Source organism: Borreliella bissettiae DN127, from assembly GCF_000222305.1.
GTDB lineage: Bacteria > Spirochaetota > Spirochaetia > Borreliales > Borreliaceae > Borreliella > Borreliella carolinensis.
Window position 1 is genome coordinate 1 of record NC_015906.1, and the last position, 57,671, is coordinate 57,671.

The following is a 57,671-nucleotide window of genomic DNA, read 5'->3' on the forward strand; positions in this document are numbered from 1 at the left end:
ATTTTATTGACAAAAATATTAGTTTTTGCTATCATACATCTAATTTAATAAAGAGAAGTAAAACGGTGTGTGATTTAAGAAAAACAAAATTAATAGATAAAATAAGTTCACTGGAACTATATAAATATTCAATATTTTTTAGAAATTATATAGAAAATGTAGCAGAAGATTGTCTCAAGAACGGGCTTGTTCTTGAGAGCGCTGACCACAATGTTAGCGAGGTTGAACTTGCTAGGTTAAAGGTACAGCTTAAGAATGCCCTGCTTAATTGTATTATAAGCTACCGTTTTCACGGGATTGGCTATGTTTTAGTAAAAACCAAAGATACCCTAATAGATCTCGAACAACCCGTTAATATAGAATTACCTATTGGTTTTGAATACCTTGATTATGAATATGTAAGAGATTTGGGAGTTGATTTTGATCATATAACCTATAAAGTAAAATCCAACAATAAGAACAATTCTTTAGATGCAGTTAAAATACATAAAAGTCGACTTATTATATATGAAAACTTTGATTATATCTTAAAAAGATATGTTCCGTGTTATACCGAAAGCTTTTTGCTAGATATTTATTTATTTGAAAAGATATACGTTGAAATAGAAAGACGTATTGAAAACCACAATTTCTTGTTTTACAAAGATGAATCTTTAGTACAACTACAAGACGCACTTTCTAGTGCAACAACTTCTTTAAGTGCACTTACTCAGAGCAATAATGATAGGGGAAGTGGCATTTTATCTTCTTTTTTGAGAAAACAAAATACAAACAATCATAGTAAAGATATTTCTAATTTAAGAAACCTTAATGATTCATTAGCACATGAGCTATCTAGGCTTAAAAGCAATCTAAATAATGAGGGAATGTTTTATACGGCTACTCCCAGTGCTAGTTTAGAGGTTATTAAATACGATCTTAGCTACTTAAAGGAGGCTTTAGCGTTGATTAAGGCAAAAATTGGTGCTGATACTAAAGAACCCTTAACTAGAAGTTTTAATGAACAGGCTAAAGGACTAGGAAATGATGGTAAAGGTGATAGGAGTAATTATTACGATTTTCTAAAAGGCGTACAAGAACAAGTTGAGAACTCTTGTAACTTAAAGCTTAAAAAGTATTTCGGGCTTGATATGAAGTTTAATTCGCTGATTATGTTAAGTGAAGAACAAAAAGTGGAAAGAGATATAAAGCTAATTGAGCTTTACAGTAAATATAGCCAGCTTATACAGAGTAGTGCATTTAATAATGAGGAGCTAGTGATTTTAAAAGAGAAATTATTCTCATTTTGAGAAAAGGAGTTAAAAAGTGACAGAGAAAGAAGAAAAAGAAGACTTGCAAGCACAAGATAAAGAAGAGCAGCAAAATAAGGCTGATACTAAAGTTATCAGTGCACAGGAATTTGAAGAGTACATGCACTTTAAAGAACAAGCAAACATTAAATCTAAAGAGACAAGTAGAGATTTAAGTATAAATGAGCGAATAACAAAAGAACTTGCAGAAGTTGAAGAGCGGGAGCGTATTGAAAAGCAATTGTTACTAGAGGCTGAGCGAATTAATGAAATTGATACACTTGCAAAAGCACATCTTAGCAACCATTTCAATAAGGAAGTGTTACTTGCAAAGGGATACACACTGAAAGACATTATGCAAGCACAACGTAGAGAACTTGTTCGCAAGTTTGTTCCAATTGAGCAAATTAAAGCTATTGCTAAAGTGTCAGATATAAGTCATATCGATGGGGAGATACTAGAACAGCTTGTTTCTTTAGCAAAAGTGAACATTAAATTAAGAAAAAATGCGAGTAGCAATTCTTCTTCTGTTGACGCTATTAAGGGCAATATTGTTGCCAAATCAGAAGAAAGAGCAAGTTTACTTGATTCTAATTTTGTGCCAATTAATTTTACAGAATTTGTACAAGCAATAAGTAATACATACAAGCAAAGACGAATTCAATTTTATGAAAATCTAAAAAGACATAAAAGAACAAGTATTGCTTAAAGGAGTTTTTAATGAGTGATATAACGAAAATTAAACAAGAGTTTGATAAAAAAGTTGCAGAAATTAAAGCATTAATGAAAAATCCCCAACAAGACGCGGGGTTGCTTAGCAATTCTATTGATTTTAGAGACCAAAATCTAATTTTTTCTAATTCTGGTGGAGTGTCTACTAGCAGTAAGGACAAAATAGAAAATTACCCCGTTAAAGGGTATCCGTATAAGCGAGGAGTAAAACTTAGTTTTGGTGATGGAACAACAGAACTAGAAGTTGAGCTGGTGGTGGAGATGATTTATATGGAGTGTGCTCCGATATAGATGAATTTTTGCTTTACGTCATATTGGTACTGATGAGTCGTTTAGACTGATTTTCAAGGCCTTTTTAAATGTGGACATTGAAGTTACTACTCCTGAATCTGGGGTTATTGATATCTCTTTAAAAGGGGTAATAAAAACAAACTTTACTACATTTATTTCCCCTAGTACTAAGAAAGGAAAACGACTTAAAAAGATTCTAATTAGAGAAAAGAAACCGGGATATGCTGCATCTAAAAAGGCTTTAGTATTTAATTCGCTTCCTAAGGGCTATGATCATTCAATTTATGCTTTTATAAAGAGAATTATTCCTATTGGTAGAGTTCTCAAAATTAATAATAAAGATGGTAACAATATTATAACTTTTAACAACTAAGGAGGTTTTATGGCCGATGATCAAGATAAATTACTAATTGATGAAGAAGAAACGGTTCAAATAAAAGATTTAAATAAGGTTACGACCGTTAACAATACTGATCTTTTACTGCTTGATGATGGCGCTGCAAGCAGCAATGCTATCACCTTTAAAAACTTCTTAAAAACCGTTAATCACCAAACATTTAAAGGCGAAGAGCTGGGCTATTTTAAAGAGATAATTAAGTCTACAATCGCTACTGAACTTGCAGCTGATAAAGATTTTATAAAAAGCATTTACGATTTAATAGTTGACAAACTAATTGGCAATGATTCTGATAAACTTTCAAATCTTTTTAGTAAAATTAAATCTCGCCTTACAAATAGCATATCATCAGCCACTTTATCTAGAAGTGATGATCTTTTGATAATGTCATCAAGCACTATTCAAAAAACACCCGTTCCAAAACAATTGATTGGTGTACCATCAGATTTTCGGAGTTCTTATAGTTTTACTGGTGGTACCACAATTTATCCTAATGAATATCAAAATCACCGTGTAATCATTGATCTGGAGGACTATAATGATGTAACTCTCATTTTTTACAAATATAATGATGATAACCCCATTTATCTTGATTTCCAAGTTGATGTAGAATCCTTTGGTAAAAGTAAAACATTGAGTTTAAGGTATTCCGATGAAAATGAAAAAAACACGATTTATTCACGTGATAGTTCTAGTACTAGAAGAATAACTTTTAGCATTCCTTTGTATAAAGGATGGTATGTCCAAAAAAGAGCCTCCTCTTCAGGGAATCCCATCCCGGTTCTTTTAAAACTGTAAACTTTTTTAGCAAAAATTAAGGTTTTGGTATATAATATACGTATAAAACTAAAAAAATTAAAATGAAGGATTAAAAAATGGATACTATTAAATTAACTGAACTTCTTATCAATTTAAACGAAATTAAACTTATAGCCGTAATGATTTTTGTAACAGTACTGGTTTTGGGAGTGTTAATTCTTCTTAAGCCTTTATTAAAAGACATATTGACTATTGTAATAGGCAAGATTTTCAAGAATGGCAATGGTAATGGCAAAAATCACATTAAAAAAAGAGATTAACTTATGAAATTATCCAAAGATAATGTTGAGCTTGGACTTACGTCTTTATCAACCCTTATTGATATATTTTCTAAATTTGAAGACGAATTTGATGAAATTGCACATAAAGGATTCTTTTTGGTTTATGAGCTGTATTCTCATTATAAATTAATCTATACAGCAAATATGGAAAGACTTGAGAGTGCATTAACTCCAGCAATAAATGTGGCACTCGCTCCATTAAATGAAAAAATCAATCAATGCATTGATCTAGTTAATTCTGATGAAAAAAATCTCAAAATATCTAATGATCTAAAATTCAATCAAGAAGGAAAACCTATCTATAAGGAAAGAACAAATAATGCAAAATAACACTATTGGTTTGGGGCTTAATTTACTATCCAGCTTAACTAACATAGCTAAAACTGATACAAACATAGATCATAATTACATTAATACTTTTAGTAAAGTAATAGATTTTTTCTACAAAACATATATAAGCACACTAAAATCTATGGAAACAGCTGAGTCAATGAAAATATTTGAAGAAATAAAAGATATTTTAAAATACAATATTGAGATAATAGAGGCTATCTCTGCCGACAAAAATAAAAAAATTATTACTTCACTTAAAGCAACACGTAACAAAATTATGAAAGAATACATCAAAATGCTTAAAAGGAGTGAAAATGCTTAAAAAATTGCATTGTCTACTAATTGTTTTGCTATTGTGTTGTACTACTATTGCTAGCCTACCAGAAGAACCAAAACCTCCACTTATCCAAACACTAAAATCTTTAGCTAAATATGAAACACAACTTTCAGAATATGTTATGTATCTTGTAACATTTTTAGCTAAAACAAAAGTTAAAGTTAATGACCCAAATTATCCAGAATATCCTTATCCAGACTTATCAACACTAAAAGACGAACACTCCATAACCGCAGTAAAACATAATATTAAGATATATTTAGAGTACATTAAACAAACAAAACCAATAGCGGAAAAAGTATATAATCAATATTCCCAATTAAAAATGTAAATTACAAAAAGGTTTTTCTTGCAAGAAATTCTACCTTATAATCAAATTGGCTTTTATAACAGAGAAAAAATCTAGATATTAGATTAACGCAGATTTAATATCTAGATTTTAACATTTTCAATATGAATATTTACTAATTAATTTGTACCCTCTTCTAGAAATTTTATTATTTTTTCTATCTGTTCGACAGCTTCTTTGGACATTTCTGCTCCTTTACCAGTACCATGATTTCCGCTGTATTTTATAGTTACTCCAACCAGCTTTGATTCTGCCCATATCTTATTTTTTGCAATACCATTGTCAGTATCTGTAATTCCCTCAATTTTTTGTTTAGCTGCTTTTAAAGCTTCTAATTTAGCTGCCAATTTGTCTTGGAATAGGCTTTGCAATTTTAATAGCTTTTCTTGAAGCTCTGCATTACCTACATCCTTTAAATTTTCTTTTAATTTATTTATTTCTTGTTTATAATTATTAAATTTTTAATGATCAATCTTATTATTAAGAGTTGAAACAACTGTACTCAATGAATCTATTTTTTCCTTTTCTTCTACGTATGCTTTACAAGCCATTACAAATAACATTGATGCAAAAAATAATTTAACCATGTTTTTATTTTTCATTAGTTACTCCTATATTTAATAATAATGAGATAAAAGCTAGCACAACATTCGAAAAATATAAATCTCTCAATTAATCTCTTTAAAAATTTCTAAAAATAGGATCTATATTTATAAGAATAAGTCTTATTGTCACTCATCATATTGTACTAAAAATAAGGAAAGGAAATAAAAATGAAAAGTCTCAATATATTATTTTGTCTGTTTTTAATTATATTAAACAGCTGCAATGCTAATGATAACGACACTTTTAAGAACAATAATAACCCCACTGAACGCCAACAAGCAAAAAGTGGGGAAAAACATGAATCAGGTCCAAAAGAACTGCAAAAAGAAAACCCTAAATCTAAAGAAGAACTTCTTAGGGAAAACCTCTCAGATGATCAAAAAACATATCTTGATTGGTTAAAAACCGCTCTAACTAATCCTGGAGAATTTGATAAATTTTTACAACATGATGAAATCAAAATAAAAACAGCACTTGATCATATAAAAAGTGAACTTGATAAATGTAAAGGGAAACAAGCTGCTGCTCAACAAGAAAACACTTTCAAGCAAACAGTTCAAGGAGCACTTAGCGGCGGTGATATAGATAAATTTCCAGAACAAGCAAGTAGTTTGTGCGAAATTTTTCCGTAATACAGAAGACCCCCATTGTGGGGGCTTTGCTATGTAAGAATATTGCTATACTGCAAATATATAATTAAATTGTCTTTCTTTTTTTAACATGCAAAAGAATTTTAATACTTTTGTTTTATAAACGTCTCGATTATCAGACATAAATACTTTAAGCTTGTTTAAATCATCAAATCTATTGGTTTTACTGAAATAATCTTTCATAAGACTTACCCAATATTCTATACTCTTAAGCTTGGGATTTTCATCAAGAAGATTATTTAAAGCATCATCATTATCTGTACATAATGCCCGAATAAGAGCATTTATATTATTTTTTTCGTCACCTTCACTTAACCAATTTTTCATATTAAACAATGCGTCTCTAAAAATTTCATAGCAATAAAACTTGTCGGTTTTCGACTTTTTATCAAAATCTTTTATTTGTTCTTGCTTAATGTCTCTTTTCTGGTTTTGAATAGTGTTATTTTTTTGAATTTGATCAATCTCTTGTTTTTGTTCTCTTTTTTGTTCTTGCTTTTGATTAACACGAACTTGTTTGCTAGGCATAGAATTTACGTTTTCGTGGTTATTGTAAATAGGTGCTGCATCAGTATCAACTTCACTTTTTATATGAAGACATGCTACTAAAGCATACCTTTTGAAATAAGTAATAGCTGATCCAACCAGTTGTGGTACTGTATTTACAACATTTTTAGACCCACTTTCACTGTTCCATTGTAAGTTTTCTGTAAGCATTGGTGTATCAAAAGAAAATTCATATCCAGTGCTTGTACTGTAAAATGTGGTCCTAATAACATGCTCCTTTTGTCCATCTACAAATTTAGATATTGGATATTGCTCAAAATCAAGCTCCAAATTGTGCTTTTCAATAACGTTTTCAATTTATTCTACTATTTCATTGAAATTTTGATATTTGTATCCATATCCTTTAAGACTTTTGTCAATCCCTGGTAAATTCATTTTTAGGGTTTTCATATCTTTTCTGAAGCTTATTTTTGCTTGAATATTATTTTGTATTTCTTGATTATTATTGTTTGATATGTTTGTCATATTTTTACTCCTTGTTTGTATTAATAAATATAAGTATATAGCAAAAACTATTTTTGCCAACTTTTTTACAAAAAAATAGGGCTTAGCTAAATTCTCTATTATCTACTAAAGAAATTAGTTAAGCCCGTGCTAAAAATTTTTTTTGTAAATTCAAACAAGGTAGTTAAAACTGAAAAATGTTCAAATAACTACGCTGTTTGTAGTGTACCCCAATTTAGAATTAAAATCAATTTATATTTTTACTAAATTACAAAAATTGTATTAATTTAACAAAATTAATAATTAAAATTTAATATTTTTTTAGAAAAGTATTTACTTTTAAATCAAAATTTTGCATTATAATAGTAGTTATCAATAATTCAAACAAGGAAAAAATATGAAAGATTCTTCAAATAATATAAAAAGGCCAACTTGCCACAACAAACACCAACACAAATTAATATCTCTTATTTCAACGTTGAATTACCTAAACAAAGAAGATAAGAAATACACGCAACAAAACATACTTTATTATTTTAATGAAAATCTAAAAAGAAATGGTCTAACTCCCACTACACTAAGAACAATGCAAAATTATCTTTATAAATTAGAAAAAGTACTAAAAGTTACAACTAATTACTACCAACACATGGGTGTAAATTGTGGAACTGAAATTTACTATAAGCTAAAGTATCCTAAAAAAGAATGTTACCAGAAAATCAACAAGTACTTTAAAGAACGAAAAAACTCTAGATTTAAATCTAGAGTTAATAACCATTTTAAAGACAATATTTCTATAAATGGTAGTGTAAATTTAGTGGAGTGTTTAAATAATAAAAATAATATAAAAGAAGAAAGAAAAAATAATCAAAAAGAGAAATATCAACTAAGAAATTATTTCAATAATTGTAACTTTAAAACGGAAGAAGCTCTTTCTATTTTGAATTTAAATGCTGATAAAAATACGAAGATTGAAGCAATGAATATCTTAAAACAAAATGAAATTGCTCTAATAAAACGTTTTAGTATAAAAAAATCTTGTATCAAGGAAAAGCAAAACACATTAAAGAACATTCTAAATAACACTCAGAAAGAATTTGAACAAAATGGATATAATTCAGAACAATTAAAAATAAATTTACAAAAAGTATACGAAAGTTACAAATTTAAGCCCCATTTTATTATTGAAAATCACAAATATGGCGATTTAAATAACATAAAACGCAAATTGGAAAAGTCGATTGAAAGAAAAAAACAAAATTCTCAACAAAATTATCAAAATTTAAAGGCAAACATTTTCAATATCCTTATTGAACGACTAAAAAAAGAAACAAATATTGAAATTCTAAAGCCCATTATCAAAGATTATTTGAATAAACAAAAGAAAATAGAATACAATAAAGTATTTGGTACATATTATCTTGAATTATTAGAACTAATAAAAAATGAAAAAAATTCTTTAACTGTAGAAGAATTTAACATAAAGGCTGTATGAGGATTTAACATGGAAAATGCACCTGAACCTATTGAAACCATAAAAAAAGGCAAATGTAAAGTTGAATGCCAAAATAAAGAACGCTTTATTTTAATTGAAAAAGAAAATGGGAAAGCAATGTACCATACAAAAATAATGATGGATATTTACAAATTTGGAGTTTATGAAAAAAAACACGAATTTAGGCTATCATTGAGGGCTTTATTTAATGGAGAAAGAATTGTTGAAGAAACTCACTTGTATCCAATTAAAGAAGGAGATAAGTTCATTGGCATTTTTTATGGCTATAGAAAACCAATTAAAAAACCGTTAATAAAGTATCAAATAAACGGAAATAGAAAAGCATATGCATTAGCAAGAGCATATTATATGGAATTTAGATTTAAAGCTGGAAGTGTATTTTGTTATTTTAAAGGACTGTATCGATTATTAGATAAAAAAAGAACAAACAATCACTACAACAAAGTTTTATTTAGTATGTTTACAGATTTAGAACAACAAGTATATAAATTTTATGGGAAAAAATACCCCGAACAAGGACCGTTAATCAAATGGATAATAAAAAACCTAAAATAATAACAATAGCGTCAATCAAGGGCGGTGTTGGCAAAAGTACAAGCGTCTTATTCTATGGCAATATCTTGGCTAAAGAAAAACATAAAGTATTAATAATTGATAGTGATCCACAGGCTAGTATTACTAGTTACTTTTTATTCAAATTAAAAGAACAAAACGTGAATGTCGAAAATTACAATCTTTATGAAGTTTTTAAACAAAGAAAATATATAGAAAATTGCATTTTTACAGTGTCTAATTATTTAGATATAATTCCTAGTTCATTAGAATTATCTGTTTTTAATTCAGAAAGCATACCATTACAAGACAACCTTTTAGAAAAAAGACTTTTGGCTATTAAATCTAAATACGATTATGTAATAATTGATACAAATCCCAGTCTAGGACATCTTTTAAATAATGCTTTAGTAATTACCAATTATTTAATAATACCAATTAATTCTGATTTATGGGCAGTTGAGAGCATAGATCTAATATTAGATGCAATAAATAAAGTATATAGAAACGATATTACACCATACTTTTTGGTGACGGGGGCCCTAGAGAGGCAAAACATTGACAAGGAAATAATATTTAACTTGGAGAATAGATATAAAGAAAATCTAATAGGAGTTATTCCAAAAAGAGATGATATCAAAAAAGCGCTGTTTTATAGAAAAGAATTTTCTTCTAAAACAGACTATTATCAAGAATATAAAAAATCTTTAAATAGAATGTTAAAAATAAAATAACAAATAAAATTTATCCAGTAATGGACAAATAAGGAGCTTACATGAGTATTAAAAATAAAATGATAATAACCAAAAGAGTAGACATAAAGGAAAATATTTCTAAAATGGAGTCATTAGAAGAGGTTCATAAAGAAGAATATTTGAGGTTGAAAGATAAATTAAAAACTCTGACAACGGATGATATTTATAATAAAATAGAAACAGCAAAAGTATTAAATACGATTAATCAAAAAAAATTGTATATTCTAGATGGATATAAAAATTTTTATAGTTTTTTAGCTGATTTTAAAATTGCCAAATCTCAAGCATATAAATATATAAAAATAGTATCGGGCGTAGAAAAAGGTATTATTGACTACAATTTTATTGCCAATAATGGCATTGAAAAAACAATTAAACAATTGGAAAGTAACAATGTTATTAAAAAATCTAAGCAAAATCCAATAAAGCCTTTAAGGTTTCAACTTAAAAAACAAGAAAGTTATGATTTTTATAAAAAAAATGGGAAGTTTACTGGGTTTTTATTGGAAGAACTTCTTGAAAGTCAAACAGATTTGATTAATAAGTTGTTAAAAAAGTATAAACAATTAAAAGGATAATAAGGGTATTTTATGAGAAATTTAGCATACAGAACATACAATATAGAAAGTATAAAAAATGAGTTTTTAAATATAGGGTTTAGTGAAGAAGCAATAGATTTTGTTTTTCTTCATAATGATAATTATAATTTTGAACTTTTAAAAGAGAAATTGATTGATTTAGAGAAGAATTTAAATGTCAAGATAGACAATGTTGAAAAGAATTTGCAAAAAGATATATCTAGTTTAGACGTTAAAATTGATTATGTTAAAAACGAACTTAATACTAAAATAGACAATGTAGAAAAGAATTTAAATCTAAAAATAGATAGTTTAGATACTAAGATAGATACTGTAGAAAAGAATTTAAATCTAAAAATAGATAGTTTAGATACTAAGATAGATACTGTAGAAAAGAATTTAAATCTAAAAATAGATAGTTTAGATACTAAGATAGATACTGTAGAAAAGAATTTAAATCTAAAAATAGATAGTTTAGATACTAAGATAGATACTGTAAAAAGTGAAATTACTAATAAGATTGAAAATGAAGTAAAGAATTTACAAAAAGATATATCTAATTTAGATACTAAGATAGACAATGAAGTAAAGAATTTGAGAAAAGATCTTAATATGGGAAACAGACTAGTACATTTTATGATACTCGCAGCAGCAATTTTTGGACCATTCATACATGCATTTTTAATGCAATATATACAAGGTGTCAAATAATGGAATAATTCATAATTTGTTTTTTTCAAGTAGCAGTATTATAATGCTGGTGGGTATTATTAAAAAGTAACAGTTTATTTTTGATCTATTTTAAATTAGAGCTTATTTAAACTTTTTAACAAAAGACTTTAAATAAGTTCTTTTTTTTGTAAAAAGACAAATTGATTTTAATTCTAAATTGGGCAATATTCAATTATTGAAAAGCTTTTAAAAAATAATTTTTAATAAGTGAATTCGGTTAAGCTCTAGCTTTATTAAGTTTTTTAGTAAGAGAATTTAATAAAGTATTTATTTTTTTTGCAAAAATTATTATAAAGAAATTGACAAAAAATGTTTTTGCTATACTATATATATAGCTAATAAAAGATTGCTATTATTTGAATAAATTCAATTAAATCTAATTTAGTGGGGGTTTAACTAAGTTCTTTTAGTAGAGGATTTGGCTAAGCCCTATTTTTTTCAAAAATTTTTGTAGGAAAAGTTGGCAAAAATAGTTTTTGTTATATACTTATATTTATTAATACAAACAAGGAGTAAAAATATGACAAACATATCAAAAAATAATAACCCACAAGAAATTAATCAAGGAGAGCTCAAAATGATAAGTTTTAATCAACAAAGTTTTACTGGATGTGAAATATTTGAGGAAAAATCTTCTCCCATTAAAGAAAAAAGCAAATTAAGCAAGATAGGTAAGAAATTACCAGGAATAAGTAGTCAAGAGTGTTTTAGATTTAATCGAAATATTGATTTTAGTGTGCAAAGAAATGAACTTGATAGATACGGTGCTAGTGAAGTAGGCAATGTTTTGATTGGTGGTGCAGGGCTAAAAGATTTAATGATAAATAGAGTGCTTAAATATTTTGGAATGAGCCTACCTTTTGAAGAGAATTTGTATATGCTCAAGGGCAAAGAATTAGAGAATTTAGGATTTAGAGAATTTGTTAAAGCACATGGTGATAATATTGATATTTTGTATAAGAACAAATATGCCAACGGTGTTGATAATTATAATTATTACAAGAAAACTGGTAAATCAGAAATGTTTGTTGGATCAACAATTGATGGTTGGTTTATAAATAGTAACGGCACCGTAGAGCTTTTAGAAATTAAAAGCAGTGATTCTAATTATATGAGCGGTGCTATTGCTGAATACAATAAAAATGGCAATTTTTTAAACAGTAAATATTTTTTCAAATATTATGTGCAGGCACAAATGCAACTAGCATGTACTGGACTTGAGTATTGTAATTTATTCTTTTTAATAGATGCAGCACCAGTTAACTGTAAGATTAAGAGAAATGATGGCTTAATAGCAAAAGTGCTTGAATATGTTCACAAATGCGAGACGGAAGCTTTTAACATAAGAACTCAAATATTTAAAAATAATAATATCAACTTACAAACATTAAATAATGATAATAATGAGGTGATAAAACTAGTTGAAGATTTAGTAGAAAGAAGTGAATTTTATAGTTCTGGAGTTGAGTTTGATTGGGCAAGAGAATTTGTAGAATATGTTGATTGTGTAGAGCTTGAAATTACGGATAGGCAAGTTGCTGAAAATCTTGCATGTGATCTAATGGAAGTTGATAGTGCAAAAAAAGAATTAAACAAAATGCAAAACGAACACAAAAAAAGAGAAAAGTATCTTAAAGATTTAATCAAAATGAAAACCTACAATATTACGAATATATGTCCACTAATTGAGCACGTAAATTATAGATTTAGAGAATTTGTGTTCACTTTTGACTCTAAGAAAAGGGCAATATCAGATAGATTAAGGGGACTGCTTCCAACAAGTGGAGCATTGCTTTTTCCAAGCGATATAGCATTTGCAAATAATGTCAGTGTCCCCATGTGAATGGGTGCACTAAAAAATTAAAGAAAGAATTTAATATAGGAGAGGAAATCAATGATTATTAATAAAATAAAACAAGACAATAGAACTTTAAGACCAGAGATACAAAAGTGGGGTTGTTACTTTTTGTGTCTACATTACTATACAAGTTTATTTAAGAAACGTGAATTTAATGCATATGATATAAATACAGCGTATTATAGATTTATAGGACTTGGCTACATTAAGAGCAATTGTTTTATTATAAATCCATGTATGATACTTAATTACTACGGAATTAGAAGTAGTGTAAGATATGAGTCTTTAAATTATTTGGGTGCAGCAAATGAATTTGAAATAAGTGAAGTTAAAATCGATAAGGTTAATGGCTATCACTTTATAGCAACAAAAAATAAAGAAATATTATATGATTCACTTGACTTGAAGCCTCGTGGGAAAATATTTAAAGTAACTTAAAAACGTATATTTAAACTGAAATAGTTTTTTAAAGCCTAAGATTATTTTTCATGCATTTATAAGCGTGAATTTTGTTAGCAGCAGAGAGCCCGTAAATATTATCAATTTCGGAAGTTGAATGATATTTCATAAGCTCTTTAATTTGGAAAGAGTTATATCCATTAGATTTTAAATATGAAATAAACAAATTTCTAAATAAATGAAGAGATTTATTAGCACGAAATCCTGACTTTTTGAGAAGATTTTTGAATTTATTAGAAATATGGATAATGCTAATTTGATTATCTTTAAATTTATGTTTAGTTTTTTGGAAAAGATAAGTACGCCGAGGGTCAAGATTTTTTTCATTAAAGTAATTTTCGTGAGCTTTTTGAATAGCATCAAACTCTACAGATTTTATGACAATTTCTCTAATGCAAGTGACATTTCTTTTTTTAGCTACATTTACTTTTATATTGTAAAAAGTTTCTCCAGTTTTGCTTAAAAAGGGAGTAATATCTTGCATTTTTACTTTTTGCAGTTCGGCCCCTCTGCAGCCACTTATTGCCAGTAGATGTAAAAACCAACCAGAAATTGGGTCAATTTGTTTTAATGTTTTGACGCATTTTTCAATTATTTTGATAATTTTTTGATTCAAATAAAACTTTGGAGTTGGTTTTGAAGATTCTTTTTTAGGTTTAGAAGAAATTTTTAGTGAATTTTTAAGAATTTTGTTTTCATTTAATACATTTTGATAGTCTTGGAAGAATTTGAGCATACAATCTATATTGAAATTATTTAAATTAAAATAATTATTAAAGTCCATAAAATCCTCTCCTTGGAAGCGTTACTTTTAAATTAAGTAAAAGTAATAAAAATTTAATAAAAATGTAATTTATATTTTACCAAAAACCTAAAATTTTAGTCAAATTTAGAGTGTTCTCATTGCATGAGAAATTTGGGTTGTGGAGTGGTTTTAATAAACAGAAGAGGCAATTTTTAAGGGGTGGACTTAAGAAAGACTAGATACTTTATCTAATATATAGCAAAGACTTTGGAATTTAATTTGTATGTGTTTTGTAGTCTTTTGTAATGGGCATTGCATTTACAATGGAGAGATTTTTGCAGTTTGATTAAAATTACATTTGCGTTTTGTTAATATGTAACAGCTAAATGTAACAAAATCAAATAGTTAAATCTTTAAAAAATTGCAATTATTAGGTGTTGTGCTAATATTTAGACTTTATGGAGTAACTTATGAATAAGAAAAGGAAAATGTTTGCTATTTGGTTTGTTTTTGCGATGATAAGTTCTTGCAAGAATTATGCAAGTGGTGAAGATTTAAAACAAAATTTAAAAGAACAAGTTGAAGGATTTTTGGATACAAAAAAAGAAGAGTTGGTTGGCGGTTTAAAAAAGCTTGGATCAGAAGCTTATTCAAAAGTTGAAGAATTAATGCAAGCCGATGGATCACAAGTGCAAGCTGAAGAGCAAGTGACTCAAGGTGTTTTTGAAGATCCAGGATTAAAAGAGAAAGGCCTTGAAGAAAAAATAGAAGAATTAAAGGAACTTAAAGATAGCTCAAAAAAGACAAAAGAGGATAGAAAAAAAGAATTAGAAGAGGCTAAACAGAAATTGGAAGAGTTTAAAAAACAAGTTGAATTAGTAACTGAAAATACTGATAAAGTTAAAAATCAAGGCAAGATTGGACGAGAAGCTTTTCTGTATGCTAAAAAATTAGGTGTAAATGGAAGTTATTCTGCTAATGATGGTACTGATACTGATAAGTTTGCAAAAAAAGTTATAGATGATGCGCTTGAAAATATTAAAGAAGAGCTTGAAAAGCTAACAGAGCCTCAAAATTCAGAAGATAAAAAATCATAAAAAATGGTTTTTGATAGTAAAAATTATAAACAACAAGACCAACAATCAGCCTTGTTGTTTATTCGCATTTACATTGCTGAAATTTAGGCAATAAAGCTAGGAGGGGATATGAAAAAAATTAATCTGTTAATATTTTTGTTTTTATTTATAGTAAGTTTAAGTGCAAATATAGAAGAAAATTATACAGAAACCAAAAGAGTTTTTTCTGAAGAAGATTTTAATTTAATAAATAAAAGACTAGATAATTATGATTTTAAAAATGAGTATGAAAAAAGTCATGTTTTTTCCGATGCTCCTAGAATTAGAGGAGATTTAAGAAAAATTGGAATTAAAGAAAAAAGGGGGTTTTTAGATGCTCTTGAGGTTATTGAATATCTTATAAAAATTAAGATAGGTGCTGATAGTATTTCCCTGTCTGAAGATATGATTAGACTTATAGGGGGTTATCCAGATTCGATTTTTAATTATTTGATACAACTAAATTCGGATAAAATTGATTATGCTGAGAAATATGGAGATACCGCCAGAAATAATTTTAAAAAAGATTATTCTGAAGATAAAGCAAATACAGTTAAACAAATTTTAAAACAAATTTTGGCTGATTTGCCCAAAGATTAGATTTTAATTTGAAAAAAGAATCTTATAAACTTTTCTTAAAGAAAAGCTAAAAAAGATTTCGAAATAAAATAAATGGTTTTTGTAAACATAAATTATGAATAACAAGACTAGCAACTAGTCTTGTTATCTTATTAATATTGGAGAATCATGATAAATGAAAATAATTTATATTATTTTATATTTGTTATTTGCTTTACTTTCTTTAAATGCTAGCGAATTTTTGAGAGTTTAATTTTAATTTTATTTGATCTTATATCATATATATCATAGAAACCAATATCATGTTTAGTGGTAATGTTATTAAAATCAAAATCATAAAAAATTCCCCGGGTACTATTAATTAAACGCATGAGTGCATGATTTTTATTTAGCCAATTTCCGGGTCTTTCTTCTGATTTTGTTGCAATCCAAGAGTATTTTTCATTATTTTCTTTTTCATTTGTAAAAAATTTACTATCTCCTAATATTTCTTCATTATTATTTTTGTTGTTGCCATTATTTGATTTGCAGTTTAAAATAATTGTCATCAATATTATTAACATTGTAAACATTGTTTTTTTTGTCATTTAAAATCCTTTTTAAAATTTATTTATTAATATTCTTATAAAATCAATGAAAATTATAATTCCCAATGTTGCTAGTACGGGCGCTGTAATTATTGATCCAAGACCTATGGTAAAGATAGTAAGCAAAACAGAAAAAAGGGTTGTACATAAAAATGTAGAACCGGTTCCTGTTTTCCCCACATAAAATCTATGCACTCCTAAATAACCAAAAAATAAGCAGAATAATACTGCTGCTAATCTGTTATAAGATTTTTTAACTTGTTTATTTTTAACTCCACAAGCAACACAAATTTCAGCTTCTTTTTTAATTGGTTTGCCACAAGAATGGCAATATATTTCGTCAATAGTTTTTGACATAGTTTTAAGCTCCTTTTAAAATAAAACATACCCAATTAAAAGTATTTAATATAAGTAAGTTATATTTTTATATATTTAAATTTAATGAATATTGTAAATATAGATCATTGGTTAGGGGTATAAAGAAGTTAACAGTTTATGTCAATTAAATTAACAAATTGCTTTACTATTTAGAGTAACAATTTGTTAATTTTGTTATTTTAGGAGAAATTTTTTTGAAAAAAGGTAAAAGGTCTTTTGATGATTATGTTGCATATTTTAGCGAGGGATTATTAAGCAATGTAGAAATAGCGGACAAATTAGGAGCTTCTAAAGTAAATGTGTGGAGAATGAGACAAAAATGGGAAAGTGGAGGAAATTTTATTAACTAGAACTCTAGAGTAACAATTGGTAAAGATACTTTTGAACACCTTTTGTTGCAAACCTTTTAGGGCAGAAGTTAACGCTAGGAAAGTTAGAAGCGAATTGGATTTAGAGCGGGCTAATTTAGAATTGGGGTTTATAAATGCATTTAAGCAATATTCTAGTGTTGAGCTTGTTAGCATGTAAGGGCTATGATCATTCAATTTATGCTTTTATAAAGCGAATTATTCCTATTGGTAGAGTTCTAAAAATTAATAATAAAGATGGTATTATAATAGAGGCGTCTTTATCAAAAGAATAACTAATAATCATATTTTTTGTGTTGTTAGTTTTTTTAGATACTTATTTTTTTAAAAAAAAAGAGCAATCTTTGCCCCTTTTTTAGGGCTCTACACCCACATGCCAACCCATTAATGTCTTCAAACATTAACATATCCTTTTGTTGCTTCAGCTTTCTTAGTATTGTTAAGAGCGTCAACAATAGCAGTCCCAAATATATACATTAAGTTAAAAACATTTTTATCGGCCTATGCAATAAAATATGCAATCTCATTTCCATTTTTTTCATTTCTTAATTCCCAATACACACTATTTTCTTGCAGTTTAAAATCTTCAAAATTAATATCACCCTCGTTGCCATTAATGTAAATATAGCTTCGATAATGAAAAAGAATCTGAACTAACAATTGGAATATCTGAATGCAGACTTACCCCTGAAGAAATTAAACAAGGCAACATAGTATGTTATTCGGCAGCTAATTTATATAATCATAGTTATATTTTTACTAGTCTTAGGATTTCTCCGTCTAAATCAGAAGATTTTTCAAAAAAAGTACTAACTTCTAAAACCCTTAAAATAGCTTTTGAAATTTTTAAAGAACCAATAGCATTTAATCTTGAAAATCATAAAAAATTATATGAAAAATATCAAAAACATTTCATAAAAGAAGACAATAGCAGCAAAATAAAAAACACTAGCATAAAAATTGATAAAAATTAAAAGGACATATAAAATACTTTAACAATCAGCAATGCAAATAATAGCACAAGACCGGGGGGTCTTGTGCTATTATAATTTATATTTTTAAAACCATTTTTTCTATTCTTCTTTATTATTTAACTTTTTAAGCTCTTCATTAATATTTTTAAGTGCATCATCTATAACTTTTTTTGCAAACTTATCAGTATCAGTACCATCATTAGCAGAATAACTTTCATTTACACCTAATCCTTTAGCATACTTTAAAGCTTCTTGTCCAATTTTACCTTGATTTTTAATTTTTTCAGCATCATTTGTTCCAGTTGCAGATTCAACTTGTCTTTTAAGCTCTTCAAGCTTCTTTTTAGCCCCTTCTAAAAACTTTTTTTATCCTCTTCTTTGTCTTTTAAATTATTTTCAGGCCTTTTTAATTCCTGTACTTGTATTTCTTGATCTATTTTTTTAAGCCCCTTTTATTCTAATCCCAAATCTTCAGCAACACTTGAGCTAATTGCTCTATAGCTTGCACTTGTGGCACATCCGCTTGCATTAATTCGTCAACTTTTGAAGAAACTTTTGATTTAAAGTTCTCCAATCCCCCAACCTCCTCCTCTTTTTTTTTATATCTAAAAATCCCGTAACTTGCTTTTTTAACTCTTGTTCAAATTGTTCAGATTGTTCTAAACTTTTTTTTACATCTTCACCACTTGCATAATTCTTGCAAGAAACTATCAATGCAAAAACAAGACAAATAGTAAACATTTTCTTATTCATAAGTTTTAAATCTTAACGCAACACCTAATAAATCCAATATTTCAAAGATCTAAATATATAATTTTATTACATTAATCTGTTACAGATTAACAAAACGCAAATGTAATTTTAACCAACTCCCCAAAATCTTTCCATTGCAAATGCACTACTCATTACAATAGATTATAAAACGTATACAAATTAAATTTCAAAGTCTTTGCTATATGTCACTTAAAGTATAGTATCTTTCTTGTGCTCCACCCCTAGAAATTGACACTTATCCTTATTACAGCAATCCTACAGCTCAGATTTTGCATGCAATGAGAACACACATAATTTGACTAAAATTTTTTGTTTTTAGTAAAATATAAATTACTATTTTTATCTATTTTTATTACTTTTACTTAATTTAAAAGTAATACCTAGAAGGAGCTTGTCTTATAGACATTAATAATTATTTAAATTTAAATAATTACAATATTGATTCTATACTTAAACCATTTAAAGTTTATAATAAAGTAGTAAATGAAAACAAAATTCTTAAAAATTCTCTAAAAATTTCTTCTAAACGTAAAAAAGAAAATTCAAAACCAACCCCTAAGTTTTTCTTGACTCCAAAAATTATCAAATTAATTCTAAACTGTGCCAAACCTTAAAACAAATTGACCCAATTTCTGGTTGGTTTGTGCATTTACTCTTAATAAGTGGGTGTAGGGGCACTGAAATGCAAAAAGTAAAAATGCAAGATATTACTCCCTTTAAAGCATAACTGGAAAAACTTTATATACTATTAAAGTAAATGTTGCTAAAAAAAAGAAATGTCGCTTGTATTAGAGAAATTGTCATTAGCTCCCAAGAGTTTCAGGCTATCCAAACAGCTCATAAAAATCATTTCGAAGAAAAAACTCTTGATACAAGACGTACCTATCTTTTTCAAAAGAGCAAACATAAGTTTAAAGATAACCAAATTGATATTATCCATATTTCTAAAAAATTCAAAAATCTTCTTAAAAAGTCGGGGTTTCGTGTAAATAAATCTCTCCATTTGTGTCGAAACTTATTTATTTCAAATTTAAAATCTAATGGTTACAATTCTTTTCAAATTAAAGACCTTATGAAAATACGCTGTATTTATATTATATGCATTAAATTCACGTTTCTTAAATAGACTTGTATAATAATGTAGACACAAAAAGTAACGCCCCCATTTTTGTATCTCTGGTCTTAAAGTTATTGTATTGTTTTATTTTATTAATAAGCATTGTTTACCTCTCCTATATTAAATTATTTCTTTAATTTTTTAGTGTGCCCATTCACATGGGGACACTAACATTATTTGCAAATGCTATATTGCTTGGGAAAAATACTGTTCCACTTGTTGGCAATAATCCCCCTAATCTATCAGATATTGCCCTTTTCTTAGGATCAAGAGTAAACATTTATAATTTAGCTGCTTAATTAGTGGATATGTATTCGTAATATTGTAAATTAGCATTTTCAGCCTACCTTTAATAGGCTTTTCTATGTTTTTTATTTTCGTTTTGAATTCTATTTAATTCTTTCTGTAGACTATCAATCTTCATTAGATCACACGCAAGATTTTCAGCAGATTAATTATCCCTAATTTCAAGGTCTGCACAATCAACATATTCTACAAATTCTCTTGCCTAATTAAACTCAACTCCAGAACTATAAAAATCGCTCCTTTCTACTAAATCTTCCACAAGCTTTATAAACGTTTCCTCATTAAAATTGTGTGCCATTAAGTATTCCTCTCTATAGTTACTAGAAATATCTTTTTTTTTAAATTTATAATTTCTAATTTCTAATTCACATTTATTCACATTTTCAAAAACTTTTGATATTAAGTCCTCATTTCTCTTAATCTTACAGTTAACTGGTTGGTGCAGCATCGATTAAAAAGAACAAATTACAATGCTCAAGCTCAGTACATGCTAGCTGCATTTGCGCCTGCACATAGTATTTGAAAAAATATTTACTACTTAAAAAAAATTTCTATTTTTATTGTCCTCAGCAATAGCACTACTCATATAATTAGAATCGCCACTTTTAATTTCTAAAAGCTCTAAATCACCAGTATTATTGATAAACTAGCAATCAATTGTTGAGCCCACTAAAGTTTCTGCACTTCCCATTTTTTTGAAATAGTTATACTTATCAAGTCCATTGGCATATTTATTCTTATACAAAATATCAATATTATCACCGTATGCTTTAACAAATTCTCTAAATCCCAAATTCTCTAATTCTTTGCCCTTGAGCATATACAAATTCTCTTCAAAAGGCATGCTTATTCCAAAATATTTAAGCACTCTATTCACCATTAAATCTTTTAGTCCTGCGCCACCAATTAGAATACTACCTACTTCACTAGCTCCGTATTTATCTAGCCTGTTTCTTTGTGTACTAAAATCAATATTTCGATTAAATCTAAAACACTCTTGACTACTTATTCCGGGTAATTTCTTGCCTATCTTGCTTAATTTACTTTTTTCTTTAATGGGAAAAAATTTTTCCTCAAATATTTCACATCCAGTAAAACTTTGTTGATTAACACTTATCATTTTGAGATCTCCTTGAATATTATTTTGTATTTCTTGATTATTATTGTTTGAAAGATTTTTCATCTTTTTCCTCCTGTTTTTTCAATACTAAATAATTATATAGCAAAAACTATTTTTGCCAACTTCTTTACAAAAATCTTTACAAAAAAATAGTTAGGCTTATTTAAATTCTATTGTCTAAGAACTTAGCTAAACCCAACTTAATTGGATTTTTTTGACAGCAATACACTTTTTTAGCTATTCACATACATATATATAACAAAAACTATTTTTGCCAACTTTTTTATAAAAATTACTATAATAAATATAAGCTTTATTAAGCTCTTGTTAAAGAACTTAATAAAGTTGGGGCTTAATCGAATTCACTTATTAAAAATTATTTTTTAAAAGCTTTTCAACAATTGAATATAGTCCAATTTAGAATTAAAATCAATTTGTATTTGTTAAAATAAAAGAATTTATTTAAATTCTCTTGTTAAAAAATTTAAATAAATTCTACTTTAAAGCTATATACTAACTTATTACTTTATAAAATTTTAATCATTCTTAATTTAAAAAATACTTATTGAATATAGAATAGATAATTGGAGCGAGCGTTATTCCCATTATTAAAATTACTTGTATTGTTCTATTACTTGCATTAAGTTCGTTTTTTACGCTATCTATTTTGGTATTAAGTTCGTTTTTTACATTATCTATTTTAATATCTAAACTATCTATTTTGGCAGTTAAACTTTTTTCTACATTATCTATTTTGGTATCTAAACTATCTATTTTTATATTCAAATTTTTTTCGGAAAAATCTATCTTGGTATTAAGTTCATTTTTAACACTATCTATTTTAGTATCTAAATTAGATATATCTTTTCTCAAATTTTTTTCTACATCAATTATTTTTTCTTTTAAAAATTCAAAGTTGTAATTATCATTATGAAGAAAAACAAAATCTATTGCCTCTTCGCTAAACCCTATATTTAAAAACTCATTTTTTATACTTTCTATATTGTATGTTCTGTATGCTAAATTGCGCATAAAATCCCCCCCCTTATTATCCTTTCAATTGTTTATACTTTTTTAACAGCTTATTAATCCAGTCTTTTTGATTTTCAAAAATATCCTGCATCATAAAACTTGTAAAGTTAGCATTGTTTTTGTAGAAATCGTAACTTTCTTGAGTTTTAAGTTGAAATCTTAGTGGTTTTATTGGATTTTGTTTAGATTTTTTGAATGTTAAACTTTCTTTATTTTGTATTAGCTCAAGAGAATTTTGAATACCATTTTCTATTAAATAATCTTCTTTAAGAATCCCCTCTTGTAAAGCAGCTGCTAATTTTAAATAAGCATAGGCCTGTGTCTTTGCTATATTGTAATTCTTAATAAAAGCATCAAAACTTTTATATCCATCGAGTTTATAATATTCGTTATCTTTTATTTCTTTTAAAATTCTAATATTGTCCACTTTATGAAATATTTCTTTCCTAAAATTTGCTCTCAATCTATCCTTTAAGGCATTGTAATGAATAATTGCATCTTCATTGGTAACAATTTTTTTTCAACATCAGGATCTATTTCTTCTGACAAAACTCTTTTATTTAATTCTATTTTCATAAAAAATCTCCTCTACTTTAGAGTTGTTCAGTTTCTGAACAACTCTTTATAATATATTTTTCATACATATTAAAAAATTTTGATGCTGCTTCTTTGTATTCTTCGATATAATCTTTAGTCATATCAAATTCATCATTCCCAGTAATTTTTTTATTTAAATCTTCTCTTTCATGTACGATTCCTAAAAATCCTTTTTTGGCCCTAACATGTTTTAATAGCTCTTTATGCGTATTATTTTTTTTAAATCTTGTTATAAGAATAAAAATTGGGATTTTTATTCTTAACTTCTTTATATAAAATTCTAATAGCTCTAAATTTTCTACTGCCCATTTTTCTGCTGTCATTGGAACTATTATACAATTACTAGTCATTAAAGCATTGGATAAAGTAAAATCTAGACTTGGATTAGTATCTATTATTATGTAATCATAATCCTGTTTTAAAAAAATTAAGTTGTCTTTTAATCTCAATTCTTTAAGGGGAATAAACTCGCTTGAAAATTTATGTAAACTTAAATAATTTGGTATTAAGTCTAAGCAGAAATAAGCTTCAGAAAAGATATAAAAACTCTAATCAGAAACTTGCCGCGTATTGACAAAAGTCTTAAAGGGTATGGGTATAAGTATCAAGATTTCAATGACATAGTAGAAGTAATTTATGACGTTATTGATAAGCATAATTTAGATCTTTTTTTTACGCAAGATCCAATTTCTGTAGAGGGTCAATATGGCATAGTTGATTATATTAGGACTACATTCTACAATACAAGCACTGTGTACAAATACTCATTTGATACGCGAATTCATATAGATAAATTACAATGAAACAGTGAAAATGGGTCTAAAAATATTAATACAATGCTACAATTTGTTGGATCAGCTATTACTTATTTCAAAAGGTACGCTTTAGTAGGACATCTTTGCATAAAAAGCGAAGTTGATACTGATGCAGCGTCTATTTACAATAATTATGAAAATAGAAATTCTATGCCTAGCAAACAATCTAGTGTTAATCAAGAACAAGAACAAAAAAGAGAACAAGAACAAGAGATTAATCGAATTCAAAAAAAATAACACTATTCAAAACCAGAAAAGAGACATTAATCTAGAGCAAAGAAATGACATTAATCAAAATCAGAAAAAAACTAGGCTTTATTATTACAGTATTTTTAAAGAAGCGTTGTCTAATATAAAAGATTGGGTAAATAGTCCCACAACAAAAGATAACATAAACTCAATTATTCAAAAAATAAGCTTTATTCAGAACATAGACCCCAATAATGTTGATGATATCAAAAAAATTGAATCTGAGTTAATCTTGTATTTTGAGGAAAATAGTGATTTTAAGGGTATAAAATATTGGGCGGAGATTATAAAAAACTATTTCAAGAAAAACAATAAATTGCGGGATTTAAAGGATTTTGAAAAGTTTATGGCGTTTAAGAGGACTACTTATGGCCCTAGCCCATTAATAATCTTTGGTGTCTTAAAAGAAGAAAAGCAATTTGATTATATATTTGCAGCATAGTAATATTCTTACATAGTAAAGCCCCCATAATGGGGGCTGCTATATTTCTAATTGCAGGTACTAGTTGCCTGTTCTGAAAATTTATTTATATCCCCGCTGCTAAAGAACCCTTCAACCACGGTTTTGAAATTGTTTTTTCCTTCATCATTTCCATTACATTTATCAAGTTCAGTCTTTATATGTTCAAGCGCCGATGTAATTTTGCCTTCATCATTTTCTAAAAAGTTATCAAATTTTCCAGCACCAGTTAATGCAGTTTTTAACCAGTTAAGGTGTTTTTTTTGATCATTAGATAACTTTTCTCTAAGTAGTTCTTCTTTAGATTTTGGTTTTTCTTGTTGTACTTCTTTTTGAGTTAAATCACGCTTTCCCCTGCTTTTTGTTTGTTGGGCATTGTTTTTTAAAGTGTCATTATCATTAGAATTACAGCCGTTTAGCATTAATAAAAATAAACAAAATAATATGTTGATGATTTTCATTGTTACTCCTTTTTTTATTAATAATGTTTAATAAATCAATTATTAATACTAAATATTGGATAAACAATTATTACTTGAATTGATATGTTTTAAGTGAGGTGGTAGCTATTTGGAAATAAAAGCAAATATTAGTCCTGCTATCATTGTTATAGACATTGCCCCCATAATTCCCAATACCCATTTAAGCATTTCTGAAAGAGACATTAAATTCTTTTCAACATTGTCTATTTTGATATTCAAGCCATCTATTTTTAGATTTAAATTCTTTTCTACATTATCTATCTTGATATCTAAATTAGATATATCCTTTTGTAAATTCTTCTCTACATTATCAATTTTAGTGTTAAGTTCGCTTTTGACATTATCTATTTTAGAAACAAGATTATCAAATTTAATATCAAATTGTTTTTCTAAATTTTCTAAATCTCTATATGTTAGCTCATTGTGATAATATCTTTTAGATAAATCTTGTGCTATTAGTTGTTCCATACCCAGTCTAATAAATTCTTTATATATTTGTTCTTGACTAATACCGCTAACGCTTGTTGACACTGTTTCCATAAAATTTTCTCTTAAACTATATTATACACTATTTTAGATTGATTGGCTTTAGAGATTTTTATATGTAAAGTAGAATTTCTTGCAAGAAAAACCTTTTTGTAATTTACATTTTTAACTTAGAATATCAGTTTTAAATTTTTTACTACAGTTTTTTTAAAAAAAATATTACAAAATCCTTAAATTAAATGAGTCATTAAGGTTTCTTAAATTAGAAATATCTTTACTATGATTGTTTGTATTTTGTTTTCTCAAAAAAGAAGATAAAATACCACTTCCTCTGTCATTATTACTATGAGTAAGCGCACTCAAAGAAGTTGTTGCGCTAGAGAGCGCGTCTTGCAGCTGTACTAAAGATTCATCTTTGTAAAACAAAAAATTGTGGTTTTCAATACGTCTTTCTATTTCGACGTATATCTTTTCAAATAAATAAATATCTAGCAAAAAGCTTTCTGTATAACAAGGAACATATCTTTTTAAGATATAATCAAAGTTTTCATATATGATAAGTCGACTTTTATGTATTTTAACTGCATCTAAAGAATTGTTCTTATTGTTGGATTTTACTTTATAGGTTATATGATCAAAATCAACTCCCAAATCTCTTACATATTCATAATCAAGGTATTCAAAACCAATAGGTAATTCTATATTAACGGGTTGTTCGAGATCTATTAGGGTATCTTTGGGTTTTACTAAAACATAGCCAATACCATTAAAACGGTAGCTTGTAATACAATTAAGCAGAGCATTCTTAAGCTGTACCTTTAACCTAGCAAGTTCAACCTCGCTAACATTGTGGTCAGCACTCTCAAGAACAAGCCCGTTCTTGAGACAATCTTCTGCTACATTTTCTATGTAATTTCTAAAAAATATTGAATATTTATATAGTTCTAGTGAACTTATTTTATCTATTAATTTTGTTTTTCTTAAATCACACACCGTTTTACTTCTCTTTATTAAATTAGATGTATGATAGCAAAAACTAATATTTTTGTCAATAAAATTTACAAAAATCTTTGGTTGCCAAAGTGAACACTTCTCTCTTTATATCCTAAAGACAACATCAAATATGCTGCAGATATTGCATCAAGAGCGTCATCATGGGTTTTATTATCCCCCTTATATGAATAAATATCATTAAATACAGAAGAACTGCTGTACTTTGTAATGTAAAGTTTCTTGTAAGTAAACGGCGTAATTAACGTTGTTATTCTGCTAAATTTATTCGATTTTGGCTTAACTGGAACAATTCTAAAATATTGGCTCATATTATTTCTTAGCAAAATATATTCACGAGTCAATCCACCAGCACCTTTTGTATTGTCTCTGTCCTCTAAATACAGTGTATGTACATTGAAATTCTCTAAAACGGTCTTGATCATATTCATAATATATGGGTCATTGGCTGGTCGTTGGTCTTGAAATACAAAAGCATAATACTTATCATCAACCCGCTCCATAACACATAATGCAGTGTTATCCCCCCCAACGCTAAATGCTGGGCCTAAATATGCTATTGGACTAGTAAACACATAATCCTCAGTAATATTTATTTGTGTAAAAATTGAATCAGTGCTTACTATCCATTCACCTAGCAAAACTCTTGCTTTATATGATAGTATATCTTTATAGAGTTTCTCTTGAGCTTCTATAAATCCTTTACTAAGTAGAACATTGTCATAAGTTGTAAAATTATATGTCTTAAAAGTCGCGATATTATCAATATAGTCGGTTTTAAAATAGTGTTCCGGATGATCGGGATTAGTATCAAAAATAATAGTTTTTTGCCCACACCTAAGTCTTTTTAAAACTTCCTCTAACGTTTGCTTGTGTAAAGTTGTAGCCTCATTCACAAAAATAAGTGCCGAATTACTACCCCTAAACCTTTCAAAATCACTTGCCTTATCTCCACCGTATAGATTAATACGCAGTGAATCAATCAGAATATATGAAATTATTTGTATGTCTTGAAATATAAGGAATTTTAAGAAGTTTGCATAGCTTTTCAAATTGCCCCAAAACATTAACTTCAACTGAACGTTGTGAATTGCCAATAATGAAATTATTAGTATCACTAGAGTATAACTTTTTATTTTCAATTAAACTTTTGAGAAAAAGATAACATGCAAGATACGTTTTGCCGCTAGCTATGCCACCGCTGAGTATAATCTTCTTTTCATTATTCTTTTGTATGCTTTTTATCACATTTTTTTGTTTTAAAGTTAACTGTTTTTCTTCAAACTTAGCAAAATTAATTGAGCAGTTTGTTAGCTTTACAAATTGTGATATGTCAACTCCATATTTATTTTTGTATTCCTTTTGGAGTGTTGTAAAAAGTTTTGTTTGATATAAGTTCACTTGTGCCCTTTACTATTTTTGTAGTTGCTTTTGCTTTCAGCTTCATTAGCAGTTGCAAGTTTTTTAATACATTCATAGTAAAGCTCCATTTCTCTTATTGAACACTCCTTTACATATTCATCAAGCTCGCTTTTTAAAGAATCAATTTCTCCATTATCAACTTGCTTGTTTTTTTTCCTACTTGCTTTATTTAAAGCGTCAATTTCGGCTCTTAAATTTTCTATTTTAGTATGCATGCTAACAAGCTCAACACTAGAATATTGCTTAAATGCATTTATAAACCCTAATTCTAAATTAGCCCGCTCTACATCCAATTCGCTTCTAACTTTCCTAGCGTTAACTTCTGATCTAAAGGTTTGCGACAAAAGGTGTTCAAAAGTATCTTCACTAATTATTACTCTAGAGTCTTCGTTAATAAAATTTCCTCCACTTTCCCATTTTTGTCTCATTCTCCACACATTTACTTTAGAAACTCCTAATTTGTCAGCTATTTCTACATCGCTTAATAAGCCCTCGCTAAAATATGCAACATAATCATCAAAAGACCTTTTACCTTTTTTCAAAAAAATTTCTCCTAAATTAACAAAATTAACAAATTGTTTCTCTAAATAGTAATTCAATTTGTAAATTGTTAACATAAACTATTGTCTTGTTGATATCTATTAATAAATGTTTGATATTTATTGACTTTTATTGATTTAAAAATAGCGATTAACTAATTTATTAAATTTTACTACAACTTGACTATACAAATTCGGAAAAATCTTTCATTGTTTTTATAAGATACTTCCTTGTACAAATTCCCTTATCATAAGTAGTGCATGATTATAAATAATATCTCTACAAAGTCGAGAACCACGGCTATTGATTCTCGTTTTGGATCTTTTTTGCCAATCTCATCCATAATATCAGAAACAATACTCAAAAACCGATCGGAATATTTCTCTCCCATTTTTTTCAAACATTTCTCTAGCATTCCTTTTTTGTATCTACAATCAAACTTCATATTTTGAAAATTTTTATACTTTTCTATTATATGCTTATCTTTCAGAACGTCTTCAATAAAATTTTTTGCAGGGTCTACAATAGCATTTATGATTTTATCAATACTTTTTCCGGTTTTTCTTTTGTATTCTTGTATTGATACAAAACCTCTATAAAAATCCTTTTTTTGTTCTAGAGTTAATTGCTTAACTCCATAAAGTTTGCTTATTTCCTTTTTTGTTCCTGGGCTCAAACAATCATAAAAATCTGAAATCTCATTTATATACATCATAACTCTAGAGAGTATATAAATAAACAATATTTTTAACAATAGTTTTTGGCACTTTTTGAATGAAAATTTTGACAAAAAATATTTCTATACTCATAACAATGAAATCTACAAAAAAAATAACAGCTGGTTATTTATCTTACTAGCTGTTATTTTGTGTATACAAAATTTATTTACATCTAAAACTATTCATTATTATGAATTACCATCTTCGATGTATTCTTTAATTTCTTCAAATTTAGAGCTGTCTTCAAGATACCCTTTAACTTTTTCTAATCCTGATTTTACTTTTTCTAAATCTTCTTTAATTTCGCTAACATTTACATCTTTTTTTAAGTTAGGATCCTTCTTGAGACCAGTATTTGATTCATTGCCTACATTTAATTTATTTCTCAACTTTTCTCTATCATCCATCAAATCCTTTAATAATTTTCCTAATTCTGATTCTGAACCTGATTCCTCTTGATCAAAATTCCAAGCATAATATAAAGAGTCCTCGTCATTAGTAAAATTATCATATATAGGCCCTGTAATTTTATCTCTAACTTCTTCTGCCCCTACACTTATTTCACCCTTTATATTATCAATATCTTTATTTATTTTATCTATTTTATCTTTAAGATCCTTTATTTTATCTTCCACTTGTTTTTTTTCTTCTTCTTCTTGTTGTTCTTTTTCTTTGGCTTTAGCCAATTCTTGTTTGTTTTGTCCTTCTGTTACTTCTTTTTCTTTAGTATTTCCTTTCATATTCTCTTGTTCTTCTTCTTTATCTTCTACTTTTTCTTCTTCAACTTTAACTTTAGATTTTTCTACTTTTTCTTCTTGTTGGCCACCACTTTGTTGTTCTTCCTTTGATACCTGTGCATTATCTTGCCCACTTGCCGATAATACTGGTGGCAGATTTATTACACCATTATTAGGATCATCGCCCTGCATTAATTCTTCTTCTTGTAATTTTTTTGATACTTCATCTATTTTTGGACCATTTGAAGTAATTTTATCTTTTGTATCTAAAAATCCCTTAATTTTTCCTTCTGCATTTTGTTTTATTTGTTTTAAATCTTCAGCGCCTGAATAATTCTTGCAAGAAATTATCAGCGCAAAAACAGCACAAATAATAAATGTTTTTTTATTCATAATTATTCTCCCCTATACTTCTAACTTCTATTTTAAATTTTTTTAAGATCTTCTAGTAGTATTGCATACTCAGCAACTTTATCTCCTGAATCCTTAATTTTATCTCCCAAAAATGTAATATATTCAGAATTATTAATTTTTTCTATCTTTGTTATTATCTCTTTATTTTGGATACCACTTGTAACATTTTGTTCATTCTTATATCCATAATATAAACTAGCTTTAAATGCTCCCCCTTCAGTCATTGCTTTTACAAAATTATTAACTTCTGACTCTTCTAATGTAAAAAATGTCGCTGTGTGTCCTATGCCAACATTTAAACCTGTTTCAATACCATCTTCTTCTTTTCTTACAACTAAATCTCCCAAATCTGCCCAGTTACCACTATTATCTTTATTTTTAATATTTACAGTAAATTCAGAAAATTCTATCTTTTTAGCTTTTGACTCATCGCTACTTTGCTCATCATATATAGATAAAGCATGATTTTTACAAGAACTCATTATCGCAAAAACAAAACAAATAGCAAACATTTTCCTTTTCTTATTCATAAGTTGCTCCATAAGTCCTAATATTAGCACAACACCTAATAAATGCAATATTTCAAAGATTTAAATATATAATTTTGTTACATTCAACCGTTACATATTAACAAAACGCAAATGTAATTTTAACCAACTCCCCAAAATCTTTCCATTGCAAATGACCTACTCATTAAAATAGATTATAAAACACATACAAATTAAATTTCAAAGTCTTTGCTATATATTAGATAAAGTATCATGTCTTTCTTGTGTGCCACCCCTAGAAATTGGCACTTATCCTTATTACAGCTATCCTACAGCCCAGATTTTGTATGCAATGAGAACACACATAATTTGACTAAAATTTTTTGTTTTTAGTAAAGTATAAATTACTATTTTTATCTATTTTTATTACTTTTACTTAATTTAAAAGTAACACCTAGAAGGAGCTTGTCTTATAGACATTAATAATTATTTTAATTTAAATAATTACAATATTGATTCTATACTTAAACTATTTAAAGTTTATAATAAAGTAGTAAATGAAAACAAAATTCTCTAAAAATTTCTTCTAAACGTAAAAAAAGAAAATTCAAAACCAACTCCTAAGTTTTTCTTGACTCCAAAAATTATCAAATTAATTCTAAACTGTGCCAAAACCTTAAAACAAATTGACCCAATTTCTGGTTGGTTCCTACATATACTGGCAATAAGTGGGTGCAGGGGCGCTGAAATTCAAAAAGTAAAAATGCAAGATATTACTCCCCTATTAAACAAAACTGGAGAAACTTTTTACAATATAAAAGTAAATATCGCTAAAAAAAGAAATGTCGCTTGTATTAGAGAAATTGTCATTAGCTCCAAAGAGTTTCAGGCTATCCAAACAGCTCACAAAAATCATTTCGAAGAAAAACTCTTGATACAAGACGTATCTATCTTTTTCAAAAGAGCAAACATAAATTTAAAGATAATCAAATTAATATTATCAATATTTCTAGAAAATTTAAAAATCTTCTTAAAAAATCCGGATTTCGCGCCAATAAATCGCTCCATTTATTTAGAAATTTGTTTATTTCATATTTAAAATCTAATGGCTATAACTCTTTCCAAATTAAAGAACTTATGAAATATTCTTCAACTAATGAAATTGATAATATCTATGGCCTATCTTCTGCTAATAAAATTCAAGCTTATGAATGCACTAAAAAGTACCTTAAACTTTAGCAAAACTATTTTAGTTTAAATAAACCCTTTTAAGTTACTTTAAACATTTTTCCACGGGGCTTTAAGTCAAATGAATCATATAATATTTCTTTATTTTTTTGTTGCTATAAAGTGATGCCCATTAACCTTATCGATTTTAACTTCACTTATTTCAAATTCATCAGCTGCACCCAAATAATTTAAAGACTCATATCTTGCACTGCTTCTAATTCCATAGTAATTAATTATCATACATGGATTTATAATAAAACAATTACTCTTAATGTAGCCAAGTCCTATAAATCTATAATACGCTGTATTTATATCATATGCATTAAATTCACGGTTCTTAAATAGACTTTATAATAATGCAGACACAAAAAGTAACAACCTCATTTTTGTATCTCTGGTCTTAAAGTTCTATTGTCTTGTTTTATTTTATTAATAAGCATTGTTTACCTCTCCTATATTAAATTATTTCTTTAATTTTTTAGTGCACCCATTCACATGGGGACACTGACATTATTTGCAAATGCTATATTGCTTGGGAAAAATAATGCTCCACTTGTTGGCAATAATCCCCTTAATCTATCTGATATTGCCCTTTTCTTAGGATCAAGAGTAAACACAAACTCTCCAAATCTATAATTTAGCTGCTCAATTAGTGGACATGTATTCGTAATATTGTAAATTAGCATTTTCAGCCTGTCTTTATAAGGCTTTTCTCTTTTTTTATTTTCGTTTTGAATTCTATTTAATTCTTTTTGTATACTATCAATCTCCATTAGATCACACGCAAGATTTTCAGCAGATTGATTATCCCTAATTTCAAGGTCTAAACAATCAACATATTCTACAAATTCTCTTGCCCAATCAAACTCAACTCCAGAACTATAAAATTCACTCCTTTCTACTAAATCTTCAACAAGCTTTATAAACGTTTCCTTGTTAAAATTGTGTGCCATTAAGTATTCCTCTCTATATTTACTATAAATATCTTTTTTTAAATTTATAATTTCTAATTCACATTTATTAACAAATTCAAACACTTTTGATATTAAGTCCTCATTTCTCTTAATCTTACAGTTAACTGGTGCTGCATCTATTAAAAAGAATAAATTACAATACTCAAGCCCAGTACATGCTAGCTGCATTTGCGCCTGCACATAGTATTTGAAAAAATACTTGCTGCTTAAAAAATTTCTATTTTTATAATACTCATCAATAGCACTACTCATATAATGAGAGTCGCTATTTTTAATTTCTAAAAGCTCTAAATCACCAGCATTATTGATAAACCAGCCATCAATTGTTGAGCCTACTAAAGTTTCTGCATTTCCCATTTTTTTAAAATAGTTATACTTATCAACTCCATCGACATATTTGTTTTTATATAAAACATCAATATTTTCATCGTATGCTTTAACAAATTCTTTAAATCCTAAATTCTCTAATTCCTTACCCTTGAGCATATACAAATTCTCTTCAAAAGGCATGCTTATTCCAAAATATTTAAGCACTCTATTCACCATTAAATCTTTTAGTCCTGCGCCACCAATTAGAATACTACCTACTTCACTAGCTCCGTATTTATCTAGCTTGTTTCTTTGTACACTAAAATCAATATTTCGATTAAATCTAAAACACTCTTGACTACTTATTCCGGGTAATTTCTTACCTATCTTGCTTAATTTACTTTTTTCTTTAATGGGAGAAGATTTTTCCTCAAATATTTCACATCCAGTAAAACTTTGTTGATTAACACTTATCATTTTGAGCTCTCCTTGAATATTATTTTGTATTTATTGATTATTATTGTTTGAAAGATTTTTCATCTTTTTCCTTCTGTTTACAATAAATAATTGTAAAGCAAAAACTATTTTTGACAACTTTTTTACAAAAATTTTTATAAAAAAATAGTTGGGCTTATTTAAATTCTCTTGTCTAAGAACTTAGCTAAACCTAACTTAATTGGATTGTTTTGATAGCAATACACTTTTTTAGCTATTCACATACATATATATAACAAAACCGGGTTTTTGTAGGGATTTTTCTGAAAAAATTTACAAAAAAGCTTAACTATATCCTTAAACAAAAGAACTTAGTTAAGCCTAAGCTAAATCGGATTTACAATAACATAAATGGAGTAAATTCCCTCCTATTATTATAGATATTGGAGACTTTATTAAATTCTCTTGCTAAAGAACTTAATAAAATCTAGGGCTTAACCAAATTTGCTTATTAAAATTATTTTAATAAGCTTTTCAACAATTGAATATATTCTAATTTAGAATTAAAATCAATTTGTATTTGTTAAAATAAAAGAACTTATTTAATTTCTCTTGTTTAAAAATTTAAATAAGTTCTAATTTAGAATAGATTAAAAATAAACTGTTGCTTTTGAATAATATCTATAAAGATTATACTATATTGTTTAAAACGCAAATTGTACATGATCTTATTATTTAATACCTTGTAAATAAGGAAAACAAAATCTATTGCTTCCTTACTAAACCCCATATTTAAAAATTCATTTTTTATACTTTTTATGTTATATGTTTTGTATGCCATATTGTTCATATACTATCCTTTTAATTCTTTATATTTTTTTAAAAGTTTATTAATCAAATCTTTTTGATTTTCAAAAATCTCATCCATCATAAAGCTTGTAAATTTGGCATTTTTTTTATAAAAATTATAACTTTCCTGTTTTTTAAGTTGAAATCTTAGCGGTTTTATTGGATTTTGTTTTGAAATATTTTTGTCTATATCAGATTTTTTAATTTTTTTATACGCCTGATTAAAACCAAATTGTTTAATTTCTTCTATTTTTAAATCTCCTGATAAAACTTTTTTATAAAGCCGCAAATATAAAAATGCTTGACTTCTTGCTATAACAAATTCCTTAAGAAAATCTTCAAATTTCTTATAACCATCAAGTTCATAAAGTTTTTTTATCCTTATTTTATATAAAATTTCCATCAATTCAATTTTATTATTAATATCACTTGAAGTAATTCTTCGCAACTGATTTTTATAGCTTTCATATTCTATTTGATTATCTTTATCATTATTACTTTCAAATTGATTAACACTAACTTTTCTATTATTTAGAATAAGTTCTTTTTTTCGATTTTCAAACATTATTTTTACTCCTTATTTTAAAAGTACGTCAGCATACTTTTATTATTTTTTTTAAAGTTTCTTTAGCCTCCTTATAGTATATTTCCTGAATATTTGGCTCTTTTAATTCGTTAATCAAAATCTTAATATTATTAAAATTGTAAATTTTCCCCTTAACAAAAAGACCATAATTTTTATATAACAATTCTTCTATATCTTTTAAGGTATTTCTATTTTTAATGAATTGATTTTCAACTATTGATATTTTTATTTCTTTATTTTTAAATATATTAACTTCTTCTATTGCATCCATTAGCATAAGAAAAGCTTCAACTGACCATCTTTCAAGCTGAATAGGAATTATAGCTTCATCTGTAATATTCAAAGCATTAAATAATAAAGGATTTAAACTAGGGGGAGTATCAATTATTACATAATCAAAATTATTGCTGTAGAAAATTTTCTTCAAACAATGTTCCAATAGTTGTTCTTTATACCTCTCATCTTCTTGCTCAAATTTACATAAAATTGGATGAGAAGGAATAATGTACATTTTTTCATTAATCTTATTTAAATATTTATCTAAATCATCCTTTTTATAATCCTTAAGCATATAATATACATTAATGCCTTCAATACTTTTTAAGTATTTAGCAAAATAACTAGTCAAACTATTCTGAGGGTCTAAGTCAATCAATAAAACCTTATTATTAAGGTCCTTCAAAATAAAGCTAAAAATAGTTGTTAATACACTTTTGCCAACACCGCCCTTAATTGATGCTATTGTTATTATTTTAGGTTTTTTATTATCCATTTGATTAACGGTCCTTGTTCCGGGTATTTTTTCCCATAAAATTTATATACTTGTTGTTCCAAATCCGTAAACATACTAAATAAAACTTTGCTGTAGTGATTATTGGTTCTTTTTTTATCCAATAAACGATATAATCTCTTGAAGTAGCAAAAAACACTTCCGGCTTTAAATCTAAATTCCATATAATATGCCCTTGCTAATGCATATGCTTTTCTAGTTCCATTTATTTGATTGGTTTTCTATAGCCATAAAAAATGCCAATGAACTTATCTCCTTCTTTAATTGGGTATAAGTGAGTTTCTTCAACAATTCTTTCCCTATTAAATAGGGTCCTTAATGATAGTCTAAATTCATGTTTTTTCTCATAAACTCTAAATTTATAAATATCCATCATTATTTTTTATGGTACATTGCTTTGCCATTTTCTTTTTCAATTAAGATAAAGCGTTCTTTATTTTGACACTCAACTTTACATTTGCCTTTTTTACAGTTTCAATAGGTTCTGGTGTACTTTCCATGTTTAATCCTTATATAACTTCTTTTAACATTAAAGAATTTTTCTCATTTTTTATTAGTTCTAATAATTCAAGATAATATGTACCAAATACTTTATTGTATTCTATTTTCTCTTGGTTATTCAAATATTCTTTTATAATTGGTTTTAAAAATTCAATATTTGTATCTTTTTTTAGTTGTTCAATGAGAATATTGAAAATGTTTGTCTTTAAATTTTGATAATTTTGTTGAGAATTTTCTTTTTTTCTTTCAATCGACTTTTCTAATTTGCGTTTTATGTAACTTAAATCGTCATATTTATGATTTTCAATAATAAAATGTGGCTTAAATTTGTAATTTTCGTATACTTTTTGGAAATATATTTTTAATTGTTCCGAATTATATCCATTTTTTTCGAATTTTTTCTTGGTGTTATTTAGAATATTTTTTAATTTGTTTTGCTTTTTTTTCATAGAAGATTTTTTTATATTGAATTTTTTTATTAGGGCAATTTCATTTTGTTTTAGGATTATTATTGCCTTAATCTTAGTATCTTTATCAGTATTTAAATCCAATATAGAAAGAGCTTTTTCAGTTTTAAAGTCACATTTATTGAAATAATTTCTTAGTTGATATTGTTCTTTTTGGTTATTCTTTCTTTCTTCTTTTATATCATTTTTATTACTTAAACACTCCACTGAATTTACACTGCCATTTATAGAAACATTGTCTTTAAAATGGTTATTAACTCTAGATTTAAATCTAGAGTTTTTTCGTTCTTTAAAGTACTTGTTTATTTTCTGGTAACATTCTTTTTTAGAATACTTTAGTTTATAGTAAATTTCAGTTCCACAATTTACACCCATGTGTTGGTAGTAGTTGGTTGTAACTTTTAGTACTTTTGCTAATTTGTAAAGATAATTTTGCATTGTTCTTAAAGTAGTGGGAGCTAAACCATTTCTTTTAAGATTTTCATTAAAGTAATAGAGTATGTTTTTTTGTGTATATTTCTTATATTTGGTGTTTATGTATTCTAGTGTTGAAATAAGAACTATCAATTTATGTTGATGTTTGTTGTGGCAATTTGGAATTTTTTTATTTGTTGATATTGACATAACCGTCACCCCCCTTTATAAGATAAATAATAATTAATTATTATAATGCATAATTTTGATTTAAAAGTAAATACTTTTCTAAAAAAAATATTAAATTAAATTATTAATTTCATTAATTTAATGTGCTTTTTGTAATTTAGTAAAAGATCAATTGATTTTAATTTAAAATTGGTCTACACTACAAACAGCGTAGTTGTTTAAATATTGACATTTGCGACTACCTTTATAAGATAATTTGCAAAAAATGTAATGTAAGGGTTTAGCTTAGTTCTTTGATAAAGAGAATCTAGCTAAGCCCTCATTTTTTACAAAAATTTTTGTAAAGAAGTTGGCAAAAATAGTTTTTGCTATATATATATATTTATATCTTATAAAGTAGTACATTGTGAACAATGTTTCAAACAAAAATAAGCTTCAGAAAAGATATGAAAACTCTAAGGATGAATTTGGCAGGGATTGACAAAAGTCTTAAGGGACATGGTTATAAGTATCAGAATTTCAATGACATAGTAGAAGAAATTGAAACCGTTATTAAAAAGCATAATTTAGAGCTTAATTTTTTTCAAAATGCAACTTTTACACACGATCCATATGGTAGAGTTTATGTTGTTATGACTACATTCTACAGCACAAGTACTGGGTATGAAGAATCATTTGATATGCCAATGCTTACAAAAAATTTATAATGGAACAATGAAAATGGGTCTAAAAATGTAAATACAACGCCACAACTAGTTGGTTCAGCTATTGCTTATTTCAAAAGGCATGCTTTAGTGGAGTATCTTCACATAAAAAGTGAAGTTGATACTGATGTAGCGCCTATTTACAATAATTATGAAAACAGAAATTCTATGCCTAACAAGCAAGTTAGTGTTAATCAAAAGCAAGAACAAAAACAAGAAATTAATCAAATTCAAAAAAATAACACTATTCAAAACCAGAAAAGAGACATTAATCTAGAGCAAAGAAACGACATTAATCAAAATCAGAAAAAAACTAAGCTTTATTATTATAGTATTTTTAAAGAAACGTTGTCTAATATAAAAGATTGGGTAAATAGCCCTATACAACAAAAGATGATATAAACTCAATTATTCAAAAAATAAGCTTTATTCAGAATATAGACCCTAATAATATTGATGATATCAAGAAAATTGAATCTGATTTAATCTCGTATTTTGAGAAAAATAGTGATTTTAAGAGTATAAACTATTGGGCGGAGATTATAAAAAACTATTTCAAGAAAAATAATAAGTTGCAGGATTTAAAGGATTTTGAAAAGCTTATGGCGTTTAAGAGGACTACTTATGGCCCTGGCCCACTAATATTCTTTAGTGTCTTAAAAGAAGAAAAGCAATTTGATTATATATTTGCAGTATAGCAATATTAAAGCCCCCAAATAGGGGGCTGCTGTGTTACTGATTGCATGAAGCACTTGTACTAGTTGTAAAATTATCTATACCTCCGTTAAGGGCGCCTTTAACTATCTCTTTGAAAGTGGTTTTTTGATTTTCTGCATTATCTCCAGTACATTTATCAAGCTCATTTTTTATGTGATTAAGTGCTTCTTTTATTTTAGATTCATCATATCCCAAGAATTTATCAAATTTTCCATCATTACCCAGGGCTTCTTTTAACCATTTAAGTTGTGTTTTTTGGTTTTCAGATAGTTTTTCTTTAAGTAATTCTTCCTTGGATTTAGGTTTTTCTTGTTGTACTTCTTCTTTTTCTAAATCACGGTTTTTTCTGATTTTTGTTTGTTGGGCATTATTTTTTAAAGTGTCATTATCATTAGAATTACAGCTGTTTAGCATAATTAAAAATAAACAAAATAATATGTTGATGATTTTCATTGTTACTCCTTTTTTTATTAATAATGTTTAATAAATCAATTATTAATACTAAATATTGGATAAACAATTATTATTTGAATTGATATATTTTAAGTGAGGTGTAGCTATTTGGAAATAAAAGCAAATATTAGTCCTGCTATCATTGTTATAGACATTGCCCCCATAATTCCCAATACCCATTTAAGCATTTCTGAAAGAGACATTAAATTCTTTTCAACATTGTCTATTTTAGTGTCTAAATTAGATATATCTTTTTGTAAATTCTTTTCAACGTTGTCTATTTTAGCGGTTAAATTCTTTTCTACATTGTCTATTTTAGTGTCTAAATTAGATATATCTTTTTGTAAATTCTTTTCTACAGTATCTATCTTAATGTCTAAATTAGATATATCCTTTTGTAAATTCTTCTCTACATTATCAATTTTAGTGTTAAGTTCGCTTTTAACATTATCTATTTTAGAAACAAGATTATCAAATTTAATATCAAATTGTTTTTCTAAATTTTCTAAATCCCTATATGTTAGCTCATTGTGATAATATCTTTTAGATAAATCTTGTGCTATTAGTTGTTCCATACCCAGTCTAATAAATTCTTTATATATTTGTTCTTGGCTAATACCGCTAACGCTTGTTGACACTGTTTCCATAAAATTTTCCCTTAAACTATATTATACACTATTTTAGATTGATTGGCTTTAGAGATTTTTATATGTAAAGTAGAATTTCTTGCAAGAAAAACCTTTTTGTAATTTACATTTTTAATTGGGAATATTGATTATAGACTTTTTCCGCTATTAGTTTTGTTTTTTTAATGTACTCTAAATATATGTTGATATTATGTTTTACCGCAGTTATGGAGTGTTCGTCTTTTAGTGTTGATAAGTCTGGATAAGGATATTCTGGATAATTTGGGCCATTAACCTTAACTTTTGTTTTAGTTAAAAATGTTACAAGGGACATAACATACTCTGAAAGCTGTGTTTTATATTTAGCTAAAGAGTTTAGTGTTTGGATAAGTGGAGGTTTTGGTTCTTCTGGTAGGCTAGCAATAGTAGTACAACATAACAACAAAACAATTAGTAGAGAATGCAATTTTTTAAGCATTTTCACTCCTTTTAAGCATTTTGATATATTCTTTCATAATTTTGTTACGTGTTGCTTTAAGTGAAGTAATAATTTTTTTATTTTTGTCGGCAGAGATAGCCTCTATTATCTCAATATTGTATTTTAAAATATCTTTTATTTCTTCAAATATTTTCATTGACTCAGCTGTTTCCATAGATTTTAGTGTGCTTATATATGTTTTGTAGAAAAAATCTATTACTTTACTAAAAGTATTAATGTAATTATGATCTATGTTTGTATCAGTTTTAGCTATGTTAGTTAAGCTGGATAGTAAATTAAGCCCCAAACCAATAGTGTTATTTTGCATTATTTGTTCTTTCCTTATAGATAGGTATTCCTTCCTGATTGAATTTCAGATCATTAGATATTTTGAGATTTTTTTCATCAGAATTAACCAAATCAATGCATTGATTGATTTTTTCATTTAATGGAGCGAGTTTTTTAGTTATTGCTGGGGTTAATGCACTTTCAAGTCTTTCCATATTTGCTGTATAGATTAATTTATAATGAGAATACAGCTCATAAACCAAAAAGAATCCTTTATGTGCAATTTCATCAAATTCGTCTTCAAATTTAGAAAATATATCAATAAGGGTTGATAAAGACGAAAGTCCAAGCTCAACATTATCTTTAGATAATTTCATAATTTAATCTCTTTTTTTAATGTGATTTTTGCCATTACCATTGCCATTCTTAAAAATCTTGCCTATTACAATAGTTAATATATCTTTTAATAAAGGCTTAAGAAGAATTAACACTCCTAGAACCAGCACTGTTACAAAAATCATTACGGCTATACGCTTAATTTCGTTTAAATTGATAAGAAGTTCAGTTAATTTAATGGTATCCATTTTTTCAATCCTCGATTTTAATTTTTTTATTTATACGTATATTATATACCAAAACCTTAATTTTTGCTAAAAAAGTTTACAGTTTTAAAAGAACCGGGATGGGATTTCCTGAAGAGTAGGCTCTTTTTTGGACATACCATCCTTTATGTATGGGAAATCTACTAGATAGTGCTCGGGGGGCGTCTGATTGCTCATAAACCATATTTCTCTGACTTTCATCAGAATACTTTAGATATAATGCTTTAATCGACGTATCGCTATAGTGTTCTACATCAAGCTCAATATTAAGGTAAATGGGATCATTATCGTAATTTTTGTAAAAAATAAGAGTTGTGTCATTAGTGTTCTCCAACTTAATAGTTATTGATTTGTTCTCATAGTCAGACGAATAAAGCGTAGGGCCGAATGCAAAATTTCTTCCATGTGAAAAATCAGATGGTACTCCTAGCAGTTGTTTGGGAACGGGTGTTTTTTGAATAGTACTTGATGACATTATCAAAAGATCATCACTTCTAGATAAAGTGGCTGATGATATGCTATTTGTAAGGCTAGATTTAATTTTACTAAAAAGATTTGAAAGTTTACTAGATTCATTCTCAATTAGCTTGTCAACGATTAAATCGTAAATGCTTTTTATAAAATCGTTATCAGCTGCAAGTTCAGTAGCGATTGTAGACTTAATTATCTCCTTAAAATAGCCCAGCTCTTCGCCTTTAAATGTTTGGTGATTAACGGTTTTTAAGAAGTTTTTAAAGGTGATAGCATTGCTGCTTGCACCTCCATCATCAAGCAGTAAAAGATCAGTATTGTTAACGGTCGTAACCTTATTTAAATCTTTTATTTGAACCGTTTCTTCTTCATCAATTAGCAATTTATCTTGATCATCGGCCATAAAACCTCCTTAGTTGTTAAAAGTTATAATATTGTTACCATCTTTATTATTAATTTTGAGAACTCTACCAATAGGAATAATTCTCTTTATAAAAGCATAAATTGAATGATCATAGCCCTTAGGAAGCGAATTAAATACTAAAGCCTTTTTAGATGCAGCATATCCCGGTTTCTTTTCTCTAATTAGAATCTTTTTAAGTCGTTTTCCTTTCTTAGTACTAGGGGAAATAAATGTAGTAAAGTTTGTTTTTATTACCCCTTTTAAAGAGATATCAATAACCCCAGATTCAGGAGTAGTAACTTCAATGTCCACATTTAAAAAGGCCTTAAAAATCAGTCTAAACGACTCATCAGTACCAATATGACGTAAAGCAAAAATAACACTATTAATATTGCTTGTAATACTTTGTAAAGTTTGAGTTTTTGCATAAAAGATAGATAAAACTTGAGATATCCATATTGCAATATATCTTGATTTTATATTTTCTATTACATTAATGGATATGAAGTTGGAATTAAGAGATTTGAGTTCATTAAGCAATGCTTGTGCGTATTCTGTTTCTGTGCGTATAAGTTTATGAATTTCGGTATTTTTGAAAAAATTAGGTATTTTCATGTTTGTTAACTATCAATGTCAATGAGCAATCTATCTGTAGTATTGAAAAGTAGCATTGTATCATCATTAATAGCAATATCTTGATTTTTATTAAAGTCGCTATCAGTAATTTTTGAAATACTTTCGGTGTCTGTATCTTTAATACAAGTGCTTATTTCCATAAACTTAATTCCTTTAACTTCATTAACTGGAGTAAAAAAGTCTTGATATTCAAAGCTAATTCCCATATCAGAATAGTTATTTGAAATAATCCTAGAATATATGTCCCTAATTTGAGAGTCTATGTTTAAGTAGAGATAGTTTTTAAGGTCAAGTTTATACTTTACTTTCCGATAAACATAGTTTCTTTTTCCTAGCGATATTTTATAGGATTTGCGTTGTCCAGTTGAATTGAGTCCATCAATTTCTATATCTCCTTCAAGTGAAGTCCCACTAGGAGTTGTTAGATATAATGTTTCCCAAAGTTTTGCTTTAAATTCGGAATTGTTAATATTAGCTTTACTAGCGTCTAGTAAATCTTCTTTTAGAATTAGGTATATATTGGCTTTTCCAGCTGAACTTTTAATATTAGTATGCTCTACCCCATTAAGATTAAGTAAAGCGTTTCTAACAGCACTGTAAGTTGTGCTTTTAAAAGAAATGTGCTCTTCAATAGCAGCCCAATAAGTACCACCTGGTTTCATTTTAGAAAAAAAGAGATTAAGCTCATTAATTATTTCTTCTTCAATTAATGCTAAAGAAGATGCAATAATGTTGTAAATCGAGCTATTACTATCATCAATGTTAATTCCATAATTTATTCGCAAGTATTCTCTTTTGGCCCGTAATATATCCTTAATTGTACGCTTTAGAATGCCAAAATCAGAATCAAAAATAATACTCATAAATTAAACTCCATATTCAAAACATCGCCTGAGAAAAAAAGGATATATGTGCTTTGTTGTCTTGAATAATCGTTGAAATGTTTATTAAATCTAAGTTAAGTTCTTTAGATATTTCGTGAAAATAATTTTTTACAGCGTGAAGATTATTAATTTTTAACAGTTTTAAAAGTAAGAAGTAGTCCAGCCCCCAATTAGGAGTATAGCTCAAACTTCCCCTTAAGGTTTTTAAAAATATAAACACTTTTTGTTTTTGTTCTTCAATTCCATCAACAAGTGATAAATCGTTATTAAATACTAATTCAAAATTATTGCCTAATCTTAAATCTATACTAGTAATTATACCATATTTAGCAAAAATTACTTAAACAAACTATTAATATTATTGCTAATTCTAGATGTAGCTATTTTTAAGCTTGCATAGTCAATAACTGCTTGTCCTTTTACAGTAATTTCATTAATAGCGCTTACAATACTCTCTAGAATTGATTTTAAGGACATTATTTCATTAGCTATTTCAATTTTATTGTTTGCTTTAATTTTAACAGTATCAGAGATTATATTTAAAGTCTTTGGGCTAATTGCACTAAGTATATAAAAATGATGTTTGTCAAAGTGGATATCGTTATTTTTATCAAAAATATTAACGCTTGATTGAAGTAGTAAAACGCTATCGTCTTTTGATAGTTCTAAACTGATATTAGAGATATTTTTTGTGTGAATTTCTAAATCTTCAAATTCGGGCATTGTAACAATAGCTTCTTAAGTTTGTTGTTTAAACTCCTTTACAGTGCCAATTTTAATTATAAAAATGTTTGAATAAATCCAATTTTTTATGTCTTCTTGAGCCAATGCTTGTCCATATAAATTCCTTTAAAACCAAAGTAAAATATCCGATTGAAGAGTCAATACTAAATATTTCAAAGTAAACTAAATCTGCAATTGATATTCGGTCTTTAAGCTCAAAGTTAAGGGCTTGATATGTGTAAAGTTTAGAATACCCTTGAATATCAGACATATCAGAATCATAAAGCATTGCAAGTTCTTGTGGCTTTATGTCAATAATAACTCCTGCAAATTCAGTGTACTTATTTTTATCAAATATTCTCTGATAAGAAGAATCATTCTCAAGCTTTACAACAGTGCCTTTATAAAACTTTAGAGGTTTAGGATCCTTAAATACGTTGATCATACGGAAAGACATATCTGAAAGTCTTTTTCTAACACCATTCATTAGACAACCCCCACACAAGATGGCGTTGAAGTTTCTCTTTTTAGTTTTTCTAAAAATGCATCGAGTTGTGAACAAAAATTCTTATTTGATCCACAACCCCCCTCACCACCTTCTTCGCTCCCACTACTGCTAGGATAATAATCAAGTTCAAGTTCATTGAATTTTTCTTTTTTGATCCTATCAAATTCAAATTCTCGAACTACCCCTTGTTTTCTTAATTGACAACCCATGTGGTAGAAAGTAAGTAAAAATATTTGTTCATATGTCAGTGGACTAGCATCAATACCATGTGTTACTAGAATAGCTTGAAGTAGGGATAAATGAAGTAGAAAATTTTGCTTACTTAGTGCAAATTGGTCTATTCCTAATAGCAATAACACTTCTGAATGGAGTTTTGTTACTAAAAGTTCTTCTTCTCCCTCAGCTTGTGCTTGTAAGTTTCCTTGTTCGCTCATTTTCACCTACCTTATACTTTTAACTTTGCTTTATGTTAACTTGTAAAATAGTTTTTCTAGTAGCAAGTAGACCCGCCCAAAACAAAATCAATGTATGAATGAGCAATATCAGTTGAGTCTTTGTCCACTTGTTCATTCGGTGTAGGTAGCATATACTTGCTAGGTTTGAATTTGATAAGCTCCGAATTTAGTGGATAAATGAGTATTTTATGTTTTAGCAAGTTTGAAGTCTCAATATACACATTTTCTCTATTATTAATAGCTTTAATAGTTTGAATCAAAACGTCCTCCCATTTTTCACTGCTACTTGCTACACCCTGTGCTGCTGCGTATGGTTTTACAAGTTTAAGTGAAGTTGCGGGATCAGCTATTACCATCATAGGTGTGGAAAATTCGTCTTCTAGTTCTAACTTTGAAAGTCCAGCCGCAATCTTTTCAAAGATTTTATCCATTTTGTCTTTATCACCACTAGCAACTTCTTCTTTTATCTGCTCAGGCATATTAAGTAGTCCATACATATTCGGAAGTAGCCGTTTTTGATTTTTCCCATCTTTTTGAATCGAAACAGTACCTGTTAGTACAAAGGGATTGATAAGCTTGATAATTTCACTACTTGCAAGCTTATACGCTCGTGCAAAAGGAAGTAAATTATTATTAATGTCCCCAATATATGAGTCTGAAGTATAAAATTTCTCAGAAACTTGTTTTAAATGTCTGAATTTATACTGTAATTCAAATAATTAAGTCTTACTACCTCAGAATTAAAACCAATAGTTGAGATAGTATTAACCTCATTGGCAATTGTTGTAGGATTGGCATTTAAAAACGCGTCCCAGTTTACGGTTTTTTGATATCCCATTTGTAGATCAATATCTTCAATTTGATCAGGCGAAAACCATTTATATATAATAGGATCTTTAACTTCTCCTGTGATATTAGCTACAGCTTTTGCATAATAATTTTCATCAAATAATTCCATATTAAATCCTCCCAAATTTTATTAATTCGCTTAGTCTCTAGTAATAATTGCTTTTCAACACGCTCCCGCTCTTCAACTTCTGCAAGTTCTTTTGTTATTCGCTCATTTATACTTAAATCTCGACTTGTCTCTTTGTATTTACTGGTTGCTTGTTCTTTAAAGCGCAGATACTCTTCAAATTCCTGCGCACTGATAACTTTAGTATCAGCCTTAATTTGCTGCTCTTCTTTATCTTGTGCTTGCAAGTCTTCTTTTTATTCTTTCTCTGTCATCTTTTAACTCCTTTTCTCAAAATGAGAACAATTTCTCTTTTAAAATCGCTAGCTCCTCATTATTAGCTGTGCTACTCTGTATAAGCTGGTTTTATTTACTGTAAAGCTCAATTAGCTTTATATCTCTTTCCACTTTTTGTTCTTCACTTAACATAATCAGCGAATTAAACTTCATATCAAGCCCGAAATACTTCTTAAGCTTTAAGTTACGAGAGCTCTCAACTTGTTCTTGTACGCCTTTTAGAAAATCGTAATAATTGCTCCTATCACCTTTACCATCATTTCATAGTCTTTTAGCCTGTTCATTAAAACTTCTAGTTAAGGGTTCTTTAATATCGGCACCAATTTTTGCTTTAATTAATGCTAACGCCTCCTTTAAGTAACTAAGGTCATATTTAATAACTTCCAAACTAGCACTGGGAGTAGCTGTATAAAACATTCCCGCATTATTTAGATTGCTTTTAAGCCTAGCAAGCTCCTGTGTTAATGAGTCATTAGGGTTTCTTAAATTAGAAATATCTTTACTATGATTGTTTGTATTTTGTTTTCTCAAAAAAGAAGATAAAATGCCACTTCCCCTATCATTATTGCTCTGAGTAAGTGCACTTAAAGAAGTTGTTGCACTAGAAAGTGCGTCTTGTAGTTGTACTAAAGATTCATCTTTGTAAAACAAGAAATTGTGGTTTTCAATACGTCTTTCTATTTCAACGTATATCTTTTCAAATAAATAAATATCTAGCAAAAAGCTTTCTGTATAACACGGAACATATCTTTTTAAGATATAATCAAAGTTTTCATATATGATAAGTCGACTTTTATGTATTTTAACTGCATCTAAAGAATTGTCCTTATTGTTGGATTTTACTTTATAGGTTATATGATCAAAATCAACTCCCAAATCTCTTACATATTCATAATCAAGGTATTCAAAACCAATGGGTAATTCTATATTAACGGGTTGTTCGAGATCTATTAAGGTATCTTTGGTTTTTACTAAAACATAGCCAATCCCGTGAAAACGGTAGCTTATAATACAATTAAGCAGAGCATTCTTAAGCTGTACCTTTAACCTAGCAAGTTCAACCTCGCTAACATTGTGGTCAGTGCTCTCAAGAACAAGCCCGTTCTTGAGACAATCTTCTGCTACATTTTCTATATAATTTCTAAAAAATATTGAATATTTATATAGTTCTAGTGAACTTATTTTATCTATTAATTTTGTTTTTCTTAAATCACACACCGTTTTACTTCTCTTTATTAAATTAGATGTATGATAGCAAAAACTAATATTTTTGTCAATAAAATTTACAAAAATCTTTGGTTGCCAAAGTGAACACTTCTCTCTCTATATCCTAAAGACAACATCAAATATGCTGCAGATATTGCATCAAGAGCGTCATCATGGGTTCTATTATCCCCCTTATACGAATAAATATCATTAAATACAGAAGAACTGCTGTACTTTGTAATGTAAAGTTTCTTGTAAGTAAACGGCGTAATTAACATTGTTATTCTGCTAAATTTATTAGATTTTGGCTTAACTGGAACAATTCTAAAATATTGGCTCACATTATTTCTTAGCAACATATATTCACGGGTCAATCCACCAGCACCTTTTGTATTGTCTCTGTCCTCTAAATACAGTGTATGTACATTAAAATTCTCTAAAACGGTCTTGATCATATTCATAATATATGGGGCATTGGTTGGTCGTTGGTCTTGAAATACAAAAGCATAATACTTATCATCAACTCGCTCCATAACACATAACGCAGTGTTATCCCCCCCCAACGCTAAATGCTGGGTCTAAATATGCTATTGGACTAGTAAACACATAATCCTCAGTAATATTTATTTGTGTAAAAATTGAATCGGTGTTTGCTATCCATTCACCTAGCAAAACTCTTGCTTTATATGATGGTATATCTTTATAGAGTTTCTCTTGAGTTTCTATAAATCCTTTACCAAGTAGAACATTGTCATAAGTTGTAAAATTATATGTCTTAAAAGTCGCTATATTATCAATATAGTCGGTTTTAAAATAGTGTTCCGGATGATCGGGATTAGTATCAAAAATAATAGTTTCTTGCCCACACCTAAGTCTTTTTAAGACTTCCTCTAACGTTTGCTTGTGTAAAGTTGTAGCCTCATTCACAAAAATAAGTGCCGAATTACTACCCCTAAATCTTTCAAAATCACTTGCCTTATCTCCACCGTATAGATTAATACGCAGTGAATCAATCAGAATATATGAATTATTTGTATGTCTTGGAATATAAGGAATTTTAAGAAGTTTGCATAGCTTTTCAAATTGCCCCAAAACATTAACTTCAACTGAACGTTGTGAATTGCCAATAATGAAATTATTAGTATCGCTAGAGTATAACTTTTTATTTTCAATTAAACTTTTGAGAAAAAGATAACATGCAAGATACGTTTTGCCACTAGCTATGCCACCACTGAGTATAATCTTTTTTTCATTATTCTTTTGAATACTTTTTATCACATTTTTTTGTTTTAAAGTTAACTGTTTTTCTTCAAACTTGGCAAAATTAATTGAGCAGTTTGTTAGCTTTACAAATTGTGATATATCAACTCCATATTTATTTTTGTATTCCTTTTGGAGTGTTGTAAAAAGTTTTGTTTGATATAAGTGCACTTGTCCCCTTTACTATTTTTGTAGTTGCTTTTGCTTTCAGCTTCATTAGCAGTTGCAAGTTTTTTCATACATTCATAGTAAAGCTCCATTTCTCTTATTAAATATTCCTTTACATATTCATCAAGCTCGCTTTTTAAAGAATCAATTTCTCCATTAACAACTTGCTTGTTTTTTTTACTACGTGCTTTATTTAAAGCGTCAATTTCGGCTCTTAAATTTTCTATTTTAGCATGCATGCTAATAAGCTCAACACTAGAATATTGCTTCAATGCATTTATAAACCCTAATTCTAAATTAGCCCGCTCTAAATCTAATTCTTCCCTAATTTTTCTAGCTTTAACTTCTGATTTATCTTTACAATATTTATTAAACATAAACAATAAAAAATAAGACTAATAAACTAGTCTTATTTTTTATGATTTATGCTTCTAAAATTATTTATTGCAATTTTTAAGCTTATATTTGTTAATAATATAGCTTTTAAGATATTCTTCAATCTTTTTAATTTCTTAATTAAAATTATGTTCATACATATCATATAAATCTTGAAAGTTCCTAAGTCTAATACTGAAAGCCTCATTTATTTTTTGATTATCATATATTCTTGCTTTTAAAATCCTGCTTAATAATATTTTTTTTAAAAAATTAGATCTCTCATTTTCTTTTAAAGCTAGCAATTTATTGTTTTCTACAATCCATTGATTACTTATTGACTTTATTATTATAACTTTTAACAACTAAGGAGGTTTTATGGCCGATGATCAAGATAAATTGCTAATTGATGAAGAAGAACCGATTCAAATAAAAGATTTAAATAAGGTTACGACCGTTAACAATACTGATCTTTTACTGCTTGATGATGGAGGTGCAAGCAGCAATGCTATCACCTTTAAAAACTTCTTAAAAACCGTTAATCACCAAACATTTAAAGGCGAAGAACCGGGCTATTTTAAAGAGATAATTAAGTCTACAATCGCTACTGAACTTGCAGCTGATAAAGATTTTGTAAAAAGCATTTACGATTTAATAGTTGACAAGCTACTTGAGAATGAATCTAGTAAACTTTCAAATCTTTTTAGTAAGATAAAATCTCGCCTTACAGATAGCATATCATCAACCACTTTATCTAGAAGTGATGATCTTTTAATAATGCCCTCATCAAGCACTATTCAAAAAACAACCGTTCTCAAACAACTGCTAGGATTACCATCCGATTTTTCACATGGAAGAAGTTTTGCATTCGGCCCTACGCTTTATTCGTCTGACTACAAGAACAAATCAATAACTATTAAGTTGGAGAACACTAATGATGCAACTCTTATTTTTTACAAAAATTACGATAATGACCCCATTTACCTTGATATTGATCTTGACGTAGAACACTATAGCAATACATCGATTAAAGCACTATATCTAAAGTATTCTGATGAAAGTCAGAGAAATATGGTTTATGAGCAATCAGACGCCCTCCTAGCACTATCTAGTAGATTTCCCATATATAAAGGATGGTATATTCAAAAAAAGAGCATACTCATCAGGGAATCCCATCCCGGTTCTTTTAAAACTGTAAACTTTTTTAGCAAAAATTAAGGTTTTGGTATATAATATACATATAAAAATAAAAAATTAAAATGAAGGATTAAAAAATGGATACTATTAAATTAACTGAACTTCTTATCAATTTAAACGAAATTAAGCTTATAGCCGTAATGATTTTTGTAACAGTGCTGGTTCTAGGAGTGTTAATTCTTCTTAAGCCTTTATTAAAAGACATATTAACTATTGTAATAGGCAAGATTTTTAAGAATGGCAATGGTAATGGCAAAAATCACATTAAAAAAAGAGATTAAATTATGAAATTATCTAAAGATAATGTTGAGCTTGGACTTACGTCTTTATCAACCCTTATTGATATATTTTCTAAATTTGGAGATGAATTTGATGAAATTGCACATAAAGGATTCTTTTTGGTTTATGAGCTGTATTCTCATTATAAATTAATCTATACAGCAAATATGGAAAGACTTGAGAGTGCATTAACCCCAGCAATAACTGCGGCACTCGCTCCATTAAATGCAAAAATCAATCAATGCATTGATTTGGTTAATTCTGATGAAAAAAATCTCAAAATATCTAATGATCTAAAATTCAATCAAGAAGGAAAACCTATCTATAAGGAAAGAACAAATAATGCAAAATAACACTATTGGCTTGGGGCTTAATTTACTATCCAGCTTAACTAACATAGCTAAAACTGATACAAACATAGATCATAATTACATTAATACTTTTAGTAAAGTAATAGATTTTTTCTACAAAACATATATAAGCACACTAAAATCTATGGAAACAGCTGAGTCAATGAAAATATTTGAAGAAATAAAAGATATTTTAAAATACAATATTGAGATAATAGAGGCTATCTCTGCCGACAAAAATAAAAAAATTATCACTTCACTTAAAGCAACACGTAACAAAATTATGAAAGAATACATCAAAATGCTTAAAAGGAGTGAAAATGCTTTAAAAATTGCATTGTCTATTAATTATTTTGTTGTTATGTTGCACCACTATTGCTAACCTACTAGAAGAACCAAAACCTCCACTTATCCAAACACTAAACTCTTTAGCTAAATATGAAACACAGCTTTCAGAGTATGTTATGTATCTTGTAACATTTTTAGCTAAAACAAAAGTTAAAGTTGATGATCCACATTATCCAGAATATCCTTATCTAGACTTATCAACACTAAAAGACGAACACTCCATAACTGCAGTAAAACATAATATCAACATATATTTAGAATACATTAAAAAAACAAAACCAATGGCGGAAAAAGTCTATAATCAATATTCCCAATTAAAAATGTAAATTACAAAAAGGTTTTTCTTGCAAGAAATTCTACTTTACATATAAAAATCTCTAAAGCCAATCAATCTAAAATAGTGTATAATATAGTTTAAGGGAAAATTTTATGGAAACAGTGTCAACAAGCGTTAGCGGTATTAGTCAAGAACAAATATATAAAGAATTTATTAGACTGGGTATGGAACAACTAATAACACAAGATTTATCAAAAAGATATTATCACAATGAGCTAACATATAGAGATTTAGAAAATTTAGAAAAACAATTTGATATAAAGTTTGATAATCTTATTTCTGAAATTTCTTACGTAGAAAAGAATTTACAAAAGGATATATCCAATTTAAATACTAAGATAGATTCAGTAGAGAAAAATTTACGAAAAGATATATCTAATTTAGATACTAAAATAGATAGTGTTAAAAATGAACTTAATACTAAAATAGATAATGTCAAAAGCGAACTTAACACTAAAATTGATAATGTATAGAAGAATTTAAATGCCAAAATAGACAATGTGGAAAAGAATTTAATGTCTCTTACAGAAATGCTTAAATGGGTATTGGGAATTATGGGAGCAATGTCTATAACAATGATAGCAGGACTAATATTTGCTTTTATTTCCAAATAGCTACCACCTCACTTAAAACATATCAATTCAAATAATAATTGTTTATCCAATATTTAGTATTAATAATTGATTTATTAAACATTATTAATAAAAAAAGGAGTAACAATGAAAATCATCAACATATTATTTTGTTTATTTTTAATTATGCTAAACAGCTGTAATTCTAATGATACCAATACTAGCAAAACAAAAATCCGGAAAAAGCGTGATTTAACCCAAAAAGAAGTAACACAAGAAAAATCAAAATCTAAAGAAGAACTACTTAGAGAAAAGCTATCTGAAGATCAGAAAACACAACTTGATTGGTTAAAAACTGCACTAGCTGATGCTAGAGAATTTGAAAAATTCTTAGGATATGATGAAGACAAAATAAAAGGCACACTTGATCACATAAAAAGTGAGCTTACTAGCTGTACTGGAGATAATGCAAATGATCAGAAAAACACTTTTAAAACTCTGGTTAAAGAATTTTTTAAAAGCGGGAATATAGATAATTTTAATAAAGATAATGTAACCAGTAACTGCAATAACCACTAATTAATATAGCAAGCCCCCTATTTGGGGGCATTAATATTGCTATGCTGCAAATATATAATCAAATTGCTTTTCTTCTTTTAAGATACCAAAGAATATTAATGGGCCAGGACCATAAGTAGTGCTCTTAAACGCCATAAACTTTTCAAAATCCTTTAAATCCTTTAATCTATTATTTTTCTTGAAATAGTTTTTTATATTCTCCGCCCAATAGTTTATACTCTTAAAATCACTATTTTTCTCAAAATACGAGATTAAGTCAAATTCAATTTTCTTGATATCATCAAAATTATTGGGGTCTATATTCTGAATAAAGCTTATTTTTTGAATAATTGAGTTTATATTATCTTTTGTTGTAGGGCTATTTACCCAATCTTTTATATTAGACAACGCTTCTTTAAAAATACTGTAATAATAAAGCCTAGTTTTTTTCTGATTTTGATTAATGTCGTTTCTTTGCTCTAGATTAATGTCTCTTTTCTGGTTTTGAATAGTGTTATTTTTTTGAATTTGATTAATCTCTTGTTTTTGTTCTCTTTTTTGTTCTTGCTTTTGATTAACACTAATTTGCTTGTTAGGCATAGAATTTACGTTTTCATAATTATTGTAAATGGGCGCTGCATCAGTACCAACTTCACTTTTTATATGAAGACATGCAACTAAAGCATACCTTTTGAAATAAGTAATAGCTGATACAACCAGTTGTGGTACTGTATATACAACATTTTTAGACCCGCTTTCATTGTTCCATTGTAAGTTTTCTATATGAAGTCGCGTATCAAAAGAAAATTCATATCCAGTGCTTGTACTGTAAAATGTGGTCCTAATATAATCAACTATGCCATATTGACCCTCTATAGAAATTGGATATTGCTCAAAATCAAGCTCTAAATTGTGCTTTTCAATAACGTTTTCAATTTATTCTACTATTTCATTGAAATTTTGATATTTGTATCCATATCCTTTAAGACTTTTATCAATCCCTGGCAAATTCATTTTTAGGGTTTTCATATCTTTTCTGAAGCTTATTTTTGCTTGAATATTGTCTTGTGGGTTATTATTGTTTGAAAGATTTTCCATCTTTTTCCTCCTGTTTACAATAAATAATTGTATTGTAAACACTATTTTTGACAACTTTTTTACAAAAATTTTTACAAAAAAGAAGTGGGACTTAGCTAAATCCTTTTGTTAAAGAACTTAGTTAAGCTCCCACTATTATTTTTTCAAATTGTAAACAGGTAGTCAAAACTGAAAAATATTCAAATAACTACGCTGTTTGTAGTGTAGCCCAATTTTAAATTAAAATCAATTTGTATTTTTACTAAGTTACATAAAGTATATTAATTTAATGAAATTAATAATTTAATTTAATATTTTTTTAGAAAAGTATTTACTTTTAAATTAAAATTTTGCATTATATTATTAACTATTACTTGTAAACAGGAGAAAAAAGATGAAAGGTTTTTCAAATACCACAAAAAGTACAACTTGCCACAACAAACACCAACACAAATTAATATCTCTTACTTCAACACTAGATTTCCTAAACAAAAAAGAGAAGAAATACACGCAACAAAACATACTCTATTACTTTAATGAAAATCTTAAAAGAAATGGTCTAGCTCCCACTACTTTAAGAACAATGCAAAATTATCTTTATAAATTAGAAAAAGTACTAAAAGTTACAACTAACTACTACCAACACATGGGTGTAAATTGTGGAACTGAAATTTACTATAAGCTAAAGTATCCTAAAAAAGAATGTTACCAGAAAATCAACAAGTACTTTAAAGAACGAAAAAACTCTAGATTTAAATCTAGAGTTAATAACCATTTTAAAGACAATATTTCTATAAATGGTAGTGTAAATTCAGTGGAGTGTATAAATAATAAAAATAATAAAAAAGAAGAAAGAAAAAATAATCAAAAAGAGAAATATCAACCAAGAAATTATTTCAATAATTGTAACTTTAAAACGGAAGAAGCTCTTTCTATTTTGAATTTAAATGCTGATAAAAATACGAAAATTGAAGCAATGAATATCTTAAAACAAAATGAAATTGCTCTAATAAAACGTTTTAGTCTAAAAAAGTCTTGTATGAAAGAAAAGCAAAACACATTGAAGAACATTTTAAATAACACTCAGAAAGAATTCGAACAAAATGGATATAATTCGGAACAATTAAAAATAAGTTTGCAAAAAGTATACGAAAGTTACAAATTTAAGCCCCATTTTATTATTGAAAATCACAAATATAGCGATTTAAATAACATAAAACGCAAATTGGAAAAGTCGATTGAAAGAAAAAAAGAAAATTCTCAACAAAATTATCAAAATTTAAAGGCAAACATTTTCAATATCCTTATTGAACGACTAAAAAAAGAAACAAATATTGAAATTCTAAAGCCTATTATCAAAGAATATTTGAATAAACAAAAGAAAATAGAATACAATAAAGTATTTGGTACATATTATCTTGAATTATTAGAAATAATAAGAAAACAAAAAAAATCTTTAACTGTAGAAGAATTTAACATAAAGGCTGTATGAGGATTTAACATGGAAAATGCACCTGAACCTATTGAAACTGTAAAAAAAGGCAAATGTAAAGTTGAATGCCAAAATAAAGAACGCTTTATTTTAATTGAAAAAGAAAATGGGAAAGTAATGTACCATACAAAAACAATGATGGACATTTACAAATTTGGAGTTTATGAGAAGAAACACGAATTTAAATTATCATTGAGGGCGTTATTTAATGGGGAAAGAATTGTTGAAGAAACTCACTTGTACCCAATTAAAGAAGGAGATAAATTCATTGGCATTTTTTATGGCTACAGAAAACCAATTAAAAAACCTTTAATAAAGTATCAAATAAACGGAACTAGAAAAGCATATGCATTAGCAAGGGCATATTATATGGAATTTAGATTTAAAGCCGGAAGTGTTTTTTGCTATTTCAAGGGATTATATCGTTTATTAGATAAAAAAACCAATAATCACTACAACAAAGTTTTATTTAGCATGTTTATGGATTTAGAACAACAAGTATATAAATTTTATGGGAAAAAATACCCGGAACGAGGATCGCTAATCAAATGGATAATAAAAAACCTAAAATAATAACAATAGCGTCAATTAAGGGAGGCGTTGGTAAAAGCACAAGTGCAATAATATTTGCAAATTTGCTGGCCCAAAAATATAAAGTATTATTAATAGATATAGATACACAAGCCTCTACTACTAGCTATTTTTATAAAGAAATTGCAAGTCAAAAGATTAATATTGTAAGCAAAAATATATACAGAGTATTGAAAGAAAAATTAGATATAAATAATGCAATTATAAATATTAAAAACAATTTAGACTTAATACCAAGTTATTTAAGTTTACATAAATTTTCAAGCGAGTTTATTCCCCTTAAAGAATTGAGATTAAAGGACAACTTAATTTTTTTAAAACAGGATTATGATTACATAATAATAGATACTAATCCAAGTCTAGATTTTACTTTATCCAATGCTTTAATGACTAGTAATTGTATAATAGTTCCAATGACAGCAGAAAAATGGGCAGTAGAAAGTTTAGAGCTATTAGAATTTTATATAAAGAAGTTAAGAATAAAAATCCCAATTTTTATTCTTATAACAAGATTTAAAAAAAATAATACGCATAAAGAGCTATTAAAACATGTTAGGGCCAAAAAAGGATTTTTAGGAATCGTACATGAAAGAGAAGATTTAAATAGAAAAATTACTGGGAATGATGAATTTGATATGACTAAAGATTATATCGAAGAATACAAAGAAGCAGCATCAAAATTTTTTAATATGTATGAAAAATATATTATAAAGAGTTGTTCAGAAACTGAACAACTCTAAAGTAGAGGAGATTTTTTATGAAAATAGAATTAAATAAAAGAGTTTTGTCAGAAGAAATAGATCCTGATGTTGAAAAAAAAATTGTTACCAATGAAGATGCAATTATTCATTACAATG

General features: G+C 27.5%; 53 protein-coding genes and 30 pseudogenes (1 of these 83 running past the window's edge). 36 read left to right on the forward strand and 47 right to left on the reverse strand.

Annotated elements, in window-relative coordinates:
- Positions 1–65 precede the first annotated feature (65 nt).
- The 9 genes and pseudogenes from BBIDN127_RS05610 to BBIDN127_RS05650 all read left to right on the forward strand — a co-directional run bounded on the left by BBIDN127_RS05610 (position 66) and on the right by BBIDN127_RS05650 (position 4,810).
- Complete coding sequence (locus tag BBIDN127_RS05610) at positions 66–1,289, forward strand: phage portal protein (RefSeq protein WP_014017551.1); 1,224 nt, start codon at positions 66–68, stop codon at positions 1,287–1,289.
- A gap of 16 nt (positions 1,290–1,305) precedes the next feature.
- The gene (locus BBIDN127_RS05615; RefSeq protein ID WP_014017520.1) at positions 1,306–1,998 is read left to right on the forward strand and encodes a DUF1357 domain-containing protein; all 693 of its coding nucleotides are present in this window, start codon (positions 1,306–1,308) and stop codon (positions 1,996–1,998) included.
- A gap of 11 nt (positions 1,999–2,009) precedes the next feature.
- Positions 2,010–2,320 (forward strand): annotated as a pseudogene (locus BBIDN127_RS05620) (DUF228 domain-containing protein); the annotation flags it as partial.
- A pseudogene (locus BBIDN127_RS05625) lies at positions 2,317–2,685 on the forward strand (DUF735 family protein); the annotation flags it as partial. The pseudogenes BBIDN127_RS05620 and BBIDN127_RS05625, both read left to right, overlap by 4 nt.
- 9 nt (positions 2,686–2,694) lie before the next feature.
- The gene (locus BBIDN127_RS05630; RefSeq protein ID WP_014017554.1) at positions 2,695–3,507 is read left to right on the forward strand and encodes a DUF685 domain-containing protein; all 813 of its coding nucleotides are present in this window, start codon (positions 2,695–2,697) and stop codon (positions 3,505–3,507) included.
- 77 nt (positions 3,508–3,584) lie between these two features.
- The gene (gene blyA, locus BBIDN127_RS05635; protein WP_002658481.1) at positions 3,585–3,788 is read left to right on the forward strand and encodes a holin BlyA; all 204 of its coding nucleotides are present in this window, start codon (positions 3,585–3,587) and stop codon (positions 3,786–3,788) included.
- A gap of 3 nt (positions 3,789–3,791) precedes the next feature.
- Positions 3,792–4,139 (forward strand): BlyB family putative holin accessory protein, encoded by a 348-nt coding sequence (locus BBIDN127_RS05640; RefSeq protein WP_014017555.1) that lies wholly within the window; start codon positions 3,792–3,794, stop codon positions 4,137–4,139.
- The gene (locus BBIDN127_RS05645; protein WP_014017461.1) at positions 4,129–4,464 is read left to right on the forward strand and encodes a BlyB family putative holin accessory protein; all 336 of its coding nucleotides are present in this window, start codon (positions 4,129–4,131) and stop codon (positions 4,462–4,464) included. Before BBIDN127_RS05640 ends, BBIDN127_RS05645 begins: the two co-directional genes overlap by 11 nt.
- Entirely contained in the window at positions 4,457–4,810 is a 354-nt protein-coding gene (locus tag BBIDN127_RS05650) for a BBA14 family lipoprotein (protein WP_014017556.1), read from the forward strand. The genes BBIDN127_RS05645 and BBIDN127_RS05650 overlap by 8 nt, the downstream gene beginning before the upstream one ends.
- A gap of 137 nt (positions 4,811–4,947) precedes the next feature.
- Here BBIDN127_RS05650 and revA read toward each other — a convergent pair.
- Positions 4,948–5,430: pseudogene (revA, locus tag BBIDN127_RS05655) on the reverse strand (fibronectin-binding protein RevA).
- A gap of 171 nt (positions 5,431–5,601) precedes the next feature.
- Here revA and BBIDN127_RS05660 point away from each other — a divergent pair.
- Complete coding sequence (locus BBIDN127_RS05660) at positions 5,602–6,066, forward strand: Mlp family lipoprotein (protein WP_014017557.1); 465 nt, start codon at positions 5,602–5,604, stop codon at positions 6,064–6,066.
- Positions 6,067–6,111: 45 nt separating this feature from the next.
- Here BBIDN127_RS05660 and BBIDN127_RS05665 read toward each other — a convergent pair.
- Positions 6,112–7,116: pseudogene (locus BBIDN127_RS05665) on the reverse strand (ERF family protein).
- A 376-nt stretch (positions 7,117–7,492) separates the two neighbouring features.
- Here BBIDN127_RS05665 and BBIDN127_RS05670 point away from each other — a divergent pair.
- From BBIDN127_RS05670 to BBIDN127_RS05700, 7 genes are all read left to right on the forward strand, one after another.
- Entirely contained in the window at positions 7,493–8,590 is a 1,098-nt protein-coding gene (locus BBIDN127_RS05670) for a plasmid maintenance protein (RefSeq protein WP_014017560.1), read from the forward strand.
- 9 nt (positions 8,591–8,599) lie between these two features.
- On the forward strand, positions 8,600–9,166 hold the full coding sequence (locus tag BBIDN127_RS05675) for a DUF226 domain-containing protein (RefSeq protein WP_014017561.1): 567 nt from the start codon (positions 8,600–8,602) through the stop codon (positions 9,164–9,166).
- Entirely contained in the window at positions 9,142–9,897 is a 756-nt protein-coding gene (locus tag BBIDN127_RS05680; protein WP_014017562.1) for a ParA family protein, read from the forward strand. The genes BBIDN127_RS05675 and BBIDN127_RS05680 overlap by 25 nt, the downstream gene beginning before the upstream one ends.
- Before the next feature lie 41 nt (positions 9,898–9,938).
- Positions 9,939–10,496, forward strand: coding sequence for a chromosome replication/partitioning protein (locus BBIDN127_RS05685; protein WP_014017563.1), 558 nt, complete (start codon positions 9,939–9,941; stop codon positions 10,494–10,496).
- A gap of 12 nt (positions 10,497–10,508) precedes the next feature.
- On the forward strand, positions 10,509–11,207 hold the full coding sequence (gene bdr / locus BBIDN127_RS05690; protein ID WP_014017564.1) for a Bdr family repetitive protein: 699 nt from the start codon (positions 10,509–10,511) through the stop codon (positions 11,205–11,207).
- Positions 11,208–11,748: 541 nt separating this feature from the next.
- The gene (locus tag BBIDN127_RS05695) at positions 11,749–13,071 is read left to right on the forward strand and encodes a DUF244 domain-containing protein (protein ID WP_014017565.1); all 1,323 of its coding nucleotides are present in this window, start codon (positions 11,749–11,751) and stop codon (positions 13,069–13,071) included.
- A 51-nt stretch (positions 13,072–13,122) separates the two neighbouring features.
- Positions 13,123–13,524 carry a DUF261 domain-containing protein gene (locus BBIDN127_RS05700; RefSeq protein ID WP_014017566.1) on the forward strand — a complete coding sequence of 134 codons (402 nt, stop codon included), beginning with the start codon at positions 13,123–13,125 and terminating at the stop codon, positions 13,522–13,524.
- Positions 13,525–13,552: 28 nt separating this feature from the next.
- Here BBIDN127_RS05700 and BBIDN127_RS05705 read toward each other — a convergent pair whose 3' ends face one another.
- Positions 13,553–14,329: a tyrosine-type recombinase/integrase gene (locus tag BBIDN127_RS05705; protein WP_014017567.1), complete on the reverse strand. Its 777-nt coding sequence runs from the start codon at positions 14,327–14,329 to the stop codon at positions 13,553–13,555.
- Between the two features lie 431 nt (positions 14,330–14,760).
- Between BBIDN127_RS05705 and BBIDN127_RS05710 the strand changes: the two genes are divergently transcribed.
- Positions 14,761–15,387 (forward strand): hypothetical protein, encoded by a 627-nt coding sequence (locus BBIDN127_RS05710; protein WP_014017568.1) that lies wholly within the window; start codon positions 14,761–14,763, stop codon positions 15,385–15,387.
- A 108-nt stretch (positions 15,388–15,495) separates the two neighbouring features.
- A complete protein-coding gene (gene eppA / locus BBIDN127_RS05715; protein WP_014017569.1) occupies positions 15,496–16,005 on the forward strand; it encodes an exported protein A EppA in 510 nt (169 codons plus the stop codon).
- Between the two features lie 209 nt (positions 16,006–16,214).
- On the opposite strand, the gene BBIDN127_RS05720 is transcribed toward eppA, so the two are convergent.
- Together BBIDN127_RS05720 and BBIDN127_RS05725 are read right to left on the reverse strand one after the other, a co-directional pair.
- Positions 16,215–16,571: a hypothetical protein gene (locus BBIDN127_RS05720; RefSeq protein ID WP_014017570.1), complete on the reverse strand. Its 357-nt coding sequence runs from the start codon at positions 16,569–16,571 to the stop codon at positions 16,215–16,217.
- A 12-nt stretch (positions 16,572–16,583) separates the two neighbouring features.
- Positions 16,584–16,928, reverse strand: coding sequence for a TM2 domain-containing protein (locus tag BBIDN127_RS05725; protein ID WP_014017571.1), 345 nt, complete (start codon positions 16,926–16,928; stop codon positions 16,584–16,586).
- A 215-nt stretch (positions 16,929–17,143) separates the two neighbouring features.
- On the opposite strand from BBIDN127_RS05725, the pseudogene BBIDN127_RS05730 reads away from it, so the two are divergent.
- Positions 17,144–17,474: pseudogene (locus BBIDN127_RS05730) on the forward strand (DUF603 domain-containing protein); the annotation flags it as partial.
- Between the two features lies 1 nt (position 17,475).
- Positions 17,476–17,592: pseudogene (locus BBIDN127_RS07580) on the forward strand (DUF735 family protein); the annotation flags it as partial.
- A gap of 226 nt (positions 17,593–17,818) precedes the next feature.
- On the opposite strand, the gene BBIDN127_RS07695 reads toward BBIDN127_RS07580, so the two are convergent.
- Both BBIDN127_RS07695 and BBIDN127_RS07985 read right to left on the reverse strand, forming a co-directional pair.
- The gene (locus BBIDN127_RS07695) at positions 17,819–17,977 is read right to left on the reverse strand and encodes a hypothetical protein (protein WP_014017575.1); all 159 of its coding nucleotides are present in this window, start codon (positions 17,975–17,977) and stop codon (positions 17,819–17,821) included.
- Positions 17,978–18,819: 842 nt separating this feature from the next.
- Entirely contained in the window at positions 18,820–19,044 is a 225-nt protein-coding gene (locus tag BBIDN127_RS07985) for a hypothetical protein (RefSeq protein WP_014017577.1), read from the reverse strand.
- Positions 19,045–19,463: 419 nt separating this feature from the next.
- Between BBIDN127_RS07985 and BBIDN127_RS05745 the strand changes: the two are divergent.
- A pseudogene (locus BBIDN127_RS05745) lies at positions 19,464–20,143 on the forward strand (site-specific integrase); the annotation flags it as partial.
- Here the strand turns inward: BBIDN127_RS05745 and BBIDN127_RS07265 are convergent.
- The 5 genes and pseudogenes from BBIDN127_RS07265 to BBIDN127_RS05765 form a co-directional block, all read right to left on the reverse strand.
- Positions 20,141–20,285: pseudogene (locus BBIDN127_RS07265) on the reverse strand (DUF261 family protein); the annotation flags it as partial. The pseudogenes BBIDN127_RS05745 and BBIDN127_RS07265 overlap by 3 nt on opposite strands.
- Before the next feature lie 51 nt (positions 20,286–20,336).
- Positions 20,337–21,671: pseudogene (locus tag BBIDN127_RS07960) on the reverse strand (DUF244 domain-containing protein).
- A gap of 483 nt (positions 21,672–22,154) precedes the next feature.
- A complete protein-coding gene (bdr, locus tag BBIDN127_RS07820) occupies positions 22,155–22,640 on the reverse strand; it encodes a Bdr family repetitive protein (RefSeq protein WP_014017582.1) in 486 nt (161 codons plus the stop codon).
- Positions 22,641–22,656: 16 nt separating this feature from the next.
- Positions 22,657–23,216: pseudogene (locus tag BBIDN127_RS05760) on the reverse strand (chromosome replication/partitioning protein).
- A gap of 17 nt (positions 23,217–23,233) precedes the next feature.
- Positions 23,234–23,752 (reverse strand): annotated as a pseudogene (locus BBIDN127_RS05765) (ParA family protein); the annotation flags it as partial.
- A 6-nt stretch (positions 23,753–23,758) separates the two neighbouring features.
- Between BBIDN127_RS05765 and BBIDN127_RS05770 the strand changes: the two are divergent.
- Positions 23,759–24,743: pseudogene (locus BBIDN127_RS05770) on the forward strand (ERF family protein).
- Between the two features lie 47 nt (positions 24,744–24,790).
- On the opposite strand, the gene BBIDN127_RS05775 reads toward BBIDN127_RS05770, so the two are convergent.
- From BBIDN127_RS05775 to BBIDN127_RS05810, 8 genes and pseudogenes are all read right to left on the reverse strand, one after another.
- On the reverse strand, positions 24,791–25,222 hold the full coding sequence (locus BBIDN127_RS05775) for an Mlp family lipoprotein (protein WP_014017585.1): 432 nt from the start codon (positions 25,220–25,222) through the stop codon (positions 24,791–24,793).
- A 105-nt stretch (positions 25,223–25,327) separates the two neighbouring features.
- Entirely contained in the window at positions 25,328–25,783 is a 456-nt protein-coding gene (gene bdr, locus BBIDN127_RS05780) for a Bdr family repetitive protein (protein ID WP_014017586.1), read from the reverse strand.
- Positions 25,784–25,963: 180 nt separating this feature from the next.
- Positions 25,964–26,722, reverse strand: a pseudogene (locus tag BBIDN127_RS05785) (anti-CBASS protein Acb1 family protein); the annotation flags it as partial.
- 65 nt (positions 26,723–26,787) lie between these two features.
- Positions 26,788–28,141 (reverse strand): annotated as a pseudogene (locus tag BBIDN127_RS05790) (PBSX family phage terminase large subunit).
- Positions 28,138–28,704 carry a DUF603 domain-containing protein gene (locus BBIDN127_RS05795; RefSeq protein WP_014017590.1) on the reverse strand — a complete coding sequence of 189 codons (567 nt, stop codon included), beginning with the start codon at positions 28,702–28,704 and terminating at the stop codon, positions 28,138–28,140. Before BBIDN127_RS05795 ends, BBIDN127_RS05790 begins: the two are co-directional and overlap by 4 nt.
- Before the next feature lie 181 nt (positions 28,705–28,885).
- Positions 28,886–29,414: pseudogene (locus tag BBIDN127_RS05800) on the reverse strand (DUF643 domain-containing protein).
- Positions 29,415–29,609: 195 nt separating this feature from the next.
- On the reverse strand, positions 29,610–30,551 hold the full coding sequence (locus BBIDN127_RS05805; protein ID WP_014017592.1) for an Erp C protein: 942 nt from the start codon (positions 30,549–30,551) through the stop codon (positions 29,610–29,612).
- Positions 30,552–30,583: 32 nt separating this feature from the next.
- Positions 30,584–31,102: an Erp family outer-surface lipoprotein gene (locus BBIDN127_RS05810; protein ID WP_014017593.1), complete on the reverse strand. Its 519-nt coding sequence runs from the start codon at positions 31,100–31,102 to the stop codon at positions 30,584–30,586.
- Between the two features lie 430 nt (positions 31,103–31,532).
- Here BBIDN127_RS05810 and BBIDN127_RS05815 point away from each other — a divergent pair.
- Positions 31,533–32,299 (forward strand): annotated as a pseudogene (locus BBIDN127_RS05815) (tyrosine-type recombinase/integrase).
- A 29-nt stretch (positions 32,300–32,328) separates the two neighbouring features.
- Here BBIDN127_RS05815 and BBIDN127_RS05820 read toward each other — a convergent pair.
- The 7 genes and pseudogenes from BBIDN127_RS05820 to BBIDN127_RS05850 all read right to left on the reverse strand — a co-directional run bounded on the left by BBIDN127_RS05820 (position 32,329) and on the right by BBIDN127_RS05850 (position 37,825).
- Positions 32,329–32,730, reverse strand: a pseudogene (locus tag BBIDN127_RS05820) (DUF261 domain-containing protein).
- A gap of 51 nt (positions 32,731–32,781) precedes the next feature.
- Complete coding sequence (locus tag BBIDN127_RS05825) at positions 32,782–34,050, reverse strand: DUF244 domain-containing protein (RefSeq protein WP_014017597.1); 1,269 nt, start codon at positions 34,048–34,050, stop codon at positions 32,782–32,784.
- A gap of 709 nt (positions 34,051–34,759) precedes the next feature.
- Positions 34,760–34,858, reverse strand: a pseudogene (gene bdr / locus BBIDN127_RS07825) (Bdr family repetitive protein); the annotation flags it as partial.
- Positions 34,859–34,861: 3 nt separating this feature from the next.
- Positions 34,862–35,422, reverse strand: a complete 561-nt coding sequence (locus BBIDN127_RS05835) for a chromosome replication/partitioning protein (protein WP_014017598.1) — start codon at positions 35,420–35,422, stop codon at positions 34,862–34,864.
- A 28-nt stretch (positions 35,423–35,450) separates the two neighbouring features.
- Entirely contained in the window at positions 35,451–36,215 is a 765-nt protein-coding gene (locus BBIDN127_RS05840) for a ParA family protein (RefSeq protein ID WP_014017599.1), read from the reverse strand.
- Positions 36,191–36,733 (reverse strand): annotated as a pseudogene (locus BBIDN127_RS05845) (DUF226 domain-containing protein). The gene BBIDN127_RS05840 and the pseudogene BBIDN127_RS05845 overlap by 25 nt, the downstream one beginning before the upstream one ends.
- A 9-nt stretch (positions 36,734–36,742) precedes the next feature.
- Positions 36,743–37,825 carry a plasmid maintenance protein gene (locus BBIDN127_RS05850; protein WP_014017602.1) on the reverse strand — a complete coding sequence of 361 codons (1,083 nt, stop codon included), beginning with the start codon at positions 37,823–37,825 and terminating at the stop codon, positions 36,743–36,745.
- 392 nt (positions 37,826–38,217) lie between these two features.
- Between BBIDN127_RS05850 and BBIDN127_RS05855 the strand changes: the two are divergent.
- Positions 38,218–39,206, forward strand: a pseudogene (locus tag BBIDN127_RS05855) (ERF family protein).
- A gap of 34 nt (positions 39,207–39,240) precedes the next feature.
- Here the strand turns inward: BBIDN127_RS05855 and BBIDN127_RS05860 are convergent.
- The 19 genes and pseudogenes from BBIDN127_RS05860 to BBIDN127_RS05950 form a co-directional block, all read right to left on the reverse strand.
- Complete coding sequence (locus BBIDN127_RS05860) at positions 39,241–39,678, reverse strand: Mlp family lipoprotein (protein ID WP_014017604.1); 438 nt, start codon at positions 39,676–39,678, stop codon at positions 39,241–39,243.
- 104 nt (positions 39,679–39,782) lie between these two features.
- On the reverse strand, positions 39,783–40,325 hold the full coding sequence (gene bdr / locus BBIDN127_RS05865) for a Bdr family repetitive protein (RefSeq protein WP_014017605.1): 543 nt from the start codon (positions 40,323–40,325) through the stop codon (positions 39,783–39,785).
- A gap of 103 nt (positions 40,326–40,428) precedes the next feature.
- The gene (locus BBIDN127_RS05870) at positions 40,429–40,782 is read right to left on the reverse strand and encodes a BBA14 family lipoprotein (protein ID WP_014017606.1); all 354 of its coding nucleotides are present in this window, start codon (positions 40,780–40,782) and stop codon (positions 40,429–40,431) included.
- A complete protein-coding gene (locus BBIDN127_RS05875) occupies positions 40,775–41,110 on the reverse strand; it encodes a BlyB family putative holin accessory protein (RefSeq protein ID WP_014017461.1) in 336 nt (111 codons plus the stop codon). Before BBIDN127_RS05875 ends, BBIDN127_RS05870 begins: the two co-directional genes overlap by 8 nt.
- Entirely contained in the window at positions 41,100–41,447 is a 348-nt protein-coding gene (locus BBIDN127_RS05880) for a BlyB family putative holin accessory protein (RefSeq protein WP_014017607.1), read from the reverse strand. Before BBIDN127_RS05880 ends, BBIDN127_RS05875 begins: the two co-directional genes overlap by 11 nt.
- Before the next feature lie 3 nt (positions 41,448–41,450).
- Positions 41,451–41,654 (reverse strand): holin BlyA, encoded by a 204-nt coding sequence (gene blyA / locus BBIDN127_RS05885; RefSeq protein ID WP_014017608.1) that lies wholly within the window; start codon positions 41,652–41,654, stop codon positions 41,451–41,453.
- A 76-nt stretch (positions 41,655–41,730) separates the two neighbouring features.
- Positions 41,731–42,546 (reverse strand): DUF685 domain-containing protein, encoded by an 816-nt coding sequence (locus BBIDN127_RS05890; RefSeq protein ID WP_014017609.1) that lies wholly within the window; start codon positions 42,544–42,546, stop codon positions 41,731–41,733.
- Positions 42,547–42,555: 9 nt separating this feature from the next.
- Positions 42,556–43,161 (reverse strand): DUF735 family protein, encoded by a 606-nt coding sequence (locus tag BBIDN127_RS05895; protein ID WP_014017458.1) that lies wholly within the window; start codon positions 43,159–43,161, stop codon positions 42,556–42,558.
- 5 nt (positions 43,162–43,166) lie between these two features.
- Entirely contained in the window at positions 43,167–44,045 is an 879-nt protein-coding gene (locus BBIDN127_RS05900) for a DUF276 domain-containing protein (RefSeq protein WP_014017610.1), read from the reverse strand.
- A pseudogene (locus BBIDN127_RS05905) lies at positions 44,042–44,373 on the reverse strand (DUF2634 domain-containing protein). Before BBIDN127_RS05905 ends, BBIDN127_RS05900 begins: the two are co-directional and overlap by 4 nt.
- A gap of 29 nt (positions 44,374–44,402) precedes the next feature.
- Positions 44,403–44,894 (reverse strand): annotated as a pseudogene (locus BBIDN127_RS05910) (DUF777 family protein).
- Positions 44,842–45,276, reverse strand: a complete 435-nt coding sequence (locus BBIDN127_RS05915) for a DUF1506 family protein (RefSeq protein WP_014017613.1) — start codon at positions 45,274–45,276, stop codon at positions 44,842–44,844. Before BBIDN127_RS05915 ends, BBIDN127_RS05910 begins: the two are co-directional and overlap by 53 nt.
- Positions 45,276–45,731 (reverse strand): DUF3890 domain-containing protein, encoded by a 456-nt coding sequence (locus tag BBIDN127_RS05920; RefSeq protein WP_014017614.1) that lies wholly within the window; start codon positions 45,729–45,731, stop codon positions 45,276–45,278. The genes BBIDN127_RS05915 and BBIDN127_RS05920 overlap by 1 nt, the downstream gene beginning before the upstream one ends.
- Before the next feature lie 19 nt (positions 45,732–45,750).
- Positions 45,751–46,710: pseudogene (locus tag BBIDN127_RS05925) on the reverse strand (hypothetical protein).
- Between the two features lie 14 nt (positions 46,711–46,724).
- A pseudogene (locus BBIDN127_RS05930) lies at positions 46,725–46,955 on the reverse strand (DUF1357 family protein); the annotation flags it as partial.
- A 43-nt stretch (positions 46,956–46,998) separates the two neighbouring features.
- Positions 46,999–48,222, reverse strand: a pseudogene (locus BBIDN127_RS05935) (anti-CBASS protein Acb1 family protein).
- A 65-nt stretch (positions 48,223–48,287) separates the two neighbouring features.
- Positions 48,288–49,641 (reverse strand): annotated as a pseudogene (locus BBIDN127_RS05940) (PBSX family phage terminase large subunit).
- Positions 49,641–49,991 (reverse strand): annotated as a pseudogene (locus BBIDN127_RS05945) (DUF603 domain-containing protein); the annotation flags it as partial. The pseudogenes BBIDN127_RS05945 and BBIDN127_RS05940, both read right to left, overlap by 1 nt.
- A 159-nt stretch (positions 49,992–50,150) precedes the next feature.
- Entirely contained in the window at positions 50,151–50,378 is a 228-nt protein-coding gene (locus tag BBIDN127_RS05950; RefSeq protein WP_044055010.1) for a hypothetical protein, read from the reverse strand.
- A 13-nt stretch (positions 50,379–50,391) separates the two neighbouring features.
- On the opposite strand from BBIDN127_RS05950, the pseudogene BBIDN127_RS05955 reads away from it, so the two are divergent.
- From BBIDN127_RS05955 to BBIDN127_RS05985, 7 genes and pseudogenes are all read left to right on the forward strand, one after another.
- Positions 50,392–51,211: pseudogene (locus tag BBIDN127_RS05955) on the forward strand (DUF685 domain-containing protein).
- Between the two features lie 76 nt (positions 51,212–51,287).
- The gene (gene blyA / locus BBIDN127_RS05960; RefSeq protein WP_002658481.1) at positions 51,288–51,491 is read left to right on the forward strand and encodes a holin BlyA; all 204 of its coding nucleotides are present in this window, start codon (positions 51,288–51,290) and stop codon (positions 51,489–51,491) included.
- 3 nt (positions 51,492–51,494) lie between these two features.
- The gene (locus tag BBIDN127_RS05965) at positions 51,495–51,842 is read left to right on the forward strand and encodes a BlyB family putative holin accessory protein (RefSeq protein ID WP_014017624.1); all 348 of its coding nucleotides are present in this window, start codon (positions 51,495–51,497) and stop codon (positions 51,840–51,842) included.
- The gene (locus tag BBIDN127_RS05970) at positions 51,832–52,221 is read left to right on the forward strand and encodes a BlyB family putative holin accessory protein (RefSeq protein ID WP_014017625.1); all 390 of its coding nucleotides are present in this window, start codon (positions 51,832–51,834) and stop codon (positions 52,219–52,221) included. The genes BBIDN127_RS05965 and BBIDN127_RS05970 overlap by 11 nt, the downstream gene beginning before the upstream one ends.
- Complete coding sequence (locus BBIDN127_RS05975; protein WP_411431080.1) at positions 52,187–52,513, forward strand: BBA14 family lipoprotein; 327 nt, start codon at positions 52,187–52,189, stop codon at positions 52,511–52,513. Before BBIDN127_RS05970 ends, BBIDN127_RS05975 begins: the two co-directional genes overlap by 35 nt.
- A gap of 103 nt (positions 52,514–52,616) precedes the next feature.
- A pseudogene (gene bdr / locus BBIDN127_RS05980) lies at positions 52,617–53,138 on the forward strand (Bdr family repetitive protein).
- A 105-nt stretch (positions 53,139–53,243) separates the two neighbouring features.
- The gene (locus BBIDN127_RS05985) at positions 53,244–53,675 is read left to right on the forward strand and encodes an Mlp family lipoprotein (RefSeq protein WP_014017629.1); all 432 of its coding nucleotides are present in this window, start codon (positions 53,244–53,246) and stop codon (positions 53,673–53,675) included.
- Between the two features lie 39 nt (positions 53,676–53,714).
- On the opposite strand, the pseudogene BBIDN127_RS05990 reads toward BBIDN127_RS05985, so the two are convergent.
- Positions 53,715–54,752 (reverse strand): annotated as a pseudogene (locus BBIDN127_RS05990) (ERF family protein).
- A 373-nt stretch (positions 54,753–55,125) separates the two neighbouring features.
- Here BBIDN127_RS05990 and BBIDN127_RS05995 point away from each other — a divergent pair.
- The 4 genes in view from BBIDN127_RS05995 to BBIDN127_RS06010 are tightly spaced (at most 17 nt apart) and all read left to right on the forward strand, a layout consistent with a single transcriptional unit that may run on beyond the window.
- Entirely contained in the window at positions 55,126–56,223 is a 1,098-nt protein-coding gene (locus tag BBIDN127_RS05995) for a plasmid maintenance protein (RefSeq protein ID WP_014017630.1), read from the forward strand.
- A gap of 9 nt (positions 56,224–56,232) precedes the next feature.
- Positions 56,233–56,796: a DUF226 domain-containing protein gene (locus BBIDN127_RS06000; RefSeq protein ID WP_014017631.1), complete on the forward strand. Its 564-nt coding sequence runs from the start codon at positions 56,233–56,235 to the stop codon at positions 56,794–56,796.
- Entirely contained in the window at positions 56,772–57,554 is a 783-nt protein-coding gene (locus tag BBIDN127_RS06005; protein ID WP_014017632.1) for a ParA family protein, read from the forward strand. The genes BBIDN127_RS06000 and BBIDN127_RS06005 overlap by 25 nt, the downstream gene beginning before the upstream one ends.
- A gap of 17 nt (positions 57,555–57,571) precedes the next feature.
- Positions 57,572–57,671: the 5' portion of a chromosome replication/partitioning protein gene (locus BBIDN127_RS06010; RefSeq protein ID WP_014017633.1), read on the forward strand. 461 nt of this gene lie beyond the right edge of the window; only the first 100 of its 561 coding nucleotides appear in the window; its start codon is at positions 57,572–57,574; the stop codon falls past the right edge of the window.

Coding starts and splice junctions, on each gene's coding strand:
- BBIDN127_RS05775 (WP_014017585.1), bottom strand. CDS start 25,222: ATGAAAATCATCAACATATTATTTTGTTTATTTTTATTAATGCTAAAC.
- BBIDN127_RS06000 (WP_014017631.1), top strand. CDS start 56,233: ATGGAAAATGCACCTGAACCTATTGAAACTGTAAAAAAAGGCAAATGT.
- BBIDN127_RS05710 (WP_014017568.1), top strand. CDS start 14,761: ATGAATAAGAAAAGGAAAATGTTTGCTATTTGGTTTGTTTTTGCGATG.
- BBIDN127_RS07985 (WP_014017577.1), bottom strand. CDS start 19,044: ATGAATAAGAAAATGTTTACTATTTGTCTTGTTTTTGCATTGATAGTT.
- BBIDN127_RS05895 (WP_014017458.1), bottom strand. CDS start 43,161: ATGAAAATACCTAATTTTTTCAAAAATACCGAAATTCATAAACTTATA.
- BBIDN127_RS05850 (WP_014017602.1), bottom strand. CDS start 37,825: ATGTCAATATCAACAAATAAAAAAATTCCAAATTGCCACAACAAACAT.
- BBIDN127_RS05810 (WP_014017593.1), bottom strand. CDS start 31,102: ATGAATAAGAAAAGGAAAATGTTTGCTATTTGTTTTGTTTTTGCGATA.
- BBIDN127_RS06005 (WP_014017632.1), top strand. CDS start 56,772: ATGGATAATAAAAAACCTAAAATAATAACAATAGCGTCAATTAAGGGA.
- eppA (WP_014017569.1), top strand. CDS start 15,496: ATGAAAAAAATTAATCTGTTAATATTTTTGTTTTTATTTATAGTAAGT.
- BBIDN127_RS05970 (WP_014017625.1), top strand. CDS start 51,832: ATGCAAAATAACACTATTGGCTTGGGGCTTAATTTACTATCCAGCTTA.
- BBIDN127_RS05695 (WP_014017565.1), top strand. CDS start 11,749: ATGACAAACATATCAAAAAATAATAACCCACAAGAAATTAATCAAGGA.
- blyA (WP_002658481.1), top strand. CDS start 51,288: ATGGATACTATTAAATTAACTGAACTTCTTATCAATTTAAACGAAATT.
- BBIDN127_RS05650 (WP_014017556.1), top strand. CDS start 4,457: ATGCTTAAAAAATTGCATTGTCTACTAATTGTTTTGCTATTGTGTTGT.
- BBIDN127_RS05900 (WP_014017610.1), bottom strand. CDS start 44,045: ATGAGTATTATTTTTGATTCTGATTTTGGCATTCTAAAGCGTACAATT.
- BBIDN127_RS05725 (WP_014017571.1), bottom strand. CDS start 16,928: ATGTCAAAAACTATTGACGAAATATATTGCCATTCTTGTGGCAAACCA.
- BBIDN127_RS05840 (WP_014017599.1), bottom strand. CDS start 36,215: ATGGATAATAAAAAACCTAAAATAATAACAATAGCATCAATTAAGGGC.
- BBIDN127_RS05720 (WP_014017570.1), bottom strand. CDS start 16,571: ATGACAAAAAAAACAATGTTTACAATGTTAATAATATTGATGACAATT.
- BBIDN127_RS05685 (WP_014017563.1), top strand. CDS start 9,939: ATGAGTATTAAAAATAAAATGATAATAACCAAAAGAGTAGACATAAAG.
- blyA (WP_002658481.1), top strand. CDS start 3,585: ATGGATACTATTAAATTAACTGAACTTCTTATCAATTTAAACGAAATT.
- blyA (WP_014017608.1), bottom strand. CDS start 41,654: ATGGATACCATTAAATTAACTGAACTTCTTATCAATTTAAACGAAATT.
- BBIDN127_RS05835 (WP_014017598.1), bottom strand. CDS start 35,422: ATGTTTGAAAATCGAAAAAAAGAACTTATTCTAAATAATAGAAAAGTT.
- BBIDN127_RS05870 (WP_014017606.1), bottom strand. CDS start 40,782: ATGCTTAAAAAATTGCATTCTCTACTAATTGTTTTGTTGTTATGTTGT.
- BBIDN127_RS05675 (WP_014017561.1), top strand. CDS start 8,600: ATGGAAAATGCACCTGAACCTATTGAAACCATAAAAAAAGGCAAATGT.
- BBIDN127_RS05630 (WP_014017554.1), top strand. CDS start 2,695: ATGGCCGATGATCAAGATAAATTACTAATTGATGAAGAAGAAACGGTT.
- BBIDN127_RS05645 (WP_014017461.1), top strand. CDS start 4,129: ATGCAAAATAACACTATTGGTTTGGGGCTTAATTTACTATCCAGCTTA.
- BBIDN127_RS05995 (WP_014017630.1), top strand. CDS start 55,126: ATGAAAGGTTTTTCAAATACCACAAAAAGTACAACTTGCCACAACAAA.
- BBIDN127_RS05825 (WP_014017597.1), bottom strand. CDS start 34,050: ATGATAAGTGTTAATCAACAAAGTTTTACTGGATGTGAAATATTTGAG.
- BBIDN127_RS05640 (WP_014017555.1), top strand. CDS start 3,792: ATGAAATTATCCAAAGATAATGTTGAGCTTGGACTTACGTCTTTATCA.
- bdr (WP_014017605.1), bottom strand. CDS start 40,325: ATGGAAACAGTGTCAACAAGCGTTAGCGGTATTAGCCAAGAACAAATA.
- BBIDN127_RS05670 (WP_014017560.1), top strand. CDS start 7,493: ATGAAAGATTCTTCAAATAATATAAAAAGGCCAACTTGCCACAACAAA.
- BBIDN127_RS05680 (WP_014017562.1), top strand. CDS start 9,142: ATGGATAATAAAAAACCTAAAATAATAACAATAGCGTCAATCAAGGGC.
- bdr (WP_014017564.1), top strand. CDS start 10,509: ATGAGAAATTTAGCATACAGAACATACAATATAGAAAGTATAAAAAAT.
- BBIDN127_RS05875 (WP_014017461.1), bottom strand. CDS start 41,110: ATGCAAAATAACACTATTGGTTTGGGGCTTAATTTACTATCCAGCTTA.
- BBIDN127_RS05700 (WP_014017566.1), top strand. CDS start 13,123: ATGATTATTAATAAAATAAAACAAGACAATAGAACTTTAAGACCAGAG.
- BBIDN127_RS05985 (WP_014017629.1), top strand. CDS start 53,244: ATGAAAATCATCAACATATTATTTTGTTTATTTTTAATTATGCTAAAC.
- BBIDN127_RS05860 (WP_014017604.1), bottom strand. CDS start 39,678: ATGAAAATCATCAACATATTATTTTGTTTATTTTTAATTATGCTAAAC.
- BBIDN127_RS05805 (WP_014017592.1), bottom strand. CDS start 30,551: ATGAATAAAAAAACATTTATTATTTGTGCTGTTTTTGCGCTGATAATT.
- BBIDN127_RS05880 (WP_014017607.1), bottom strand. CDS start 41,447: ATGAAATTATCTAAAGATAATGTTGAGCTTGGACTTTCGTCTTTATCA.
- BBIDN127_RS05660 (WP_014017557.1), top strand. CDS start 5,602: ATGAAAAGTCTCAATATATTATTTTGTCTGTTTTTAATTATATTAAAC.
- BBIDN127_RS05890 (WP_014017609.1), bottom strand. CDS start 42,546: ATGGCCGATGATCAAGATAAATTGCTAATTGATGAAGAAGAAACGGTT.
- BBIDN127_RS05705 (WP_014017567.1), bottom strand. CDS start 14,329: ATGGACTTTAATAATTATTTTAATTTAAATAATTTCAATATAGATTGT.
- BBIDN127_RS05965 (WP_014017624.1), top strand. CDS start 51,495: ATGAAATTATCTAAAGATAATGTTGAGCTTGGACTTACGTCTTTATCA.
- BBIDN127_RS05915 (WP_014017613.1), bottom strand. CDS start 45,276: ATGAATGGTGTTAGAAAAAGACTTTCAGATATGTCTTTCCGTATGATC.
- bdr (WP_014017582.1), bottom strand. CDS start 22,640: ATGCGCAATTTAGCATACAGAACATACAATATAGAAAGTATAAAAAAT.
- BBIDN127_RS05920 (WP_014017614.1), bottom strand. CDS start 45,731: ATGAGCGAACAAGGAAACTTACAAGCACAAGCTGAGGGAGAAGAAGAA.
- bdr (WP_014017586.1), bottom strand. CDS start 25,783: ATGGAAACAGTGTCAACAAGCGTTAGCGGTATTAGTCAAGAACAAATA.